46 protein-coding genes (2 of these 46 cut by a window edge) are annotated in these 57,671 nt (G+C 43.2%); 25 read left to right on the forward strand and 21 right to left on the reverse strand.

The window, feature by feature from the left end; translation table 11 throughout:
- From V144x_RS22115 to V144x_RS22125, 3 genes are all read left to right on the forward strand, one after another.
- Positions 1–232 carry the end of a lipoate--protein ligase family protein gene (locus V144x_RS22115; protein ID WP_197998580.1) on the forward strand. Its footprint begins 473 nt before the window's first position, so only the last 232 of its 705 coding nucleotides appear in the window; its start codon lies beyond the left edge, outside the window; it ends in the stop codon at positions 230–232.
- A 420-nt stretch (positions 233–652) separates the two neighbouring features.
- On the forward strand, positions 653–1,474 hold the full coding sequence (locus V144x_RS22120) for an FHA domain-containing protein (RefSeq protein WP_144988258.1): 822 nt from the start codon (positions 653–655) through the stop codon (positions 1,472–1,474).
- Positions 1,475–1,778: 304 nt separating this feature from the next.
- Positions 1,779–1,991 carry a hypothetical protein gene (locus tag V144x_RS22125; RefSeq protein WP_144988260.1) on the forward strand — a complete coding sequence of 71 codons (213 nt, stop codon included), beginning with the start codon at positions 1,779–1,781 and terminating at the stop codon, positions 1,989–1,991.
- 56 nt (positions 1,992–2,047) lie between these two features.
- Here V144x_RS22125 and V144x_RS22130 read toward each other — a convergent pair whose 3' ends face one another.
- Positions 2,048–2,467: a hypothetical protein gene (locus V144x_RS22130; RefSeq protein WP_144988262.1), complete on the reverse strand. Its 420-nt coding sequence runs from the start codon at positions 2,465–2,467 to the stop codon at positions 2,048–2,050.
- 77 nt (positions 2,468–2,544) lie between these two features.
- Positions 2,545–3,492, reverse strand: coding sequence for a DUF1559 domain-containing protein (locus tag V144x_RS22135; protein ID WP_144988264.1), 948 nt, complete (start codon positions 3,490–3,492; stop codon positions 2,545–2,547).
- Between the two features lie 549 nt (positions 3,493–4,041).
- On the opposite strand from V144x_RS22135, the gene V144x_RS22140 reads away from it, so the two are divergent.
- From V144x_RS22140 to V144x_RS22155, 4 genes are all read left to right on the forward strand, one after another.
- Positions 4,042–4,599 carry an RNA polymerase sigma factor gene (locus V144x_RS22140; protein ID WP_144988266.1) on the forward strand — a complete coding sequence of 186 codons (558 nt, stop codon included), beginning with the start codon at positions 4,042–4,044 and terminating at the stop codon, positions 4,597–4,599.
- Positions 4,586–5,296, forward strand: coding sequence for a hypothetical protein (locus V144x_RS22145; protein ID WP_144988268.1), 711 nt, complete (start codon positions 4,586–4,588; stop codon positions 5,294–5,296). The genes V144x_RS22140 and V144x_RS22145 overlap by 14 nt, the downstream gene beginning before the upstream one ends.
- A 77-nt stretch (positions 5,297–5,373) precedes the next feature.
- Positions 5,374–7,194, forward strand: a complete 1,821-nt coding sequence (locus V144x_RS22150; protein WP_144988270.1) for a DUF3352 domain-containing protein — start codon at positions 5,374–5,376, stop codon at positions 7,192–7,194.
- 375 nt (positions 7,195–7,569) lie between these two features.
- Positions 7,570–7,893 carry a hypothetical protein gene (locus tag V144x_RS22155; RefSeq protein WP_144988272.1) on the forward strand — a complete coding sequence of 108 codons (324 nt, stop codon included), beginning with the start codon at positions 7,570–7,572 and terminating at the stop codon, positions 7,891–7,893.
- Between the two features lie 66 nt (positions 7,894–7,959).
- Here V144x_RS22155 and V144x_RS22160 read toward each other — a convergent pair whose 3' ends face one another.
- The 6 genes from V144x_RS22160 to V144x_RS22185 form a co-directional block, all read right to left on the reverse strand.
- Positions 7,960–9,654 (reverse strand): SpoIIE family protein phosphatase, encoded by a 1,695-nt coding sequence (locus tag V144x_RS22160; protein WP_144988274.1) that lies wholly within the window; start codon positions 9,652–9,654, stop codon positions 7,960–7,962.
- A 40-nt stretch (positions 9,655–9,694) separates the two neighbouring features.
- Positions 9,695–11,374: a SpoIIE family protein phosphatase gene (locus V144x_RS22165; protein ID WP_144988276.1), complete on the reverse strand. Its 1,680-nt coding sequence runs from the start codon at positions 11,372–11,374 to the stop codon at positions 9,695–9,697.
- Positions 11,375–11,488: 114 nt separating this feature from the next.
- Positions 11,489–12,769: a glucuronate isomerase gene (locus V144x_RS22170; RefSeq protein ID WP_144988278.1), complete on the reverse strand. Its 1,281-nt coding sequence runs from the start codon at positions 12,767–12,769 to the stop codon at positions 11,489–11,491.
- A gap of 189 nt (positions 12,770–12,958) precedes the next feature.
- Positions 12,959–16,255 (reverse strand): c-type cytochrome domain-containing protein, encoded by a 3,297-nt coding sequence (locus tag V144x_RS22175; RefSeq protein WP_144988280.1) that lies wholly within the window; start codon positions 16,253–16,255, stop codon positions 12,959–12,961.
- Between the two features lie 91 nt (positions 16,256–16,346).
- Complete coding sequence (locus V144x_RS22180; protein WP_144988282.1) at positions 16,347–19,148, reverse strand: hypothetical protein; 2,802 nt, start codon at positions 19,146–19,148, stop codon at positions 16,347–16,349.
- A gap of 196 nt (positions 19,149–19,344) precedes the next feature.
- Positions 19,345–21,846 carry a DUF1549 domain-containing protein gene (locus V144x_RS22185; protein ID WP_232102604.1) on the reverse strand — a complete coding sequence of 834 codons (2,502 nt, stop codon included), beginning with the start codon at positions 21,844–21,846 and terminating at the stop codon, positions 19,345–19,347.
- A gap of 655 nt (positions 21,847–22,501) precedes the next feature.
- On the opposite strand from V144x_RS22185, the gene ribA reads away from it, so the two are divergent.
- Positions 22,502–23,752: a GTP cyclohydrolase II gene (ribA, locus tag V144x_RS22190; RefSeq protein ID WP_197998581.1), complete on the forward strand. Its 1,251-nt coding sequence runs from the start codon at positions 22,502–22,504 to the stop codon at positions 23,750–23,752.
- Positions 23,753–23,754: 2 nt separating this feature from the next.
- Here the strand turns inward: ribA and solA are convergent, their stop codons facing one another.
- From solA to V144x_RS22205, 3 genes are all read right to left on the reverse strand, one after another.
- A complete protein-coding gene (gene solA, locus V144x_RS22195; protein WP_144988284.1) occupies positions 23,755–24,891 on the reverse strand; it encodes an N-methyl-L-tryptophan oxidase in 1,137 nt (378 codons plus the stop codon).
- A 70-nt stretch (positions 24,892–24,961) separates the two neighbouring features.
- Positions 24,962–25,855, reverse strand: a complete 894-nt coding sequence (locus V144x_RS22200) for a hypothetical protein (RefSeq protein WP_144988286.1) — start codon at positions 25,853–25,855, stop codon at positions 24,962–24,964.
- Between the two features lie 472 nt (positions 25,856–26,327).
- On the reverse strand, positions 26,328–26,603 hold the full coding sequence (locus tag V144x_RS22205) for a carbon storage regulator (RefSeq protein WP_144988288.1): 276 nt from the start codon (positions 26,601–26,603) through the stop codon (positions 26,328–26,330).
- A 466-nt stretch (positions 26,604–27,069) separates the two neighbouring features.
- Here V144x_RS22205 and rpmB point away from each other — a divergent pair, with 466 nt between their 5' ends.
- The 4 genes from rpmB to gatB all read left to right on the forward strand — a co-directional run bounded on the left by rpmB (position 27,070) and on the right by gatB (position 30,776).
- Positions 27,070–27,330: a 50S ribosomal protein L28 gene (gene rpmB, locus V144x_RS22210; protein WP_144988290.1), complete on the forward strand. Its 261-nt coding sequence runs from the start codon at positions 27,070–27,072 to the stop codon at positions 27,328–27,330.
- A 30-nt stretch (positions 27,331–27,360) separates the two neighbouring features.
- Positions 27,361–27,651 carry an Asp-tRNA(Asn)/Glu-tRNA(Gln) amidotransferase subunit GatC gene (gene gatC, locus V144x_RS22215; protein ID WP_144988292.1) on the forward strand — a complete coding sequence of 97 codons (291 nt, stop codon included), beginning with the start codon at positions 27,361–27,363 and terminating at the stop codon, positions 27,649–27,651.
- Between the two features lie 103 nt (positions 27,652–27,754).
- Positions 27,755–29,212 carry an Asp-tRNA(Asn)/Glu-tRNA(Gln) amidotransferase subunit GatA gene (gatA, locus tag V144x_RS22220; RefSeq protein WP_144988294.1) on the forward strand — a complete coding sequence of 486 codons (1,458 nt, stop codon included), beginning with the start codon at positions 27,755–27,757 and terminating at the stop codon, positions 29,210–29,212.
- 79 nt (positions 29,213–29,291) lie between these two features.
- Positions 29,292–30,776 (forward strand): Asp-tRNA(Asn)/Glu-tRNA(Gln) amidotransferase subunit GatB, encoded by a 1,485-nt coding sequence (gatB, locus tag V144x_RS22225; RefSeq protein WP_144988296.1) that lies wholly within the window; start codon positions 29,292–29,294, stop codon positions 30,774–30,776.
- A gap of 51 nt (positions 30,777–30,827) precedes the next feature.
- Here gatB and V144x_RS22230 read toward each other — a convergent pair whose 3' ends face one another.
- The 6 genes from V144x_RS22230 to V144x_RS22255 form a co-directional block, all read right to left on the reverse strand.
- On the reverse strand, positions 30,828–31,214 hold the full coding sequence (locus V144x_RS22230) for a metal-sulfur cluster assembly factor (RefSeq protein WP_144988298.1): 387 nt from the start codon (positions 31,212–31,214) through the stop codon (positions 30,828–30,830).
- Positions 31,215–31,329: 115 nt separating this feature from the next.
- The gene (locus V144x_RS22235; protein WP_144988300.1) at positions 31,330–31,644 is read right to left on the reverse strand and encodes a Rieske (2Fe-2S) protein; all 315 of its coding nucleotides are present in this window, start codon (positions 31,642–31,644) and stop codon (positions 31,330–31,332) included.
- 35 nt (positions 31,645–31,679) lie between these two features.
- Positions 31,680–33,014 carry a Fe-S cluster assembly protein SufD gene (sufD, locus tag V144x_RS22240; RefSeq protein WP_144988302.1) on the reverse strand — a complete coding sequence of 445 codons (1,335 nt, stop codon included), beginning with the start codon at positions 33,012–33,014 and terminating at the stop codon, positions 31,680–31,682.
- A gap of 125 nt (positions 33,015–33,139) precedes the next feature.
- Entirely contained in the window at positions 33,140–34,564 is a 1,425-nt protein-coding gene (sufB, locus tag V144x_RS22245) for a Fe-S cluster assembly protein SufB (RefSeq protein ID WP_144988304.1), read from the reverse strand.
- A gap of 125 nt (positions 34,565–34,689) precedes the next feature.
- Complete coding sequence (gene sufC, locus V144x_RS22250; RefSeq protein WP_144988306.1) at positions 34,690–35,487, reverse strand: Fe-S cluster assembly ATPase SufC; 798 nt, start codon at positions 35,485–35,487, stop codon at positions 34,690–34,692.
- A gap of 73 nt (positions 35,488–35,560) precedes the next feature.
- Entirely contained in the window at positions 35,561–36,184 is a 624-nt protein-coding gene (locus tag V144x_RS22255) for a helix-turn-helix transcriptional regulator (RefSeq protein ID WP_144988308.1), read from the reverse strand.
- Positions 36,185–36,652: 468 nt separating this feature from the next.
- Here V144x_RS22255 and V144x_RS22260 point away from each other — a divergent pair, with 468 nt between their 5' ends.
- Together V144x_RS22260 and V144x_RS22265 are read left to right on the forward strand one after the other, a co-directional pair.
- The gene (locus tag V144x_RS22260) at positions 36,653–38,326 is read left to right on the forward strand and encodes an alanine/glycine:cation symporter family protein (protein WP_232102605.1); all 1,674 of its coding nucleotides are present in this window, start codon (positions 36,653–36,655) and stop codon (positions 38,324–38,326) included.
- A 105-nt stretch (positions 38,327–38,431) separates the two neighbouring features.
- Complete coding sequence (locus V144x_RS22265; RefSeq protein ID WP_144988310.1) at positions 38,432–38,869, forward strand: universal stress protein; 438 nt, start codon at positions 38,432–38,434, stop codon at positions 38,867–38,869.
- Positions 38,870–38,880: 11 nt separating this feature from the next.
- Here the strand turns inward: V144x_RS22265 and V144x_RS22270 are convergent, their stop codons facing one another.
- Positions 38,881–39,687 (reverse strand): 3-keto-disaccharide hydrolase, encoded by an 807-nt coding sequence (locus V144x_RS22270; protein ID WP_144988312.1) that lies wholly within the window; start codon positions 39,685–39,687, stop codon positions 38,881–38,883.
- 441 nt (positions 39,688–40,128) lie between these two features.
- Between V144x_RS22270 and V144x_RS22275 the strand changes: the two genes are divergently transcribed.
- The 7 genes from V144x_RS22275 to V144x_RS22305 all read left to right on the forward strand — a co-directional run bounded on the left by V144x_RS22275 (position 40,129) and on the right by V144x_RS22305 (position 48,327).
- A complete protein-coding gene (locus V144x_RS22275; RefSeq protein ID WP_144988314.1) occupies positions 40,129–41,184 on the forward strand; it encodes a DUF3500 domain-containing protein in 1,056 nt (351 codons plus the stop codon).
- Between the two features lie 646 nt (positions 41,185–41,830).
- On the forward strand, positions 41,831–42,715 hold the full coding sequence (locus V144x_RS22280; protein WP_144988316.1) for a sugar phosphate isomerase/epimerase family protein: 885 nt from the start codon (positions 41,831–41,833) through the stop codon (positions 42,713–42,715).
- 295 nt (positions 42,716–43,010) lie between these two features.
- On the forward strand, positions 43,011–43,718 hold the full coding sequence (locus tag V144x_RS22285) for a PTS sugar transporter subunit IIA (RefSeq protein WP_144988318.1): 708 nt from the start codon (positions 43,011–43,013) through the stop codon (positions 43,716–43,718).
- Positions 43,719–43,963: 245 nt separating this feature from the next.
- Positions 43,964–44,695 carry a PIG-L family deacetylase gene (locus V144x_RS22290; RefSeq protein ID WP_144988320.1) on the forward strand — a complete coding sequence of 244 codons (732 nt, stop codon included), beginning with the start codon at positions 43,964–43,966 and terminating at the stop codon, positions 44,693–44,695.
- A 155-nt stretch (positions 44,696–44,850) separates the two neighbouring features.
- Complete coding sequence (locus V144x_RS22295; protein ID WP_144988322.1) at positions 44,851–45,591, forward strand: PP2C family protein-serine/threonine phosphatase; 741 nt, start codon at positions 44,851–44,853, stop codon at positions 45,589–45,591.
- 87 nt (positions 45,592–45,678) lie between these two features.
- The gene (locus V144x_RS22300) at positions 45,679–47,262 is read left to right on the forward strand and encodes a hypothetical protein (protein ID WP_144988324.1); all 1,584 of its coding nucleotides are present in this window, start codon (positions 45,679–45,681) and stop codon (positions 47,260–47,262) included.
- 294 nt (positions 47,263–47,556) lie between these two features.
- Positions 47,557–48,327, forward strand: a complete 771-nt coding sequence (locus V144x_RS22305; protein WP_144988326.1) for a hypothetical protein — start codon at positions 47,557–47,559, stop codon at positions 48,325–48,327.
- Positions 48,328–48,368: 41 nt separating this feature from the next.
- On the opposite strand, the gene aroH is transcribed toward V144x_RS22305, so the two are convergent.
- Entirely contained in the window at positions 48,369–48,740 is a 372-nt protein-coding gene (aroH, locus tag V144x_RS22310) for a chorismate mutase (protein WP_144988328.1), read from the reverse strand.
- A gap of 417 nt (positions 48,741–49,157) precedes the next feature.
- Here aroH and lpxD point away from each other — a divergent pair, with 417 nt between their 5' ends.
- Positions 49,158–50,240, forward strand: coding sequence for a UDP-3-O-(3-hydroxymyristoyl)glucosamine N-acyltransferase (gene lpxD, locus V144x_RS22315; protein ID WP_144988330.1), 1,083 nt, complete (start codon positions 49,158–49,160; stop codon positions 50,238–50,240).
- Between the two features lie 61 nt (positions 50,241–50,301).
- Positions 50,302–51,192: an LpxI family protein gene (locus V144x_RS22320; RefSeq protein ID WP_144988332.1), complete on the forward strand. Its 891-nt coding sequence runs from the start codon at positions 50,302–50,304 to the stop codon at positions 51,190–51,192.
- A gap of 34 nt (positions 51,193–51,226) precedes the next feature.
- Here V144x_RS22320 and V144x_RS22325 read toward each other — a convergent pair whose 3' ends face one another.
- Positions 51,227–51,643 (reverse strand): FHA domain-containing protein, encoded by a 417-nt coding sequence (locus V144x_RS22325; RefSeq protein ID WP_197998582.1) that lies wholly within the window; start codon positions 51,641–51,643, stop codon positions 51,227–51,229.
- A gap of 586 nt (positions 51,644–52,229) precedes the next feature.
- Here V144x_RS22325 and ppdK point away from each other — a divergent pair.
- Together ppdK and fusA are read left to right on the forward strand one after the other, a co-directional pair.
- On the forward strand, positions 52,230–54,962 hold the full coding sequence (ppdK, locus tag V144x_RS22330) for a pyruvate, phosphate dikinase (RefSeq protein ID WP_144988334.1): 2,733 nt from the start codon (positions 52,230–52,232) through the stop codon (positions 54,960–54,962).
- Between the two features lie 428 nt (positions 54,963–55,390).
- A complete protein-coding gene (gene fusA, locus V144x_RS22335; RefSeq protein WP_144988336.1) occupies positions 55,391–57,535 on the forward strand; it encodes an elongation factor G in 2,145 nt (714 codons plus the stop codon).
- Positions 57,536–57,564: 29 nt separating this feature from the next.
- On the opposite strand, the gene V144x_RS22340 is transcribed toward fusA, so the two are convergent.
- Positions 57,565–57,671, reverse strand: the end of a protein-coding gene (locus V144x_RS22340; protein WP_144988338.1) for a dihydrodipicolinate synthase family protein. The gene runs 823 nt beyond the window's last position; the window shows 107 of its 930 coding nt (coding positions 824–930); its start codon lies off the right edge, out of view; the stop codon is at positions 57,565–57,567.

Below are 57,671 nucleotides of genomic sequence, written 5' to 3' on the forward strand. Positions count from 1 at the left end.
GACTTCGGAATACGCCCCTCAATTTCCAGGCCTCCTGAATCTAGTAGAACAAACCAGCTTGTACCAGCAAGAATTTCTAATGCAATTGTCTGAGGAATGCTCTCAGGCTATTGCCAAAGCGGTCAATCTGCCTCTTAAGTATCAAAACCTGACTGACGAGGAATTCTCGCTTGCTAACCATCTGGAAAAAGATAAGTATTCACAAGCTACCTGGAACTCACGAAAGAAATAGTCTTATCAGTTGTTAGATCAGGAGTTACCAAAATCAAGTGAACTTATCCGTATTATTAAGAAATTATTTACATGGCGCTTCTGTCTTTTATCTTCATTGACATAGCACTACAGGCGTGATAGCGTTACTTATATAGTAGATATATTAATCTATAAAAATTTAGTGTTACGGAAAACAGTAGTGGATCTTTACTTACGATGAAGTGAGTCAAACCACACAATGCGGGCCAGTTGAGCATTGTAATTTGCTCCTTTCATTTGAATATTAGAAATTATTTCACTCATTTCTGTTTCTTGTTCATTTCAAGCTTCTTTTGTTCCAACGACAAGTCATCGGAGATAGGACGACTGAACGATTTCAGTCAAACCATATTTCAGAACTATCATGTGTTCTGTATGAAACCTATGGAGTGGACGATTTATGTTGCAACCTGCGTTAAAAGTAATAGGCGGTCGTCATAACGGAAAACAAATTCCAATTACAGGCAAAAAATTTTTAATCGGCCGAGAAGAAGACTGCCACTTACGACCCAACAGTGACATGGTTAGTCGACATCATTGTGTATTCACAGTTGACGAATACAGCGTTCGCCTTCGTGACTTTGGTAGTACTAATGGTACTTCAGTCAATGGAAAACGAATTAAGGGTGAAATTCAACTCGCGCATGGCGATAAGATCCAAGTCGGTAAACTCGACTTCGAAATCATTATTGCCAAGTCAGCAGATGCTGAAAGTTCACAAAATGACCCGGGAGCTGTTGCCGAAGCACCTTCCAGTGGAGAAATTCTGACTGGGTCAGATACTGTGTTCGATATTCCGGTTCGTTCTAATGACGATTCTCAAACACCTGCTGCGGCTCCTGAAGAAACGACTCCCGCTCCTGAAACACCATCGACTCCTGAGGTCTATACTGGGGATACTCAAATTCTGTCTACAGAACAACAGCAACAAGCCCAACAAGCAGGCTACCCTCCGCAACAGTATCCTTATCCACCACAACAGATGCCACCCGGACAACAATACCCATACCCAATGCCACCTCAGTACTACCCACAACAAGGGTATCCTCAACAACCGATGCCAGCCTACCCTCAACAGTACCAGGTGCCACCACAAGGCTATCCCCAGCAACCACCTCCTCAACAACCACCAGAAAACGCAGAGAATGAGCCGGTCGTCCCAGACCTGCCACCAGTTACTCTACCACCGCCTGAAGAAACCGGTGTAAAGAATCAAGAGTAACAAAGATCAAATCATCGCTCATCTGCGTGCATTTTTTCAACAATGCGATCGCCATTCATTGAATGCAATACCAATGTTGAAAACAACATTGGTCAAAGTTCGTAATTCAAATTCCCGACATTAGCTTCTTCATTCTATTGAGTTCCCATTGCTTTTCTGAAAGACGTTTGCGAGAATTATTATAAGAGATCAGACAAGGAATAAAGTTCGATCGTTCAAAGATTGTAACTTATATCATTTCAGTGTCCCTGACAATGACTAAGATTTCGCGAACCATGACGTATGAAAAAGGGAGAATCCTTTAGTGAATGATTCAGCCAATGCCAGCAACGATATTCAGAGACGATATCGTGAGTTTCTTGACCTGCTACCTCTGACTCTGGCACTCGCCGGTCTTCCCGAAAGTGATCATGGGAAATATTACACTGAAGAACAGGTTGAGGCTCGAGCTTATACAATCAAACACGCATTCAAACAAGCTCGTATCCTGGCAAGAGAGTGTGTTCAAAAGCATTAAATTTTTGAATGCCAATCTCCGAGTCAAATAAAAGCTCAATGAACCATACTGAAACGCTATTCACTTTTCAGTTCAAATGAAAACTCATTCGATCCAGAATCACTGACGTTTGCATCCAAAGTAGTTTTTGTATTGTATTGTGCTGGTAAATACTGCTCTATCGCTGGTGTGGGAACATCGTCAGGTGCACCTCCAACAACTGTTTTACCCGGTATTTCTTTCGTTGCAGTAATGACCACCGCTTTTTTGCCTGCAGTTGATCTAAGAGAGTATTCTCCCTCTTCTATTTTCCCTGCAGCACTAGCTGCGCTTCCCTCAACGTCACGAAAAATAATATCGCCTTCTGCCAAAGGTTCACCATCGAGTGTTACTTTTCCAGACACGGGAAACTTTGCAGGTCCATCACTTGAACCACCACAACCGACTATCGCTCCTATCAAACATACCAAAATCAAAAAAACTGAGAGCGTTTTCATATTATATGTCCTGTTGAATAAAATTGTCCCTGATATAAACATCAGGGACAATAAAAAAACTTTAAATCTTGAGCTACTTAAAATTCACCGACAACTTCATCACCTGAAATGGTTGCCAACGCACGGAATGTACCTTGATCAATATTTTCAGAAATAAATCGAACAGCACCATCAGCCATTCCCACATGCACACCACCAACGTGCTTGCTACGTGCGTAATTCCATCGAATAGATGTATTGCTGACACAAGGCGCATTGACATCTGTTGTACTTTTACAAAGATAATTTTGATCTGGAGCCGATGTATTCGGTGTTTCAAATGCCGTAAAAGTGACTTCACCATGAGCCCCTCCAATCCAATAGCAACCAGGGCATCCCCAAGAGAAACCAGTGGGAACGGTCACACGTTGTACTCCTTCACTCAACATCATTGTGCTTGAAGTCCCATCAGTAATGTCCCGTATCTTGGTTTTGGTTTCATATCCAAACATCCCGTCATCAGATCCTGTAGAGAGGTTTCTTGACCAACCAATACATCCCATATAATTTCCTCCCCAACGTACCCCAGAAGATTCTGCAAATGCAGGCCCTACGTCTGAAGGACACATGAAAGCTGGTAATGCCGTACGAACAAATGTCTGACTGCTCGAAATATTATGCACGTGATTACTAGTGCTCGCAGAAACGTTTGCACAATCCGCTTCATAAGCGTTATACATCGGTGCCTGATCGACATAAGGAAGAATGCGGTGGAACCAAGTATCACGTTGATGGCATGCTTGTGGATACCATCCATTGGCCCCTCGATGTGCATATGGAAACACACGATGTGCGCTTTCATAGTTGTGCATTGCCAACCCAATTTGCTTTAAATTATTTTTGCAAGTACTGCGTCGTGCGGCTTCACGTGCCTGCTGGACGGCTGGCAGGAGTAAGGCAATCAAAATAGCAATGATGGCAATCACGACTAACAATTCGATAAGCGTAAAGCCTTCCCGTTTAGAGGGAGTATGGAATGGTCTCATATTCAATATCCTTTATATAAAAAATTGAAACAAAATTGTGAAGAGACACAAAATGAGTTAGCAAATAGTGGCAGGAAAATTACTCAATGGAAGGAGCTGAAAATACTTAACAGAGGCATGTAAAATATTTAAAGGAGGGATGTAAGATGCTTATAAAATACAATAAAGCACTTACTTTTATGAAGTTTCTTAATTATGATTGTTGCAATATGCATTGTCAATCTTCTATCAAAAAAAAATTCGTAAGACCTTCTATACAATAAGTTTAGTCATTAAATGGATACTATACTAAACCGATCTATCTACCACTTTTAAATTACAATGCTTCATAGAATTTGCCATCACAAATGAACACCATTGCATTTTAAGTCTTTATGAAATTTCTTCACATAACCTGAAACCTCTATTAGCGCGAACTGGTATATTTAATTAGATGGCCTGAGGTTTTGATTCAGATTCCTGTTGTAATGTGTGTCGTTTTGAAATTTGTGGGCATAGGAAAGCCTGGAATTAACGTCCACAAAGCATGACTTAAAACGGGATTTCTCTGTGAATGAAGAAGATGCGGCGCAAGTCCGAAGTTGCCTGGAAGGTAATAAGGAGGCGATGCGCGCATTTGTTGCGAGGTTTCAAAGTTCTATTTTTGGACTCTGTTACCGTATGCTGGGACATCGGCATGATGCCGAAGACGTTGCACAGGAAGTGTTTGTTCGTGCATTTCGCAGCCTTCACCAATGGGATTCCACACGAACTTTAAAACCCTGGTTATTGACTATCGCCGCCAATCGATGCAGAACATTTCTGAGTAAACGGTCAAAACGACCCATTCCTGCAGAATTCGCTCCCGAATTGGCAGTCAGTCAATCACCGGAACCATTACAGGATCTTGGTGAGGAACTCCAGAACGCCATCAATCTATTACGTGAAGATCATCGAACGTGTTTTATCTTATTTCATCAAGAACAAATGAGCTGTCAAGAAATCGGCGAAGTTCTGGATAGACCGGAAGGTACCATCAAAACATGGCTCCACCGCTCCAGACAAGAATTAGCGTCAATCTTAAGACAGCGTGGAATCGTACCAGAGGTCAGACATGAATCTCGTTGAATACCAAACAAAACTGGAAAGCATGATCGAAACGCATAATTTTGACCAACGCTCTCAGCTCGAAAATCTGGCTGTATTGTCGCCAGAACACCGCAAAATCTGGGAAGACTTTTTGATCATGGAACATACATTGCCTGCCTGGAAGCAAGCAGTTCCTGAAGTTGATCTTGTCGAAGCAGTTCTGACACAACTCAATGATTCTGAACAAACCACACACGAATTGGTACAAGCTCTTGATTCATCGTCAGCACCAATCAATAACCCCCGCCTTAACACTCGCTTGCTTTATGTCAGTATGATTTCTGTCACGATTTTGTTATTCGCCGTTTCTCTTAAATTTTGGGGGGATCAATCCAAAGTAGTGCCACCTAATACTATTACTAAAAGCACGAATATCGGCTCGATACCAAAAGCGAATTCACCAAAACAAGCCACACCAAATAACCGTTTGAATCAATTACTGTATAATGCAAGAGCAGCCTCATGGGGACTTGCTCAAAGTACAGCCGGCGCAATGACTGAAGCAGTGAATCTGGTCCCTATTGCTCCTCAAAAACCGGAATCAACGGACGCCAATCCAGATCGATCAAACTGGGTAGATGATATCAATAATGAAATGCAACCACTAAAAGAACAGATTAGCCACGCCTGGAATTTCATTATCCATTCCGTTCCTGAAGAAACGACAAACATTTGATGGTTTTTTTAGATTTACAAACGTCATTTTATTTCTCACTGTTTAATAATCGCTGGTAATGCACGGATAGAAAACATATGAAACAGCTGTATCCATTCCAACAAAATCTGGAGCGACACTTCCGATTACTAATTTCACTGGCATTTGTAATAGCGATATATGTATCCATAAGTGCTTCATCAGCAGTAGCATCAGCGCCATTAAGCCAGTTAGTAGACGACAATGCAGGAATCTATATCGAAGCCACTGATCTCAATTCTCATGTAAAACAATTTCTTGCTTCTCCTCTCGTCACACGTTTTCGACAATCTCATGTCTTTCAATCATGGTTAAAAAGCCAAGATGTGAAAAACCTCAAACAGGGATTGAAAGATATTGAATCCATAACACAACAACCTCTGCTACCTTTGCTCAACAAAATATTTGGCAAATCGTTCGGCCTGGCAATCTTTAATAATGGTCCTAAACAGAATCCTTCATTTCTTTTTTTAACGAGTGTCAAAGATCCCGCTAACGTTCAAAGTCTTTTTGAAAACTGGTCTGAAAAAATAGAAGTCAGTTTGACTCCAGCTTCATACCAGAACATACCCTATTACGTAGCCAGCCATAAAACGTCTTCTTCTGAAAAATCTTCACCTCAGGCCTACTATGGCTTTCTTGAAGGGACACTCATTGCCTCTGAAAATGAGAAAGTCTTGCAATCAGCCATCGATCTGTACGTTAACCAGAACCTCAAAAAGCAGCCTCTCAAAAATCAAGCCTGCATATTCAATTTAAAGATGTACCAACGTGCCCAATCGGTATTGTCCCAAAGTGTCGCAGGCTCTGTGTTTTTGAACCCACGTATCTGGGATGAGCATATCCAAACACCCAAAAACGATGTCGAGAGGGGTGTCTTTAACTGGTGGAAGAAAACGGGGGGATTCACTGTTGGACTTCATCTCCAAAACACAGTGGCTCTTGAAGCAGTTATTCTGTTTGACTCCGAAGCAATCAACTTACCCTTGCTTGATATCTTACGAATTCCTCCAGAAATACCCAACAACTTCTCTCAGATTCCGAAAAATGCATTGGCGGTGGTCTCAGGTCAGCTTAACGTACATTTACTGACACAAAAAATAATCGATTTTTATGCTGACAAGCACCCCGAAAAATGGCAAAAAATTCATGCAGTCAGTATCGGTCTATTAGCAGGCTTAGATCCTGTGACGGAGCTCTCCAAAACTCTAGGACCAAACTTCCTGTTTTATTCCATTCCTCGGGAGGAGCTTTCCTTTGACGCGATCGCCTTTGATGGACTCGTTGCGTTAGAGCTTTCATCTCCAGACCAAGAAACAAATAAGGCTAGCAAGCCCCAATATCAAATCGCTTTGGAAAATGTAGTTCACTATCTGATGAACAGCATGATTACAGATCATAACGCAAAACTAAAAAATGATACTCCACCTTCCATTCTCAGAATTGAAAATCATGATCTCTACGAAATGCGGTGGATTGAAGGACTTGGACTTTATCAACCGGCATACGGAATAAATGGACAACAGATTGTCTTTGCCAGTTCTCCTGAACTCATCAAAGAGTTCTTCACATTAAAATCGGAGGAAAGTCTGGCGGCACTTCCGCTCTTCCAAACATGGAAAGAAACGTTTTTTCAAGAAGAGAATCAGCTTTGTTTTCTTAATATTTCATCAATTAGAACATTTATCGATGAAAATTCTGACTTTCTCGCAAAACAGCTTGCCAAGGGACAGGGGGGAGACATCCAGAAAGGTCAGCAAAAACTTTCCGGGCTGAAAAGCATACTCGAATCGTTCGATGGCATCTTCTTCGCAGCCGGTCTCCAAAAATCGCAAGTTCGGGTTATCATCGGCTTAGGCTCACTTGATACCACAAATTAAGATTTCTCACTTCTGTACACAATTCTGAACATACCGACTAAAATTCCGCCCGATAATTGGAATAATCGGGATAACTACTCAATCGGCAATGTCGATTTTCTTTATCAGTGTTAATTATTTTAAACAAATCACCCAAACCCGATTCTGACGGGAATAATAGAGTAAGTTAGCTCCACATTCTTAACTTGGCCAGAAAAAATTTGGCTTCATGGACCGTTTTTCCACAAATGGACTGTGATATTAAAATCAGATATCCAGGGATGATGATTGCAAACGAATGCTTTGCTATCTGTTTTATCTTGTTTTTTCGTAGTTCATCCGAATACAAATTGATTCAGGTACAACCAGTCCCCTCGAATAAGGTTTCACGTAAATATGGTAAAACAACTTACTGCCCCCAAAGAATTGGTCGTTGATCGTCGTCTCGTCAGTAGAAGAGCTTCGAAATCTAAAGAGGAAATCCACGAGAAGCATGAAGATGTTGATGTGGTAGATCGACGTAAGACAGAGCGAAGACGCCAGATTGATCCCACAACCTGCGAACGCGACTATAGTGACCAGGAAATCGACTTTATGAAAGCAATGGACGACTACAAAAGACGCAGTGGTCGTCAATTCCCAACCTGGAGTGAAGTTCTGGAAGTACTACACAGTATGGGCTATCGTAGAGTCGCAGAACCTACTGATATTTCACTCTAAAATTAGCAAAATCCCGATTCTAAAATATTCAGTGAGGCACGGTTAAACCGTGCCTCACTTTTTTCATTATGCCGGATCGCGCCCAATAATGACTAATGAGAGATCGTCATATTGCTCGCTTTTACCAACAAATTTTTTGACGGCGTTTAAGATCTGGGTCCCCAACTCACTTGCCCCTGACTTTGATTCACAAATGGCTGACTTCAAACGCTCGATTCCAAATTGCTCACGTTCCTCATTCATGGCTTCGGTAATACCATCAGTAAACAAAATCAATCGTTCTCCGGGCTTTAACTGATGCTGAATAGTCTTATATTCATAATCTTCCATCACCCCCAAAGGAACGCTCGGACTCTCTGCTGTCAACTCTCTTAAAGAGCCATTCGCTTCAAACAGTAAAGGATCCAGGTGGCCAGCGTTGACAAAGGAAATTTCGTTCTGTGTAAGTTGAATCTGCCCTAGAATAAATGTGATAAATCGACCATCGTGTGCTGCTTCGTCGATATGATGATTAATACGATGAACCGCGTCAGTCACATCAGTCACAAACTCAACTGTGCTGCGCACAGCACTACATACACGAGACATCACAAGTGAAGCCGGAACTCCCTTACCGGCAACGTCTCCCAGAGCAAACCAGATCAGATTATCATCGGTCTGAATAAAATCGTAATAATCACCTCCCACTGCACGGGCTGCTTCATAGGATACAAAAAAATCATAACCTGCGACTTCAGGAATTTTGGCTGGCAACAAACCTTTCTGTACGCGAGCGGCGATCTCCATTTCATTATCATAACGTTGTTTTTCAACATGCGAGATCATTAAACGGGCACTCTCATACGAAAGTGCCGTCTGACCGGCAATGACCATTAAGAGTTCTAAATCATCGTCCGAAAACATCTGACCGGCAACTTGAGTATCCAGGTTAATAATACCAATCACAGTTCCATCAAGGCCTAACATCGGTGCACATAAAATTGAACGAATGGTTAAAGTAGAGAGCGACTCACTATGTTCAAATCGTTCATCATTGGCAGCGTCTGCGGAAAGTACACCCGTTTTATTATCGGTTACCGTCTTGAGTACTGTTCGACTCAACTGCAATGCTTCCTGGTCATCATCCCGCCGATGGCGAATTGCTTTGGGCATAAAACGCTGATTTTCGGGATCCCTTAATAGAATGCATCCACGGTCAGCAGCAGGAAAAATTCGAAATAGACCTTCCAAAACCTTCTCCGCCATGGAATCCAAATCAGAAGCAGAAGCGATTGTGCGACTGATTTCCAGAATCGCCTTTAATTTGATTTCGGGTTTAATCTGGTACTGATTGATGTCTCCATTTGTATCTGTTGCTCTTAGAATTGTGGATTTATCAATGTCAGGTGGCCTGAAAGAAACCGTTTTCAGCGAAGGAATCAAACCATAAGAGGTGAGCAGACCTTCATGCTGACCGTTTTCAAATTCAGCATCCCCTGAAAATTCCAATAGAAAGGGACCTATTGAAATTTGATCGCCTGATTGCAGAATAACCGGGCCTTTAACAAGCACATCATTTACAAAAGTCCCATTGCCACTGCCTAAATCTTCCAAGAGATACTGCTGGTTCAGATCAACTGTAATACGCGCATGATGACGTGAAACCGTGTTTGACTTAAGACAAACTTCACAATCAGGATGTCGGCCTAATGTAACCCGTCCTCCCTTGATTTCCAATCTGGAAGAGTTGCCATTATTTTGCAAAAACAGACTGGCAGACATGCGATCGCCATCAGGTTGTAAGTAACGAAAATGTCATTATTCAGGAAACACGCCCGAATGTCATTATGGTAATATCGTCATTCTGAGGACGCCCATTAGCGTGACGCCTGACATCTGCCAACAAAGCTTGTCCTAATTCAGCCGCATTTTTATCACGATTGGCTTTAATAAAGTCACGCATGCGGTCCAACGTATACAATTCGCCTTCCGGATTCATCGCTTCATCAACACCATCGGTAAACAGGACCACAATCTCACCCGGTGCCAAATCACGTTCTACAACTTCGTAAGGAAATCCTTCCATTACACCAATTGGCACACCAATGCTCTCTTCTGGAAATTCATCGATTATCCCATCAGGTTTTAAAATCATGGGAGACATATGCCCTGCATTAACAAGAGAAAGCCGATGATTTCTGGTATCCAGGATGACAAGTACATACGTCACAAAACGTCCTTCGACTGCACTATCACACATATGATCGTTAATCGCTTCGACCGCAGGACCGACTTCATGTACAAATCGCATCGTATTTTGTACGCAGCTTGAGATGCGCGCCATGATCATCGCCCCTGGAACCCCCTTACCTGCCACATCTCCGAACGAAAGCCCAATCTTGTCATCGGGCAGCTCAAAAATGTCATAGTAGTCTCCCCCGACAGCCTGTGCAGAATGATATGAAGCAAAAAACTCGTAACCTTCCACAGTAGGAACGGAACTTGGAAGAAGTCCCTGTTGAACGCCGCGCGCTATGTTCATCTCATTGTCTTGTTTTTGTTTTTCCATGAAAGAAGACATCAGTCGCGCACTTTCATACGAAAGCGCTGCCTGACCGGCAACCGACATCAAAAGATCCAAATCTTCTTCCTGGAATTGTTTCAGCGGATTTTGAGTATCGATATTAATAATGCCAATCGGCTCTTCTGCAAGCCCCATCATGGGGACACACATCATGGAACGGATCGATAAATTTGAAATGGATTCACTGGCATCGAACTGAGAGTCGCTTGCCGCATCGGCCGATAAAATACCGGACTTTTCCTCAAGAACCTTATTGATAATAGTTCGGCTTAATTTGACAGTCGCGTCTTCCCCCTCACGACGATGTTTAAATGCTCTAGGAACCATTTCACCATTCGATTCCTCTTTAAGTAGAATGCAACCACGGTCTGCAGCGGGAAAAATATTGAACAATGTCGTTAGAATTTGGGGTAACAGCTTCTCCAGATCAACTGTTCCCGCAAGGCTACGACTGATTTCAATCATCGCTTTTAATTTGGCTTCTGGACGTACATCGAGTCCACCAAAACCTCCAGCTCCGGAAATAGCCCCCATTATGGTTGCCGCACCACTGTCCTCGTCAGTAGAAAATCCGATATCAAAACCAGAGTCAAGCACAGATCCGATCGATGACTGCTTTGATTCATTTACTTGATCAGTCTCGAATCGAAATAGAATCGGACCGACCTTCAAACGATCTTCATGCTCTAATTGGGTTCGACCTTCAATTTTTTTGCCGTTGACAAAGGTCCCGTTTCCACTTCCCAGGTCTTCGACGAAAAACTGATCTCCCTCCCCTATGACTTGTGCATGACGGCGAGAAACCATATTCGAATCGAGTTGGATCTGGCATTCTGGGTGCCTGCCTAGTACTGTTTGCTCTCCGGAAAGCGAATAAGATACTGCTTGACCGGCTTGCAGCATGACCAGGGTAGCCATATAGAAAACCCTTATTAGAACTTGTTCAAAGATATGATTAAAACTGGATATGAATAATATTTTATAGTGCTCAAGTTCCAGATGCAATCGCTTCAGAAACTCGAGTCGCCTACTTTAACAGCTGAAAATTGTTTCAACATTTCCCCGCAAAACCAGTTTACCGAGTTCAATAGCGCGTTGTTCAGACCAATTTCGGTTAATTACAAAGTCTGTAGCTAAAACATTTGCTAATACACGACGATACATGCGAAATTTAGGTAAAGCAAATTCCAATTTGTACATATCACTGTAATAACCAATCAGTTTTGTTTTCGGCACTGCTTCCAAACGACTTTTACAATCAAACGTAATAAATGCAGGTGTATTCGAATACCACCAATGACCATTGATGACAACATTTGGAAAGATCCAGCTATAACTGACCAGTTCCTGATTGCTGGTACTTGTTAACACAGAAACAGGGAACGTAACTTTCGGAAACGCGTTGAACAGCTCCTTATATTGTATCAGCGATGTGCGTTTGTCATATAAATCCTGTCCCTGGTAAACTCCTGCTTCATAAACCCGTCGATTGACCCCAATCATCAAATCAAATGGTAATCTATATACTCCGCAATATTCTGCCAGTGTCCAGAATACAAATTGACTAACCAGTTTAGATTCTTCAGAATTTAAGTCATCACCTGCAAAAAGTGAGCGCACGGTAGAGTCAACTTGATCGGCAGTTACTGAAACAGGAGAAAAATCTGGTGGTAACGAAATCGCACAAGCCCGCGCACCGTTTGAGGTGAAATGTTCAAATAATTCGCCAATGGCTTCTCGCAGTGTGCTGGCACACCCAATATCTACCTGGGTCGCTTTCCCAAGACGTTCCCGCGTTTCATTTTTTGTAAGGTGAAAGACAAGATCATCCGTTCTCAGACAAGGGATGTAAAGCTTGGTATCGAAACCTTCCAGAGGGTCGTCGAAATCATTTGTTAAAAAGACCCGTTCGAGACCACTCTGTTTTAAAACTTGTTGCTCCCAGTCTGATTGTGCCATTTTCTCGGCAGCTGTGTCATAGAGATACTCCCAATTGGATTCTGTAATAGTCTCGTCTTGGAAATCAAAAAATTCGCTACAGATATCCATCAACCAGCTGAGCTGTATCGTATTATCCAGATCACCCAACTGAGTGACCAACCGCCCTACTTTTTCTTTGGGATCAATACCAGGCTCTTCGATTGATTCTTTGGCGAGTCCCGCAGAGTGTGCTAACTCCGTGTAGTAATGGTACCCCATTATATCTGCTAATGTTGTTGAAGCGGCAGAGTGGGGATTGATATGTGTATGAGGGTCAATCAGAACGAGACTCTCTAATTCATCAAAAATACGTTTATTTAACTGTTCAGTCATAATGAGATGGTTCCTGCTAATTTCAGACAATAATCAAGTATTCAGCGAATATAATCAGTCAGCCGTAACAGTGCAATCAGGTGGTGAATTCCCATAAATTTCAGTAACCAAAATGCATAAAAAAGCGACTCTGCGTCAAATGCCACAGAGTCGCTAAATATTGCTTGATTAACTAAATGTATGAAAGAATTATTTTCCCGCTTTGGCCTGTTGATTTTGTGAAGGAACTGGGGGTGGATTAAAGCTGTTAAGTAGCTTACCTGTTTTTGCATCCCAGACTCTTAAAACCCCATCTTCTCCTCCAGCAATCACGGTCGCTTCATCTCGACTGGCAGCAACACTATAAACATAATCTGTTGAACCACCCAAGTTACGATAATTGGAGCCGTTGGTAGTCAAATGCAGACGAACAGTTTTGTCGCCTCCCCCACTGACAACATTAGCGCCCAGCCCAATGAAGGAAATGGATGTTACCTGCTTAGAATAACCTTTAATAGTACGTTTTTGTTCGCCAGTTTCGATATTCCAGACTTTGATCACATTATCTGCACCTGAACTGACAATCGTCGATTCATCTGCTTTCCAGGCTACATCTAGAACATGGTGTGTATGGCCTTCAAATGACTTAACAAACTTACCTGTTGCGACATCGAAGATTTTAACAAATTTGTCAGCCGCACCACTCAATAATGATTTTCCTGTAGGAGAAAAACGTATTCCCAAAACGGTATCACTATGAGCGTTCTCAAATGTTCGTACAACTTTTCCAGTAGCCACATCCCACAAGATGATTTCTCCACTCCGAGAAGGGTCTCCCCCACCTACAGCAAGTAGCTTTCCATCCGGACTGAAACTTAAACAAAGTGCCCGATTGGAAATCGGTGAGTTCCCAACTTTGGTTGGAGCTTTAGGGTCGGCCCCTAATTGAGCCACCAGAGACCATACAGGTTGGACACTTTGTACTAATACAGTTTTATCAGTACTAACTGAAACGACAGTCGTTTTTGATGTGTACGCTACGGCAGTTACTACAGCGGTATGGCCAGACAGTGTGTCCAGTTCCTTACCAGTGGTGACATCCCAGATGCGTACTTTCTGGCTGTCATCACCAGTCACGATTTGCTTACCATCTTCTGAAAAGGCGACTGACTTTATTGGATATAAAACAGCCGCTTGTTTTTTGACTTCTGCTAATGCAGCATCCATTTGTTTGGCTGTTGCATCCAAAGCAGTTTTCTCTTTGGTACGTTCTGCAAACTGGCCTTTGATTTTTGTCAATGTTGTACCAGCAACCTTCACGGACCGCTCAGCAGACGTAATCTTTTTTGCGGCAGCTGCGGCAGCATCAGCCAGTTTTTTTGCTTCCGCTTCCGCATCCGTAACCTTCTTATCGACGGCTTTGGTATTTGGCTTACTGGCAGCAAGCTTAGTCGCAGCCGTCACAGCAGCGACCGCTTTTGTGACTGCTTGTTTTGCAGAATTAACAGCCTTTGCCGCCTGTTTTTCGTCATTTGTTTTTTTCAATTTGGCTGCTGCTAATTTTTTCTGAGTAGCATCAAATGTCGCCTTAGCTTTCGCGACAGTGTCTTTTTTCTTTTGTACTGCAGCTTTATCAGCAGCGTCAGGCTTGACCGCATTAGCAGCGTCTAATGCTTTTTTTGCAGAAGCGACTTCTTTTTCTACAGTGGTTATGGCAGTCTGATTCGCCTGGTTCACCTGCTTTAGTTTTGCATTAGCGTCTGCTACTGCTTTATCAGCCGTCACTTTTTGTGCATTTGCTGCTTTAACAGCATCTTCGCCTTTCTTCTTATGACCTGCTAACAGTTTAGCCTGCTCATCCTTAGCAGCTTTCACTTTAGGGGCATAATCAGTAACCTTCTTCTGTGCTTCTGGTAACGCCTTTTTCGCTGCCGCTAATTCTTCATTTCGTTTTTTCAATTCTGCTTCACGATCTTTCACATTCTTATCAGCGGCTTTCACTGCTGCATCACCCAAAGCGACCTTTTGCTTCGCGATCGTCTGAGCTTCTGTTGCTAGAATCATTTGACGCTCTTTACTCAAATCACCACGGAATTCTTTGAGCATCTTACCGTTACTTAACTGCCAGATTTTCCCGGTTCCATTTACAGATACCGATACCAGATTCTTAGCATCCGGGCTGACATCAATATCGCTCACAGGAGCACCATGATTGATCGATCTGATTTGCTTTTTGCCTTTCAAATCCCAAATACGAACGGTGTTATCTTCACTACCTGAAACCAATTGTACGCCGGCTGGCATGACTAGCTTTAATGAAGTGACTGGTTTAGCGTGCCCTTTGAGTTCAAATAAAGCAGCAGAAATTTCTGGTGCTTTTTCTCCTGCTTTGGGTACAGAAATAGTCAGAGGCCAGACATAAATAATATTGTTGGCTCCACCCGCAATAATTTGTGTTCCATCTTTACTGACTGTCAATGTGTTTATGACCGCAGGAGTTTTCATTGTAGAAATTTGCTTGCCATCTGCGGCATTCCAAACACGCAGACTTTGATCAGCAGATGATGTGACTACTTTCGTACGATCTGGTGTAAAAGCCAGACCTTTGATTTCACCGCCATGTCCTTTCAACTCAACGAGTTTCTGTCCTTCAGGCAATTTCCAGAGAGAGGCGCTGTTATCGGCGGTTGCCGCAACCAACACACTCCGGTCTGCGTTCAATGCCAAACCGGTAATCGCCGCAGGCAGGTCCATTTTTTTTACAACCGCTCCTAATGATTTTTTCCAAAGTTTCACAACTCGATAACCGCCAGAGGCCAACATGTTACCATCGGAATTAAACGCCAGCGAATGAACAAAATCACGATGTGCGGCTCCTTGTGGGTAAAATGGTTTGCTTCCCTTTTTTAATTTCACTAAAGCAGGATCATTTAAATTCGCTGCTTCTATTCCTGAAGCAAGGTCATAGATGGCAATCCTATTCGCGCGTCCGACCGCAGCATAACGTGCCCAGGGAGAAAGTGCTGTACTATAAATTGAATTCAAACCAGGTGGTAATGACTGCCAGACAATACCCGCATCAGTTGACTTTCCACTGGATTTGGCTCCTTCGAGAATCCACTGACGCAGGATTCCAACCTGCTGAGGAGTAAGAGCTTTTGCACCTACCTTATTTGGTAGAGGAGGCATGAAGCTTTCTTCTGTGCGGGAAGCCACTTGATAGAGATAACTTTCATCCGGCTTACCGGGTACAATAGAAGCCCCGCTGTCTCCTCCTTTGAGCAAATCTTTTACGTTTTCCAGAACAAGCGCGCCTTCCTTTTTGGCAACGTTATGACAGGCAATGCAGTTGGCATCCAGAATCGGAAATACATCCTTCTCGAAGCTGACAGGACGCCCCAACTCTACTTTCGCAGGTTGAATCGGTTTCTCTTCAGCCACTGAAAAACGCCCCACCACGAGGACGACAGCTAACATGACACATAAATTTGTAAACCGGTTCCACATAACTTGTCCCTCTTTTATCACTGTTTGGACAGTTGAAATAAACGATCAACTGTTTTTTTATTTGAAATAATTTAGTCTGATTGATTTAAAACTACTTTGTGACTTTTAACTTAATAGGTGCATCAACTAATGCTTTTCCCTGAAAGTCGGCTTTTGCCTGGACAACCAAGTTAGCAAGGTCACCTTCAGTGGCTTCAGCACTTGCTTTAATTGGAAACGTTACTTCTGTCTTGTCCGCAGGGATTTGAACGGTGCCCGCAGTGACTCCCTTTACCCCGGGAGGGAGTGGCAATATCAATTCGACTGGTCCTTTGAATCCGTTAATGCGTTTAACAGTCGCTTTTACATCGATGGTCGCACCTTTTTTCAATGCTCCACCACCGGGAACACTGAGAGCCAGAGTAACCGGGGCCGGATTGACACGAATAACTAAAGGAGTCGAAGGGGCATATACCTTGATTTTCTTAGGAGCGGCTGCCTTTTCCGCGGCGGCGACTCGTTTATCAGCTGCTTTTTTAGCAGCATCAGCTGCTTTCACACGATCTGTGGCTGCTTTCACTTCCTGCGCGGCTTTAGCCTGTTCTGCTTTCATTTGCTCAGGAGTTTTACCTTTCGCTTTGGTAAGTGCATCGCGTGTTTTTGTTGCAGCGGCAAGAGCTGCCTGGGCTTCAGTCAATCGCTTAGTTAATTCAGCCTGTTCTTTCTTCGCCTCATCTACTTGACCTGGATTGCGACGGTATGAGACATCAACAGTTGATTGTAAATAAGTGGTATACACACCAGGATTCGCATTGTTTTTGACGAAGATCTGAAACAATTCGTCCTGCTTCCCTTTAGCAATTGTTTTATTCTGGATCGTGATATTGCTATTTTTGGGAATACCATTCCAGGCCAAGGCAACAGCGTTATCGAAGCCAGTCCGCTTCACGACTTTGACGGGAACCAGAATTTGTCTGCCCTGATTCACATTTACCTCTTTCACATCGGCTACGACTTGATAGGGAGCCACCTCATCAATTACTGAAAGCCCCAGGGAACGTGCAATACGCGACTCTGCACGAACATTATTTGCAACAGGGCGCAATACAGTGGCAGCACGGGCAACTCGTTCCAGCTTCTTAGCATCTGCTCCTGCAGCATGACCTACAATTTCAATCTGACCTGACCATTTTTTTGCGGTTTCATCCGCCTGGATAATCATTTCTGTATTATTCTTACCAGCACCGATGCTGGCCGCTTTGCAAGATACACCTGGTGGTAAACCTTTCACTGATAGATCGATTGTTTCATTAAATCCATCTTGTCTAAGAGCCATAACAGAAATCTTAAAACAATCTCCCTTACGCAGAGCAATTGCAGCAGGTCCTCCTCCTGTATTCACAGCCTGAGGATACAAGGGTAATGCAACAAGTCGATAATCGGGCTTCGGTTGTCGAACAATAGCGCGGTAAACCATTTGTGGATTGCCTCGCGTTTCAAACTGCAGGTCACGAATAGTAACACGGTATTCACCATCAGCGGGAGCAGTCAAAATGTAATACGGGTCATCACTTCGTGTATCAAATAATTTGCCACCAAGGTCAGGAAAGACACTCGTTGCCCCCACAGAAGCTAATCGTTTGAACGTTTCTTTTCCTTCTTTGTCTTTAATAACCTGATCGACAACAATCACAGGGTCCATGACCATTCCGTTTCTCTGCCCATAGACTTCAATCGAGTATTTTTCTTTCGCTTTTCCTGTAAAGCGAAACATGTCAACGTCATTCTTTGCTTCAAATTGACCGACAAATTCTCCTGGTAAGGCCAATTTTTCTTCGATGTTCTGTTCATCTTGAACAATTTTGCCTTCCGCATAGAAAATGGTTACAGGATTCGAACTTCCTGCGGGTGTTTCCCAAACGTAAGGAAAGCCATCAGAACTGACTTCATAAGAAAAACCCTGTTCTCCCATTTGTAATGTTTTTGGTTTAGCAGGTAGTGCGATTTGAACCTGCACTTCCTGAAGTGGCTCTTTGCCAATGCTTAAATTCGAGACTTTACCTCCCGGCAGATTATAACCGTACAAAGTATAGTTCGAAGTGGTCCCCGGAGTTCCGGAGGGTGGAATGATGAATTCGATATGAGGTTTTTTGTGGACACTCAAGCGATAAATATGTTGCGCGCCGCCCGAGTAAGTCAGATCATAAACTTTAACGTGATATGTTCCGTCCAGAGGAAGCGTAAGATTAACATATGGGTCACTACGAAACGTGTCGCGTTCACTGGCAAGACGTCTTTGATCAGGGCCATAGACCTCGACAATCGCAACCATGGGTGAATCAATTCGAGCTGCACGACAGTCGATAGAAACCTTCTCGCCCTTCTTACCGGTAAAAGAAAAATAATCAATATCAGTTGCTCCCTGCAAAGCTGCATTCACAACCGAATTTAATTCCATTGGGGTCGCCTGTTTTATTTGGTTATTCGGCTCAACTTCTGCTTTTTCCTTCATATCACTGACAACAAACGAACGAGGATTGCTGAGTCCATATAAACCATGTGCTCTGATATCATAAACTCCGGCAGGGACATCTTTACCAATAGTAACCAGAAATGTATTCACCACTGGAGTCTTTTTGCCATTACTCTCTTGCATTTTAGGTACGGCGGTAATTCCGGCGTGACTGAACCACAGTGAATCCAGTTTTTCCAGATCTTTTCCATTGGTAACCTTCAATTCAAAAGTTTGTCCTTTTTGACCTCCCGATGGAGAGACTGCGTACACAATTGTCTGCGGTAACTGTGCCCAAAGCATCTGAGAATTCGACAGGAAGAGGGAACTCACTCCTGCAACGAAAAAGCAGACAACCTTCGCAAAAAAACGACGTCGATCAAAAAATTGCGTTTGCGTCATAGTAATGCTACCAATTTTCTGGATGGAAGTTTCTGGGAGGAATCATGGGAGGAGATCGCCAACAATCTCTCTTTCTCTTACAAAAGAAACGGAAATCACAGGCAATCTTTAGTTTATTGTAAAAAAGCCGACAGCCATTGTCTAAACCTAAAATAGCTGTCAGCTTGAATTTCAAAGAGTTTATCAAATATCGAAATTAGTGATTGAACAAAAATTCTTTGGTATTAATCAGAGCCCATATAATATCCTCGTAAGCAACTTGTGGTTTCGCTTTATGCTTTTCGATGTACGAAAGCGCGAACTTCATTTCCTGCTCTTGAGGAGCACGGGAATACACCCAACGATAAAGCTCCTGGATTTTCTCTTCATTTGACCGCTTGGTATCTTTAGCGAGAGTTGCAGCGCGGCTGGATCCATTCGTGATCTTGTCCTGTACTTCCTTACTGTTCAGCAAATGTAAACTTTGAGCAAGGTTGGCACTTTGTGAACGCTCGCACTCACAAGCCGTATCCGCCTGAGGTTGTCCAAAGACTTTCAAAAAATAAGGTGCTGAAGTTGCATCTGTAATTTGAATCGCTTTCGCTTCCGCAGGCAGTCCGGAAAAACGTTGTGTCGAGTTCGTGACTTGATGAAAAACATCATACAAAACTTCTGCAGTGAGTCGCTTGGGATAATAGCGTGAGAAGTTTTGTTTATCTTTCAAGTTATGCTCATTGGGCAATGAACTCAGTTGATAGGCATTGGAACGACAAATCGCACGCACGAGCTCCTTTAAGTCGAATCCACTTTCGACAAAATGTTTTGATAGACCATCCAAAAGTTCCGGATTAGCGGGAGGATTAGTAGCCCGCATATCGTCTTCGGGTTCAACAATTCCTCGACCAAAGAAATGTTTCCAGTAACGATTAACCAGCGCTTTGGCAAAGAACGGGTTGTCAGTTCGAGACAACCACTGCACGAGTGCCACACGCGGGTCACGTTCCGGGCTTAATTCAAAAGGCTCCATTCCCAGAGCCGTTGGTTTTAGGTTTTCTCCCGAACGAATATTCTTTGCGGTTGCAGTACCTTCTTTATGGAAAATTCGCTTATCACGAAAACCTCTTGTACCAATGGGTCCAGAGCTGGGATCTTTCGTCCCCACACGACTGAAGAAAGCAGCTAACCCGTAATAATCATTCTGGCTCCACTTCTCAAAGGGATGATGGTGACAACGAGCACATTGAATACGAAGCCCCAGGAATAGTTGGGCTGTGTCTTCCACTTGTTCTTCGACGGTATTGACTTCACGATACCAGACCACCGCAGGATTCTGTCGATATTCTCCCGATGCAGAAAGAATCTCGCCTACGAATTCGTTGTATGGTTTATTCTCATAGAGACTATTCCAAATCCATTTATAAAAAGCATTCGTACCTGCGATATCAATCGGTTGAAGTTTTTTGTTACGTAAAACCATGTTCCACTTATTGGCAAAATAGTCTGCGTAAGCGGGACTGTCGATCAAACGGTCAATCAGCTTGTCCCGTTTCGCGGGATCTTTATCTGCCAGGAATACTTTCACTTCGTCTTCAGTAGGTGTTGATCCCGTAATATCGATATAGACTCTCCGCATGAATGTAGCATCATCGGATACAGGTGAAGGAGGAATTCCTAAAACCTTCAACTTATTGAAAACGGCTTCATCAATCAGATTACGCGATTTAGGGAGATTCGCAATCGTGACCCCCAGAGGAATCGTCGCCCGGAAGGTAGACACCTGCCCTTGATAACGGGCCATGATGGCAACCTCACCAGATAAGTTTAAAGTTTTAACCAAACCGGTTTTATTGACTTCCGCCATCTCAGTGTCGTTGGCTTCGAATAGAGCCATCCGAGTGACGTCTTCCGTAGAACCATCTGAATAAGTGGCAATGACTGAGATCTGCTGTTCGGCTTCCTGCCCCATTGTTCTTGACTGAGGAAAACATTCAATTGAGGCAACTGTGCGATCCTGATCACTCCCATAAGGCATGCCCTGCTCTATCCAACGATAAAGTAAACGATACTCATAGGAATCGGATTTGATCAATTTTCCACCACCGTGTGGAGTAACGCCGGTCCCTTTCATCAAAAGGAGACTTTCTGCGGGGGACGTAGGAAACAACCGACGCCCCCGGCCTTCTTTGACAAGAAACTCATAATCATCTTCAGGATAAAAGCCAAGCAGTGACAATTTAAAACCGTTCTGTCCGCTGGCTTTTCCGTGACATCCACCACTATTACAAGTCAGCTTGGTAAATATAGGAACTACTTGATTCTTGAAATTGATCGCCTCGGGTGATGCGATTCCCTGGACTGAGATAGGAATCGATGTCTTCTTACCATTTTTTGCAGTGACAGTGAGTTGAGTCTGGCCATCATTATGTGGTGTGATATAACCATCGCTTGAAATAGTAGCAATATTCTGATGCGTAATTGCATAAGTCACATTACGAGTCAAGTCCTGCAATTTACCGCTCGCCAAAACTCCAGTCACAAAAACTTGCTGGCGTGAATCGGGGCCTCTCAACAAAAGCAATTCTTTCTCACCCGGATGAGGTCCAATCTGGATTTCCTTAAAGTCCACAGGCACATTGGCAGCCGGCGTCCCCAACACATTCGTTGCACCGAAACCAGAGATAAGAAACAGCACTCCACATAGCATAAGGATCTGTGGCATCCGAGAGCCCTTGAATCGGAAATCCATACTTAATCACTCCTGTGCAACTGGTTTTATTTTTAGCTTCAGGTCTGTCAACAAAAATGTCTTGTGCGACTATGAGCAGACCTCTTCAAACTGTGGGTTCAAATCTGAAAACGTTAGTAATCTGGTTGGTTTATAAGGAAAGTTTTTTTAGGTAAGCTTACCAACCAGTTCAGACCAGTTGGTTAAGTTTTGCGGACTAGGCCAAGCCCATTACTGAATGAACTTTTCCTATTTATTCAATGTATCAAAGTTTATTGAATTGTCAATCTTTTAACCAATCACTTGCGAAAGAAACTGTTATTTTGAACACATCCAATTGCCACACCCATGATTCGCCACACATTGCCATTTGATCCAATTGTGACTTAGTACAACTGTCAAAAGCCGATTCACTCGCAAAACTCGCACAATAATTAAAATGTACTAACCACCATAAAACAGTGTTCTTTGCCAATAAATCTCACTGGAATCAGTCAGTTCTTTCAAAAACAGGATTTCTTTGATTGCCAGTAAATATCTCTTCTATAGAATAAAAGTTAGCATAGATTATGCCTCAGGACTTTCTCGTTGAGTAAATTTTGAGAATTAACTTTCTTACTAACTTTCCAGGTGGCTCCAAAACAATCACATGTCTGACTCAGAAAATTCCAGTCCTCAAGTTCCCAATATTCAACTTGTCTTTGAACAACTACGAGCAGGCAAACCGGTTATTGTGACCGATTCCACTGAGCGAGAAAATGAAGGTGATTTTATCGTCGCCGCTGAATCGATCACACCACAGATTGTGAAGTTCCTCTTACGTTATGGTAGTGGAGAATTGTGTGTCTCTCTTCCCGAGGAAGTCGCCGAACGCCTGCAACTAAATCCCATCGTCGGACCTGATGAAAATACGGCTCCTAACCAGACACAGTTTCTCATCCCAGTAGATCATAAAGATAGTGGAAGCGGCGTGAGTGCTGAGTTTAGAGCTCTCACAATTCGCGCTTTGAGTGACGAACATTCCCAAGCATCCGATTTTGTCCGCCCCGGTCATATTCACCCTTTACTTGCCAAGCAGGGTGGCATCCTTCGTCGCGCCGGTCATACGGAAGCCACAGGTGACTTACTACAAATGGCCGGGCTAAAGCCTGTAGGTGTGCTCATCGAAATTCTCAGTCAGAAAGGATTCGGAATGGCTGACGCCGACGAACTCCGAGAAATTTCTGATCAGTTTGATATTCCCATCATTTCGACAGCCGAGGTTATTCGCCATCGATACATTAGTGAAAAACTGGTGCACCGTGAAGTAGAAGTCCCTATCAAAACAAAAAAGTATGGCACAGTTCAAGTAATTGGTTATTCGGTGGAACATGAGAGTCAACAACCTGTAGCATTAGTCTGGGGTAATCTTTCAGCAACTGAAGCTCCTCTGGTCCGGATGCATTCTTCATGTTTTACAGGTGACTTGCTCGATTCTTTGCGCTGTGATTGTGGAGATCAATTGCATATGGCAATGGAGGCGATCTGCCAAGAGAAAGCGGGAGCCGTCGTTTATCTCCCGCAGGAGGGACGCGGAATTGGATTGATTCCCAAACTCAAAGCATATGTACTGCAAGATGAGGGCCTTGATACTGTAGAAGCAAATCTTCAGTTAGGGTTCAAAGCGGATAGCCGAGACTTCACCGTGGGAGTCCAGATCTTAAAAGATTTGGGACTTACCAAAGTACGCTTGCTGACCAATAACCCCAAAAAAACAGACTCAGACGTTTATACAGGCTTCGATTTGGAAGTCGTAGAACAAGTACCGATCGTAGCGCCACCTCATAAAGACCGTGAGTTCTACCTGCAGACCAAACGCGATAAAATGGGACACATTCTGCCGACCACTCCCGCTGATTGAATTCATGCAGAAGAGAAACGGCTCGCGGAGAGAAAATTAATAGGGTGTCTGGTCGTACCTTGCGTTACTAAATCGGCCAGTATTTCTCCGATCACTGAAGCAAACTTGAATCCGTGTCCTGAAAAACCGGCTCCATACACAACCCGGTGATTAAGTGCGTGACGATCAATAATGAAGTGACCATCGGGAGTCCTCGTATACATACACGTTCCATGCCTAATTGGCATTGATTCTAACTCAGACATAACTTCGCTGATAAAACGCGAAATGGAATGCATGTCCGTCTCCAGTAAGTCTCGATTCAAGTTCCCTGGATCAACAACCGTTTCTCCTCCGGTGTGTTCAGCCAGCTTGAGAGTCTCCCCATCAAGGGAAGGAAAGCCATAGAACTCGCCATAGGGCATATCAAAAAAGAAACCTCCCCTTCCCGCATCTAAATCATATACTGGTTGTTTAACCGGATTCCAAAACAGAAGCTTTCGCACTACTTCGAGTGGCAAATTCAGATCCTGCAGATAGGTACTACTCCACGCTCCTGCTGTCACGATCACAGCAGAAGCAGAATATTGTTGAGCGTCAGTCGTCACCTCAATCGATTCATCATGAATTGAAACGGAGTGTATTTTCTCATCGAGACAAACTTGAGCGCCCTGCTCTATCGCACACTCAATATGAGTACGCACGCATTCTTCCACATACAGTAATCCAGCTTCGGATTCATAAGTGACTTCAAAATCATGGGGAATTTGAAATCCTGGAAAACGCTCGACAGCATCTTCTGAAGAAACTTTCTCAACGGCAACATCATACGATCGGGCAGCCTCATGCACACCTCGAATCACTTGGCCATCCGGTGGGCCCGCTACCATTAAGCCGCAGGGATTGAAAAGCGATTTTCCCGAGGCCTGCTCCAGTTCACGCCACAATTCGTACGCACGCTCAAGTAAAGGAATATAATTGGGATGCTCGAAATAAGCCTTGCGAATGATGCGCGTCTCACCATGAGAACTTCCACAATCATGGGCCACTCCAAACTGCTCAATTCCCAGCACATTCAAACCGCGTCGTGCGAGATGATATAACGCACTACTGCCCATACCACCTAAGCCAAGAACCAGATAGTCAACATGAATCGCCATGGAACAAGCTTACTCTTTCCTAATTGTATCAACACATACAAAGATGATTTGCCTCAAACAAATTCGGACCTTAATTTAACTTTTGAGATTGTTGATTTCGTTTTTTTGCATCTTCGATGATTTTTTTCTGGGCTGCTTTTAAACGTTCTGGCCATTTAAAATGCTTTGCTTTCACAGGATCATACCCTTCTAAATGATCCTTGAGTCTTAGCAGAGGTTTACTGTAAACCAGCTTCGTCTCGCCAAAAACCTCTTTGCATAAAGCAGCCAAATCTGGATCATAGGCAACTAATTCTTCTCGCGTATTGACATGATTATGGTCCAAATCATTTTCGCGATTATTATTGAACCAGGATTGTACGCCTTCCGCAAAATACTCCATCCGGTTTACCGAAGGATATTTTCCTTTCCATAATCCTGCTTTCATCGCTTGTTGATACACTTTTTCTAGGCGCTCATCAAACGTCGGATCAACCTGATTCAGACCTCTTAAATGAATGTTATGTGCAAACTCATGAATTAAGATGCATTCCGCTGCATACGGGTCACCGGGAAATGCGAGCAAATTTTCTTCTCCACATGAACAAACAGGATCTGTAGCAGAGCCTCCCAAGCCCCGCGCACGCACGTCCCAATAATCCTTGGGTTTAAGGTGTGCATACTCCGGAATGTCGGTTGTAAAAGCATTACAGGGGATCACAATAAATCGTGAGCCGCTTTCAATCATTGCTTTACGGATATCTGGCCGATGGGCGAGCATGATATCGATAAGCCAGGCTGCTTCTTTCAACGCATAATCGTTCACTTGGTCAAAAGCAACAACCGGATAACCACTCGCACTTACATATTTGGTATATGCCTTGGGTAGCTTCAATGCATCAGGTGGAATAGTAACACGATATTCTTTTGCATGTATGAAAGCCGGAATAAGTAACGACACGAGCAAAAAAAGAACACGCTTCACCTTGAATCTCCTCGAAATGATTGATCAACACGAATCTCTATCTTGACCAGATTACTCTGTATGATCAAGGTTTTATTCGAATTACTATCACAGCTGGATTTAATCCAAGAGTATATGATAAAAAATTACCGGGTGTTCGGAAAAAGACAGTCAACCTACCCCACATACACACTGACCATCAAATTTGAACACCCGGTAATTAATGACATGACAGAAAACCATCATAAAGATGATCATTTTCTGTTAAAAGATCTGAAACAGCATCGCACGGCTTGCCACTTCACGTTCACAACCCATACAAGCCAAGCTTGTTGCTACAGAATCTGTTTCCGTCAAACTCCTTTCTTTACTCACTGCCGGGCAGGCAAATTGCGCTTCCCAGCTTTAATCTGTCCATTTCCAAACCGAAATGATTTGAAAATCCCCCCTGGGCAGATAGATCGTCAGCAGCGGTTATCTACTCTTAGTGTATTTAACAAACCAACCGGGCTGCTTCTGCAACGGAAAGTACTCCGATCGACGTTGAGCCGGGAAGAGAATCGCCGTCCCGATTATCCTCCCGGCTCTTATGCACTGGTTTACTTTCTGCTTCCAGTTCTTCCTCGAATAATTCACCTCTAACAACGCGGAGGTGATCTGGAGCATCAACGCCAATTTTGATGGAGCCTTTTCCTGTACGAATCACTTTTACCAGAATCTCATCTCCAATTCGGATTTCCTCAGTCAACTTCCGTGTCAAAACCAGCATGATCACTACTCCTTTATCATTAGATCCAAGCCCAGATGCATAATTAGTTTACTTTTGTCCAAAATTGCCTGTCCACAAGCAATCTGTTGGTCATCTGCAAATACTTAATGCGATTAGTGTGCCAATACAGTTTCTATCCAGACATATTTCCCTTAAGATATTTACTAGAAAATACTTAAGACATTTTCATTAGTTTTGTATTTCGTTCAAACCACAGTCCTTTTTTCAATAATCTGTTCCCAATAGTACAATTTTCAATTGGGTAACATTTTCAGGTCACGATTTTCATCTTTTCCAAGGGTAGGAAGCGATAAGAGTACGGCTTCGGTTGCATTATGGGACTCGGCAAATATACTATTGGGTTCCTTTAAAGGATCGAGCCTTAAAACTGCGATCAACTTACGTCAAGTAGTCTCAGCAAATGCTGAGTTTTTTAGAACCCACTAGATAGTCAAAGAGTTTAAAAATGGGTCAAAAGTGTGATTCCTGTGGCAAGACTCCTGTAGTCGGTAATCGAGTTCGCCAACGTGGTAAGTACAAATACCTGGGCGGTAACGGTCGTCAGACAACGGGTATTTCCAAACGAGTTTTCAAGCCAAACTTGCAAAAAATCCGTGTTCAAGTCGGAGGTAGTGTTAAAACACTACGTGTTTGTGCCCAATGCATTCGATCTGGTAGAGTTACCAAAGCCGTTGCTAGAAAACCGTTTACGCTACCAACTAAATAGTATTAGTCTCGCTCTAAAGTAGAACAAACGATGAGCACTCAACTCTCCGAGGATGATGTACTTAAAGTTGCTTCACTTTCCCGACTAAAACTCTCCGAGACGGAAGTTCATACTCTGGGGAAACAGATGGAGTCCGTGTTGAAGTATATCGACATGCTAAACGAGTTGGATACCGAATCCATCGAGCCCATGGCTCACGCGATTGAGATTTCCAATGTCTTTCGCAATGATCAACTGCAAGAAAGCCTGCCACGAGACAAAGCGCTCTCTAATGCGCCTCAAACGGATGGAAATTACTTCCTCGTTCCCGCAATTCTCTAGTTGTCCGGCGTTTTAACAATTGCTTACCTGAAAGCAAAAAATTCCAAGGCCCGGCTTGATCACAAGTCGGGCCTTTAAAACTAAAAGGGAGACTCGACATTCCATGTCCAACATGTCAATGACCGCAAGTAAATTGCTTGCGAAAATGAGTTCAGGTGAAATCAGTAGTGAAGAAATCACTTCTGCCTGTTTGAATGAAATCGCCCACCGAGACGACAACATCAACGCCTTTCTCTCTGTCCAGCAGGAATCTGCATTAGAAAAAGCGCGAGAAGTCGATCAAAAACGAAAAGCGGGAAAGCCGCTGGGAAAGCTGGCAGGCATCCCTGTTGCACTCAAAGACAATATCTGTACCGAAGGCGTGAACACAACCTGCGCCAGTAAAATGCTTGAGAATTTCGTCCCGCCTTATGATGCCCATATTGTTGAACGGCTGAAAGCGGCTGACGCAGTCTTGATTGGCAAAACCAATCAGGATGAATTTGCCATGGGTTCGTCAACCGAAAATTCAGCGTTCAAGACCACAACCAACCCCTGGAATACTGCCCACGCCGCCGGTGGTTCAAGTGGAGGCTCAGCAGCAGCAGTAGCCGCTGGTTTTGCCCCGCTGGCATTAGGCAGTGATACAGGTGGATCTATTCGTCAACCAGCCAGCTTTTGTGGCGTTGTTGGTTTGAAGCCTACTTATGGCCGCGTTTCTCGTTATGGATTAATTGCATTTGCCAGTTCTCTCGATCAAATTGGCCCTTTTGCCATAGATGTCACTGATGCCGCACTAATGATGGAAATTATCGCAGGTAAAGACCACCGTGATACAACGAGCCTTGATGCAGCAGTTCCTGAATTTACATCAAAGTTAGAACAACCACTCGAAAATCTCAAAGTCGGATATGTCGAACACCTACAGGAAGAAGGGCTTCACGACGAAGTCAAAGAGGCGACTCTCCGCGCACTGGATGTTTATAAATCTTTGGGAGCAGAACTGGTCCCTATTGAGTTGCCGCACGCTAAATACTGTGTTGCCACTTATTACATTATCGCTCCTTCCGAAGCCTCCAGTAATCTTGCCCGTTACGATGGTGTGCATTACGGTTATCGTGCTGATCATTTTGAAAATATGATTGATATGTATGCGGCAAGCCGCGGGGAAGCATTTGGTGATGAAGTCAAACGCCGTATTATGCTGGGGACTTATTCACTCTCATCCGGTTACTACGATGCCTATTACCTCAAAGCATTGAAGGTCAGGCGATTGATTCGAAATGATTTTGAGCAGGCGTTTCAATCAGTTGATATCATCGCTTCGCCGGTAACACCCACTCCTGCTTTTGCTATCGGCGAACATGTAGATGACCCGTTGGCAATGTATCTGGCTGATATTTTTACAACCAGCGCTAATCTTTCTGGTATCCCAGGAATCTCAATTCCTGCCGGTTTTAGTGAAAATAAATTGCCGATCGGCTTACAATTATTGGCACCTCCACTGGAAGAAGAAAGACTCCTACGTGCCGCCCGTATGTTTGAGCGGGAAACAGAATGGCACTTGAAACATCCAGAATAAAATAAATCGACGATATTTCTCATTACGAAATTACTTTAAACTGAATCTAGAACATTGAAATAAAGGGTAGCGTGACATAATGGACTATACGGTCATCATCGGTCTTGAAGTCCACGTGCAGTTACAGACCAACACTAAACTCTTCTGTGGCTGTTCTACAAAATTCAACCCGGATCAACCAAATACACAGACCTGTCCCGTCTGTCTGGGTTTACCTGGTGCACTGCCTGTATTAAATCAAGAAGCATTTCAATTAGGCGTGAAGACAGGATTGGCCATTAATTGTGAGATTCCTTCTTTTACAAAATGGGACCGTAAACAATACTACTATCCTGATCTTCCCAAGGCATACCAAATCAGCCAATATGATCTCCCCATGAGTCAGAATGGTTGGCTGGAAATCGAAATTAATCCTGAAACTCGTGAGAAGAAAAAAATCGGGATCATCCGGGCTCATCTCGAAGAAGATGCCGGCAAAAACAGCCATGATGAATCAGGACGGGGACAAGATAGCAAGGTTGACCTGAACCGTTGTGGGACGCCTTTAGTAGAGATTGTTTCCGAACCAGATTTACGATCAGCTCAGGAAGCTCGTACCTATCTGGAAGAGTTAAAACTGTTACTAACTTATATCGACGTTTCTGACTGTAATATGCAGGAAGGGAGCCTTCGCTGTGACGCCAATGTAAATCTCCATGTCCATCAAGAGACTGGTGAATCCATACCAACTCCGATTGTGGAAATCAAAAATCTGAATAGCTTTCGAGGCGTAGAGCAGGCAATAGAATACGAAATACAAAGACAATGGAAAGCGTGGCAGGAAACGGGACTCAGTCTGAAAGAAGTCCCTAAAGAGACTCGCGGCTGGGATGCAGATCGCGGTATCACTTTGGAACAACGGGGAAAAGAAGATGCAGCAGACTACCGCTATTTTCCCGATCCGGACCTGGCACCTGTCAAAGTCACCGACGCAGATCGCGAACGTATCTTAGAAAAACTATGCGAACGCCCGGCCGAGCGCAGAGCCCGCCTTGAAGAACGCTATCAACTCTCTGCCTATGATGCAGCAGTCATTATTGACCAGGGAATTGATTTTGCTGACTATTTTGAAGCCGTTGCCGAAAGTTCTCAAAATGGCAAACAGGCCTCCAACTGGATCACACAGGATGTGCTACGTGAGTTAAAAGAACGGGAACTAGAAATCGCAGAGTTTCCAATTAAACCAGATGTTCTCTCCGCAATCCTGCAAAAAGTCAAAGCCAATGAAATTACGAATAATAGTGCCCGCATCGTATTCCAGGAGCTACTTAACAATTCAAAAGATGCTCCCCGAGCTGAACAAATACAGCAAATTGTTCAAGAAAAAGGGCTGGGACTTGTCTCTGATACGGGCGAACTTGATACCATCATTCAAGCGGTCGTTGATAAAAATGCAAAAGCAGTAGCTGATTTTCAGAGTGGAAAACAAGCTGCGGTGGGCGCACTGATTGGCCAGGTCATGCGTGAAATCAAAGGGGCAGATCCGAAAATGGTTCGTCAACTCTTAATCGAAAAAATGAGTTAAAACGAACTCCCATTTTCGGCATGGCCTACGATCAGCCAGGATCAGGGGATTTTAAAAAATCCCCAATTCATCGCGCGCATCATCTGTCATTAAATCCGGTGACCAAGGAGGTGTCATGGTTAGTTGAATGCTCACCTCGTCTACATCATCGAGACGCTCTAACGCCATTTTCGCCTGTTGAATAATTTGAGGACCGGCTGGACAGGCAGGGCTCGTTAATGTCATACAAACAGAGACTTTCGAACTGTTTTCTTCTGCTCTCTGAATTTCATAAACCAACCCCAAATCAACGATATTGATGTTGAGCTCGGGATCAATTACCTGCTTCAGGGCATCAACTAATGCATCTTCCCCTCCGACACCCTTCACCGCAGAAAATACTGGTAATTGTCCTTCTTCACTATTTCCCTCAGAGACATTGCTTATTTCATCTGACATAGTTTACCCCTTACAACACATAGACACAGTATAAATTAATAATAGCTAAATAATGAACTTCCACAAGAAGTGAATAAATTCGTATGAATATCTATAAAAATCTCAGATTTAACAATTAATCTCTAGGACGTGCAAAGATTTTTGAATCTCTTACTTCGATCTCAAAAGTCTGAATCGGCTTGGTGGCAGGCATACAGAGAGCTTTCCCTGTAAGTAAATCAAAGCGAGCACCGTGACGGGGACAAACAATTTCCCCATTCTCAATACAACCAGCAGTTAAAGGCTGACCGTCATGGGTACACACATCTTCTATTGCTAAGTACTGATCATTTAAGCGAATAAGCAGTACAGGTACATCATCTACAAATACCTCCAACCGATCAAGAGAACCGAATTCATCGGTGGATGCAATTTCTTCAAAATCAGGCATATCACTTACTATTATTGTCTAATGACGGCAAAATATTACCGTCCAAATCCTAATTTTTTAATAATTGCCTGATTTAGCGTCTCACGCACCACCTCAACCGGAATCCGATCAAATACAGTTTGGAAGAATCCCTCTACAATCATGTGCATGGCTTCATACTCTGACATGCCACGTGTCATACAATAGAAGATTTGTTCTTCATCAACACGGCCTGCAGTTGCACCATGAGTACAACGTACATCATCGGCTTCAATCTCTAAGCCCGGAATGGCATCGGTACGGCAGGTGGGAGATAGCATTAAGGAATCATTACGCTGATACCCGTTTGTCTGCTGACCTTCTGGTTCAACACGAATCATTCCCCGCCAAATCGCACGGGAATGGTCACGTAAAACCTGCTTGTACAATAAATCTGAACGCGTTTCTGGCGCATTGTGAGCTTGTTGCGTGTAGAATGAGTGAATTTGCTTATCTGTAGCAAAGGTCACACCATTCACCTCAGCTTCTGAGCCACGACCATCTAGTACTACATCCTGATGAATATGGGCCAATTTGGCACCAATCCCTCCGACTGTCCATTGAAGAAAACCATTATTCTCCACTCGGCCTGCCTGATGCGCAATATGCCAAACTTTATCATTCCAATTCTGTAATTGAACATACCGCAATCGTGCTTCTTTGGCCAGGATCAATTCGACGGCCCCAACATGGAGCCCCAGATTTTCTTCCGTGGCAGAAGCAGTCTCCTCTAGTAATGTAGCTGAAGCACCCTCCTCCAGAATAATGAGTGTATGACTAAAATCAGCGGTTTTCTCTGCCTGAAGAGAAATCAAACTGTGTAAGGGAGTCTCGATGACAACATTGCGCGGCACATACAAGACAGTACCACCAGTCCAGAATGCGGCATGCCAGGCTGAAAAACGATCTGTCTCACTACAAACAGCTTTCGTCATAAAGTGTTTTTGAATCAGCTCGCTATGCTCTTTGGCAACCATACTCAGATCACCAAAGATGACTCCTTTCTCTGCCAATTCCGGCACCAATTCAGTAGAAGCCAGTTGACCATCAATGTGAGTGACGTGTCCTGCAAATTCAGCTTGACCTTTTAGTAAAGTCTCTGCCGAGTCTTTTGTGATTTCTGATCCAGCACTTAGCTGAAAACGATCTGGACGCAGTGCTCGTAAATCGACTCGACGCCATTCTTCAGGATCCAATTCCGATTCCAAAAGCTCACAATATCGCTTGAAAGCCTGTCGCCGTAATTGAGTCACCCAGTCTGGTTCATCACGAGTCGTCAGAAAGGCTTCAAAGGCTGCTTCACCAAACCCGGCTGGGATCTCAGCAGATGTATTAATCGAAGAAGTACTCATAACTATTTCTATTATGCCTTCAATATCTTGCAGTTAGATTAACAATTTGAAAGTATTCTACTTTCACTTGTAATATCTGTTTAAAGTTAGCTTTTGTAGTAAGTCAGCAACTTAACTTGTCGCTATTAACCAATCGAGCCTTCCATTTGCAATTCGATCAGCCGATTCATCTCAACCGCGTATTCCATCGGCAGCTCTTTCACTAATGGCTCAATAAAGCCTGTGACGATCATTGAAGAAGCCTCTGCTTCTGTGAGACCACGGCTCATGAGATAAAACAACTGTTCCTCTCCAATTTTGGAAACACTGGCTTCGTGTTCGATCGCAACATCGTTATCTTCGATTTCAATATAGGGATAAGTATCGCTACGGCTTGCCGGATCCAATAAGAGTGCATCACAGACAACGTTCGATTTGCATCCATGAGCTTCAGGATCGACTTTAACCAACCCACGATAGCTGGATCTTCCACCATCTTTTGAAATACTCTTGGAAATAATACGGCTCGAGGTGTTAGGGGCACAGTGAACCATTTTAGCACCTGCATCCTGATGCTGCCCATCACCGGCAAAGGCAATCGACAGAGTCTCTCCTCGTGCCCCTTCTCCCATCAGGAAGATTCCAGGATACTTCATCGTTAACTGGGAACCCAGATTACCATCAACCCACTCCATGAGTGCATCTTCATAGGCAAAGGCCCGCTTCGTCACAAGATTATAGACATTATTCGACCAGTTCTGAATTGTGGTATAACGGAACCGCCCGCCTTTCTTCACCATGATCTCGACAACGGCTGAATGCAGACTATTAGAACTGTAAGTGGGTGCCGTACAGCCTTCAACATAATGGCAGGAAGCCCCTTCATCTACAATCACCAGGGTACGTTCAAACTGTCCCATATTTTCCGAATTGATTCGGAAATATGCCTGAAGAGGAAATTCAATATTCACTCCGGGAGGGACATACACAAATGAGCCACCCGACCAGACAGCCGAATTCAAGGCAGCATATTTATTATCATCCGGAGGAATGATTGTCCCAAAATATTCTTTAAAGAGATCTGGATGATCCTTTAAAGCAGAATCAGTGTCAGTAAAAATGACTCCCTGCTTCGCCAGATCTTCCTGTAAGCTACCATAGACAACCTCAGATTCATATTGAGCTTTGACTCCAGCAAGAAACTTCTTCTCTGCTTCAGGGATCCCCAAACGATCATAAGTTTTTCGAATGTCATCAGGCACATCGTCCCAACTTCGTTCCTGCCCTTCTGACGCTCGAACAAAGTAGTGGATATCCTGATAATTGATATCGTTCAGATTCCCACCCCATTGAGGAGTTGGTTTTTGCTCGAAGATTTCGTATGACCTCAAACGAAAATCCCGCATCCAAGTTGGTTCATTTTTCATCTCGGAGATTTGAGCGACAATGTTGGCATTTAAACCTTTTTCACCGGTAAACACATATTTGTCAGTAGGATCGTGAAATCCATATTGATACTCACCGATATCGGGGTTTTCATTTTCAGAATTCGTATCCAGCTTCGTTGCCATTTGAATTTCTCCAGAAATTTATTAAAACTACCCCTAATTGCGGGATTGTCTTTTTTTAAATTGAACAGGTTTATTCATTTAGTATCACTGATTCTGTTCAGAATCAGTATTTCAAAAAATATAAGTTATACCGCTTCTACAACTTCTTCTGCAGCCGCTTCGGGGTGACGTTCGCGAACGCTGGAATAACCATGCTCATGCAGCTCTGCCGCCAACTGAGCATCTCCCGTCTCGACGACTCTGCCTGCTAACATCACATGTGTGAATTGCGGCTGATTGAACTCTAGCAATCGCTCATGGTGGGTAATGATTAAGACTCCCATTTCAGGTCCGGATAACCGGCTAAGGCCTTCGCTGACCACTTTGACGGCATCACTATCCAATCCACTGTCAGTTTCATCAAGTACAGCAAATTTTGGTTTTAACATTGCAAGCTGTAGAATTTCCATACGTTTCTTTTCACCACCAGAAAAGCCATCATTCAAATAACGACGTGCCATTTCTGGATCCATACCCAATTCGCTCATCCTGTCTCGTAACTCTTTACGAAATTCACGCATAGGTATGAGCTTTTCCCCCTCTTTACGATCTGGATTCCGAACATTAGAAATAGCATGCCGCAGAAAATCAGCAACCTTGACACCAGGGATCACAACAGGATATTGGAATGCCAAAAATAGCCCCAATCGAGCACGCTCATTAGGATCAAGTTCTGAGATATCGGTTCCCTCAATCTCGATTTTCCCCTGTGTGATCTCGTAACGGGGATGCCCCGCCATGGCGTATGCTAGTGTGCTTTTTCCGGAACCATTGGGGCCCATTAAAGCATGGATTTCACCCTGATTAATTTCAAGGTCCACTCCTTTTAAAATAGGCGTGTCACCAACGGATACATGCAGATCGGAAATTTTCAACAAACTCATTTTTAATACTTGTCCTATTTATTCAGAATTTTAAATAAATCCAGAAACATAAATTTAGTTCAATTTATCTAACTTAGCTGATTTGTGCTTCAAATTCACAACAATGATGACCGTCCAAACAACATTCTGCGAGATTCATTTTCGTCCCTAGAACCCGCTCAAAAACCCGTTGCTCCAGTTCACAAATAGATGAGTCTCCACTAGCGATATCGTGATAGGGGCAATTATGCTCCCGTAAAATAGGGAGTGGGCCAGTTTGATCAATCTCAACTACAAAACCACGTTCCTGCAAAGCTTGTTTCAACTGCTCCATTCGTCCTTGCAATGAAGTGGCATCAACACTCCTACTATACTGTTGCACCAAAGCAGTCTGAATCCGATTAGCCAGTCGGCATCGCAGGTCTTCGTCATCAATGCCTTTAAGTTCTTCCCAAAGGATATTAGCCAACTCAGCGTAGTTGTCACCCAAAAGTCGCATTCCCAGACTCGTCACGGAATAAACATAATGAGGACGTCCACGCCCTTCCTTTACCTGATTGCGCGCGATTAAATCCAAGCCTTGTAAACGGACGAGACGTTGGCGAACAGCTGTAGCAGTTACACCTTCTTGCTCACAAATTTCTTGAATAGTCGCAGACTTTAGCTGATTCAGACCCAGCAAAAAACTACGATCATTTTCGTCAATGGAAACTCGCATGGTTTGTTTTCTACCGTTTAAAAACAGACACATTTGTGCATTTCGAAATATGGGATTTGGTACAATGCAAATCAAAGTCCAAGCCCAATCTTCGACTGAATACTCTCTACAGCAGTATCCTAGGCATATTTATTATTTTTGACAACCAATATTGTCAAAAATCAATGATTGAGATTCAGTTTCATAAGCCAAGTAGATTTGCGGGACTTTTTAAAGAATCACCTTGGAACGTAAACCTTTATTTGATAGTCTCATACAACAATTGTATCAATCTTTTCTCTGAGCTTAGATTCAGGGAAAGATGCTTATCTCAATTTCAAAATTAAAAACAAACTGGTTCAGATCACATTTTTTAAGAAATTCTGTAACACATGAGAGTTTCTTTCGCTTTGGTCTATATCTGAAGAATTAGATTTGATTTGATCTTTTATCACTGGAACTGTTACCTGCGAATAGGAATCCACTTTTATGAATTTCGACCGGCAACACAAACCCGTCACATTGCTACTTCGTTCGGGATTGGCAGTAATTCTCGTGTTTCTGGTCCTAAACCCAGTTCATTCTACATTGGAAGCCTCGCAGAATTCTCCAGAGGAGCATCAAACGGTTCAAAAAGCAGAAAACGAAATCGAAAAATCGGAACCGAAAGGATTTGCACGTATCGAGAAAAAGATTGATGATGTATTTGGACAGTTCAATGGAATTGTTGCAGGTGTTTTCTTTTATCCTGTTCCGTTTACATTAGAACAATTTCAAAAGAAGGAGGGATTCCCTCTGGCCGTATTATGGCTCATCATCGGTGCGACCTATTTCACATTTCGCATGAATTTTATTAATATTCGAGCTTTCAAACATGCCATTTTATTAGTTCTCGGAAAATATGATAATCCAGAAGACGAAGGGGAAGTTACTCATTTTCAAGCCTTAACTGCAGCCCTTTCCGCAACTGTTGGATTAGGTAATATTGCAGGTGTCGCCATCGCCATCGGTACTGGAGGTCCGGGTGCTATGTTCTGGATGATGCTGGCAGGCCTGTTAGGCATGACGTCCAAATTTGCGGAATGTACTTTGGCACAAATTTATCGCCGTATCAGTCCAGATGGGCGCGTAATGGGCGGACCAATGTGTTATCTCTCAGAGGGCTTAAAAGATCAGTTTCCTTCTAATCCTGTAGCCAACGGATTGGGAAAGTTCTTAGCGGTTTTCTTTGCCATACTGTGTATCGGAGGCTCGCTGGCAGGTGGAAACTCATTTCAAGTCAAACAATCACTGGGGGCCGTCACCGAAACAATCCCGATCCTTAAAGACTACAGTTGGGTCTATGGTCTGCTCATGGCATTTTTTGTGGGTATTGTCATCATCGGCGGCATCCGTAGTATTGCACGTACAACCGAAAAAGTCGTACCCATTATGTGTGGTATCTATGTCTTGGCCTGCCTGGCAATCCTGATAATTAATGTTGGAAAAATCCCCGATTCTTTTACAGCGATCATCGATGGCGCATTTGACAAGGATGCCCTCTACGGCGGCTTTTTAGGTGTATTAATACTTGGATTTAAACGTGCTGCCTTTTCAAATGAAGCCGGTGTTGGTTCTGCAGCAATCGCTCACTCGGCAGCAAAAACACATTATCCTGTAAGAGAAGGAATCGTTGCTTCGCTGGGACCATTTGTTGATACGATTGTAATCTGCACCATGACAGCTCTCGTGATGATCATCACAGGCGCCTATAATGATCCCCAGTATGCTGACCTGATTAAGAACAATAATGGCGCAGCATTGACTTCAGAAGCGATGAACTCGCAGATCCCCTATTTTCAGTATGTACTATCAGTATCTGTTATTTTATTCGCTTATTCGACAATGATTTCCTGGTCTTACTATGGGGAGCGCTGTTGGGCTTTTCTCTTTGGTGACAGTCGATCAGCTTCGCTATCCTATCGTATTCTCTTCCTCGTATTTGTTGTACTTGGTTCAATTGTTTCCGCAACCAATGTATTAGACTTTGGCGACTTGATGATTCTGGGAATGGCATTCCCGAATATCTTAGGTGTGCTTTTACTTTCTAACCAGGTAAAAAGAGAATTGGATGACTATTGGAAACGCTACAAATCTGGCGAATTCGATAATCAGAAAAGCTGATTGAAATACAAAAGAGATTACCATTGTTGACTGCCTTTGTAATTTCATACAATCGAGCCAACCAGCTACTTGTTGATATCTTCTCCGTTATGAAAGCACTATATCATGGGCTACTTTACTGGAAAAAAAATCCTTGTTCCTGTCGATTTTTCTGAAAGCTCTCTGGAAGCAGTCACAAAGGCCATTCAAATTTCAGAAGACCCTGCGAATGTAACTGCAGTGCATGTAATGGTTCCTTTAGATATGGTCTCTCCAGGCGTTCTCTTCGGCGGTCTGACAGATGAAAAGCGTACAGAACATGTCGAAAAACATGCAAAAGAAGAATTCGCAAAACATCAAATTACAGGAGTTGCGTTCAAAACACTGGTTGGTGATCCGGGCATCAAATTAGCAGACTTTGCCAAAGAAAACGAAATCGAACTGATTGTCATTCCCTCACATGGTTATACAGGTATCGCCCGATTGGCTTTAGGTTCTGTCGCTGAGCGCGTACTCAGACATGCCCCTTGCCCTACTTTAGTATTGCGTCATCCCAAAAAATAAGAAAACAGAATTCAATTTGATTTCGGTGTAGTCTCTGGCTTTGAGACTGTTGATTTTGGAGGGACAACTGGTTCTGGATTTAGCATTTCCACAATCAGATTCCGAAAATGAATTTCAGACCCTTCACTTTGGAGAGCAATTGCACCTTTACTCGGCTCACAACCAGTGACTTCTCCCAGTTTTACCCCATTGATCATGACGGAAATCGTGCCTTTCCGACACGTCAAGACGCACTTATGCCATTTTCCAACTGGTAAATCCAAGGGAGTTGCGGGTGAAAGTCCATTCGCAGATTTGGCTCCACTGCCTGGAGTAGGGAAAACATTACCAGCCTCTGGTCGATGCAACTGTACCTGAAATGCTTTAGGCCAGACTTTATCAGGTCCGGAGGTAAATAATAAAATTCCACTATTTGCATTAGGGTCGTTGGGATACATCCACTCCATGCTGAAACGAAAATTTTCATACGATTTTTGCGTACGGATATAACCGTAAGGCTTACCAGAACAGATCAAAATACTCGGTTGATCTTTGCCACCACTGACCACTTTCCAGGTAACATTTCGATTGGCTTTAGCCTCTTTGTCCTCCTCGCTGACATATTTCCAGTGGTCCCAGAAATTCCCACCATTTAATAACTTTTCAGGCCCAGGAATTTTTTTCGTTGTTGTTGTTTTCCCAGAATTTTGGGAAGGGCTCGGCTTTCCTGAAGGCGCAACTTCTTGTGAAATAGCAGGCGACACTCCCAAAACAAAACAGGCCACTCCGCCCATCAAGAGTAACAAAGAAAATCGATTCTTTATTTCAATTTGATTCACGTAGACAGATTTCTGTCGTATATGATCCCAAATTCGACGATGAAAATTCAGCACGCTTTTTTTTGCCCGACTAGACTGTTAAAAGAAATCGATTGTGGAAATGTAGATAAGAGAGCCAAGTATTCTAAACTTAAACTCATCAACATTCAATTATGTCCGTATCTGGTTCCATGAGAATTCATAAATGTCCAATCCACATAAAATATACAAAAGAACACATCACTCTCTATCAAAAACCCAGGTGGGTTACCAAGCATTAATCCACATTATTCCCGTGAATTATGCCTGATCCGATAGTCAAGGAACCTCATCTACCATGAGACTAAAGCCATATCGATCATAGTGATTTTATTTGACGACTAAGTCAGGTGGTTGATAAACTAAATCTATCTGCCAAACGGCACCTCCCATTAACACAGTACAAAAAAGATTGGTGTTCTCATGGAATTTAACTCTCTCTCTTCCCTGCAAACTCTCAGTTCTAATTCTCAGCAGATCTCACGACGTCATTTTGTGAGAACAATGGGTGCTGCCCTGGCTGGCACACACCTTCTCGGCACTGACAGACTATTGACAGCAGGACAGCCAGAGAACACTGCTCAGTCAACTCCTGAACCGCTAGTCAAAAAACTTTATGAAAGCTTGAAACCAGAACAAAAATCTAAAGTTTGTTTTGGTTGGGATCACAAAGACAAACATGGACTACTGCGAAAACACATTCAGGCAAACTGGAATATTACTGATCCGACTGTAAACAGTAATTTCTTCACCAAAGATCAGCAAGAAATGATTGAAGCAATTTTCTTCGGTCACTTTGATCCCAGTTGGCATAAGAAAATTCGCAAACAACTTCAGGATGACCAAGGAGGCTATGGTGAAGAGCAATCGATTGCTATTTTTGGAACTCCTGGCACTGATCAATTCCAGTTTGTAATGACCGGTCGTCATACTACAGTGCGCTGTGATGGAGACAGTGCAGAACATCTTGCCTTTGGTGGCCCCATTTTCTATGGTCATGCAGCAAGTGGTTTTAATGAAACAGCCAACCATCCCGGAAACGTTTTCTGGGAACAAGCATTAAAAGCCAATCACGTCTATAAAATTCTCGATGGCAAACAACGTAAGGTCGCCTTAATTCCCCAGGCACCACGTGAAACCAAAGTTCAATTCAAAAAATCAGCCGATAAGATCACCGGATTAAAGATTGCTGATATGACCCGCGATCAAAAACAGGAGATGCAAAAAGTTCTCAGTTCGTTAATCGAACCTTTCAGAACTTCTGATCAAAGTGAAGTTCGAAAATGTATCAAAAAACAGGGTGGCCTGGATCAATGTCGAATTTCTTTTTATCAATCCGGTGATATCGGTAATGATCAAGTTTGGGACAATTGGCGACTTGAAGGACCTGCCTTTGTTTGGCATTACCGAGGCGCTCCGCATGTGCATGTCTGGGTCAATGTCTCTGATGACCCAAAAACACAAATTATTTCCAGTTAGTTTGTGTTAAGAAGCAATTCATAAATCAAAAGAGGTGTTTCTCAAAGAGTCATTTCGATCTGCATGATGAAATCAACGTCAATGCTTTTGAATTGCTATCTTATTAAGGTGTTTCTCGCTTTTTAGCCATTCGCACCCGAATGAGCAGGAAAGAATTTTCCTGCTCATTTCAGTATCATACTGTTTAACAAAATAAAAGTTCCACTTTTATAGTTACGTTTGTGGTCCGGTTGATTTACCTGCTAGCCATCCATGATTCCTCCCAAACTTAATTTTCTCCTGTTTTAAGATTGCGCATGTATAACAATTCATCAAAATTGCTACTTTTTTGTTTTAGAAAATGCTTAACTATACAACACGCAAAATGAAAGTTTTTTTGAACTCATTAAAACGCTTATCAATGTCGGTTGACTTTCTCGATTGAAAAGCAATATTGGACTGTAGTAAATAACTCTGTTTGATTTTTTTACTATGGAAATTTTTTTAGAGTTTCTTATGATACCCTGACAAATACTTGCAGGAAATTAGATAGTAAAAACTCATAGATTATTTTCCAAACTATCAACTTATCGTTATTGACAATTAGATTTATAGAATCTGATTGAAAATATATACCTGATCTCCTCTCAAGACTACAGGTGACCGAGTGACTAAAGAGCTTCTCTCACAGCGTAAAGTCAATTCGTTCTCTTCTCCAACATCCTCTATTGAATGTCAAAATACCAATCATTCAATTTCCCTTTTTGATCGGATTTCAGTTCATCAAATTACAACCTATCACTGGTCGCTAAAAGAAAGTCTACTAGGTTTATGTTCTACTGGAATCCCGGCCATTGGTCTATGGAATCGGAAAATACTGGATGTGGAACCCGATCTAGCTGCCGAGCTAATCATTGATTCAAAATTGAAAGTCTCGACCATTTCTCTTGCCGGTGGATTTACTGGTGGTAATGAATATTCTTTTAAAGAAGCAATTTCAGATGCCATCGAAATAATCAAATTTGGTGGTCAGGTAAATGCAGCAGCTGTCCAAGTAGTGAGTGGTCCACGTGCAGGACACACTCGAAATCATGCGAAACAATTGACGATTGACGCGCTCAAACAATTAGGAGATGTCGCTGCTTTGCATGGTACCAAGCTAGCATTAAAATCAATGCCATTATCCCTTGGGAAAAATTGGACGTTCCTTAATTCCTTAGATTCAGTTCTAGAGACTATTGAAGCTTGCAATCATCCCGCTGTTGGAATTGCGATCGACTCCACTCAAATTTGTCATGAAAATAATGTGCAAGATCTGGTTTCTGAAATTATACCTATGATTACAGCAGTTCAAATTTCTGGTTTTACCCCTGGTAAGACACCTCAACAGTCTTTTTCCAATTTTGATCTCATCGAAGCCATTGACCACGCCGGCTATGATGGTTTTTTTGATCTGGAAATCTGGTCTGAACAGGTCTGGCATTCAGATTACCTGAGTCTCTTATCACAACTACAATTAGCATGCCAGACAGAACTATCCTCAGAATTCTGAGTCGGCCCACTAGACATTGCGAAACCTGAATTCAGGGATCTACTGTAATAACCAAGCCTGTAATATTGATTACTTAATCACTTTTGGGTTACCATTGTGCTCATAGTGTCCACTAACATGACATAGTGGTGAGATTCTTCCAACCCAATGCTTCATTCCCATGATTTTTGCTAATTACTGTTTCCAACGAAATTAAGTAGTGCGCATCGTACTCAATTCAATCAGAGACTGATTCTTGGTAAAGATTGTTGCTGGCTTTACATTCCTAAATTCTTCCAAAATATGGTAATCTGAAATGGCTCATGAATCTTTTAGCCTGAATGATTTATCAAAACAGCTAGGTAGAGATAGGCGCGAGCTAGAAAAACTAGCGAACAGAGGAAGAATTCCAGGCCGGAAAGTAAATGGTGAGTGGCAATTCCATCCAACAGAAATAACACATTGGCTGGAAAAAGAAATGCGTGGTTATACGTTTTCTGAACTTGAGCAAGTGGAACAAATCAACTCCCACCCACAACTTGACTCAAGCTACCTCATAAGTAATTTAATGCCTGAGGAATTAATTGAAGTTCCACTAAATGCTCGCACAAAAAGATCCGTACTGGAGACATTGATTGAAACTGCTGGTAAAACCTGGCAAATTTGGGAACCAGCAACTGTTTTGACTGCAGTACAGCAACGTGAGGAAGCGTATTCTACCGCTTTTGAAAATGGTGTCGCCATTCCCCATCCCAGGAACTCGATTCCTGATGCAGTGGGGGACCTCTTGATTGCGTATGGGCGCACACTTTCCGGAATTCCTTTTGGCGCTCCCAATGGTAAACTCACTGATATTTTTTTTCTTGTAATCTGTTCTGATACATCTACGCACCTTTCAGTACTTGCCAGATTGGGGAGAATGATGCAGCTTCCAGACTTTGTAGAGCAATTACGCGAAGCACCTACTCCACAACAAACACGACATGTCATTATCGAAGCCGAAAAAAAAATAGCTGAAATTTAGAATCAATCTAATCAAGCTTTGAGCCTCGGCATTTTTTCTGAGACTGCAGATCAATATGTAAAATTACTGAGTTTGATTATTACGATTCTTAATATATTCAAGTTTCTGTTGTTGACGAATGCTTATTAAAGACAAAGAATAGTTCCCAATGCTTTTCTTTAGATGTTATTTCTGAACTGAAAGGCATCAACATGTTGTCAAAACTAAAAACATCTTAATTTCGAAATTGCATGAGAACCAAGCTTATGAAGGTAGAGCTCCCGGAACCACTTGACGTAATCGCCGTTGGTGCACACCCTGATGACGTTGAGATCGCCTGCGGCGGCACATTGGCAAAGCTTGTCCTGCAAGGTTATCGTGTCGGAATTGTTGACCTTACTGATGGTGAACCAACGCCCTTAAGCACAGGGCCTGAAGCCAGACTGAAAGAAGCAGAAAAGGCTGCGGAAATTCTAGGAGTTCATATACGCGAAACATTGGAATTGACCAATCGACGGCTTTTCGACAACTTTGAAAACCGCGTAGCCTTAGCAACTCTTTTTCGAAAATATCGTCCACAAGTAGTCTTGGGATTAGCAGGAAAAACGCCGATGGCCTCTCCGGATCATTGGCAAGCCATGCAGATTACCGATGCAGCCGTTTTTTATTCTCGTTTGACAAAGTGGAACGAACATTTTAGCGAAACAGAACCCCACACAATTAAAAAACAAGTTTGGTACCCCTTAGGATTTGGTTCATTGAATTATCCAGAAGGAAGTGGTCACTTTGTCGTAGATATTTCAGAAACACTGCAACAAAAACTGGATTCGATTCGTGCCTATCAATCCCAATTTCCTCCAGAAAAAGAACGCATATTTCGTCTCGTTGAAAGCCAGAACACTCTGTTAGGAACCAGTGCCGGATTTGAAGCAGGAGAACTATTTATCTGCTCAACAACACTGGGCGTACGAGACCTTGTCCAGACTATTTGCCCCTAACATTTCCTAAGACATTAAAAAACCACTAGATACGGCCTTTTTAAAATTTCCATCTCCCATAAAAGATGTTATGATGCGACGGAGATATTAGGCATTTGGAAAATGAGATCTCAACCTCTACTTGATAGATCATCGCGAGTAAAACAGGCTTATAAATGGTTGGAATTCGTTACGGCACTGTCAGCATTACCGGAAATTTCCGCGAAAATAATGAAGACAATTATTACATTGATCCACTCAATAAGTACTTTCTGGTTGCAGATGGTATGGGAGGACAGAGTGCAGGCGAAAAGGCTAGCCAATTAGCGGTTGAATTGATTCCAGAAAAATTGAATGAATTTATTGATTTTGAGAATGATAATGCAGAAAACGTGATCCAATCTATTGATGATGCAGTCTCTCATGCGAACACAGAAATTATGGCACTTGGAGAAGTGGACCCCAATTGTCGGAGTATGGGAACAACAATCGTCTTTGTGATTCAGGTCAATGAAAAATTTTTTATTGGAGGCGTTGGCGATAGTCGTGTTTATCTATTAAGAAATAATACACTGCATCAGTTAACTACAGATCATTCTCTGACGCAAGCTTTAGTCGATGCGGGGACCATTACAGAAGAAGAAGCACAAACTCATCGATACAAAAATGTGCTCTATCGATATTTAGGCACAAAAGATGGAAGTGCTGGCACGCAAGCGCGACAGTTAGATCCTTTACCGCAGGATCGCATAATACTCTGCACAGACGGAGTTACCGATGGCCTTCCGGATAAAAGCCTGCAAGAGCTACTGAGAAAGTCAGATGAACCGCAGGCTACAGCGGAAGAAATTGTGAAAGCGGCACAAGAAGGAGGATCAAAAGATAATATAACCTGCATCGTTTTATTTACTGATTAACGATTTACGATACTCCGCAATTGAAGCCTCAACATCTCACGCTCATTTGCAAACTGTGTTGCTTCAATTTTCAATCTGGCCCAGTTCATGCAATTACGAACATTACTCCCTTTTCTGATCACAGTAGTTATTACAATCTGCCTTTTCTGGTTTTCGAAAATACCGTTGGGAATTACCAGTGAATGGACTTGGCAGCGACTGACAGATATGGGACCAGAAATGATCCTTGGGTGCATAGTTTCCGGAATCATTTTCGGAGCCTATGTATTGGTGACTCTACTTGCTCTATCTCGAATCAAATTTTGTTCACGCTGGGAATTATCAATCTGGCTAGTTGGCTTAGCGACTTCGGGAATGATTTGGTCGCTAATGTTACAAGACAGCCCACCAGCTGAGTACCGACTTTCAAAAGCACCATTTGTTCTCTATTACAAAGGTTCCTCAGGTTATTTTACTGCAGCGCGCGATGAGATTTCTGATGCCAGAGATTTTATGACGCATTATGAACAAAAAATGAAAAAGGGAGATGTGTTGCATGAAGGAACTCATCCTCCTGGGCTCCCTCTTTTTTATCTCGGCCTGATACAACTTTGTGAAAACGTTCCCAAGTTACAATCTTTGCTTCTCAATTCACAACCTGCCTCTTTTCAGGAAGCCACGGAAACGATTGCTCAAATTACCGCTGGATCTGAGAATCCATTCAAAAATCTCGATAGCGCAGTACTCTGGCTAGCAACCATTATCACCCTGATTATGTCTTCTCTCACAGTGATTCCTCTTTTTTGGTTGTCGCGGGAATTCACATCACGTGAAGTCAGCTGGCAAATAGCGACATTCTGGCCGTTGATACCAGCTACATTGATTTTTCAACCGAAATCAGATGCCCTCTATTCCATCATCGCGGTTCTGTTTTTATACTTTTGGGTTGTTGCCTGGAAGCACAATTCAAAGCTGCTGTTTATACTGGCTGGCTTTTTTCTCTGGATTGGCTTTTTCTTGACACTGGCCTTTCTACCCGTAGCGCTTTGTGGCGTATTCTATTACATATTTGAAGTTTGGTATCTTCACTTCGATAAAAGCCAACACAAATCTCTCTGGAAGCAGTGCTTTAGCGCTGGTTTTTACAGCCTTCTAGGTTTCTTGCTCCCCACGCTCTTAATGGCAATCTTGTTTGATCTTAACTTGTTGAATGTCTGGATTTTAAATTTACAAAACCATGCAGGCTTTTATCTGCAATATCCGCGTACCTACTGGAAATGGTTACTGGTGAACCCGATTGAAATCAGTCTGGCACTAGGCTTACCTCTGTCTTGGCTTGTTGTAAAATCTTTCTATTACCAAAAGCGTTTTCCTCGAAATAAAGATCATGAGTATTTTGACTCAAGTTTAAAAAATCTACTATTTTCTTGTGCCATCATATTGGGACTGTTGTGGCTCTCTGGAAAAAATATGGGGGAGGCTGCGCGCCTCTGGTTAGTGTTTCTTCCGTGGTTCCTACTTATGACAATCCCCTACTGGCAAGTGATTCAGGTCGAATCAACTTTAAATAACTCTGCGACATCCTCTTTTCTAAAACTCCAATCGGTTTGGATTGTTGCTTTGATCGCTCAAGCTGTTGTCTGTGTCGCAACTGTTAATAGAATCACAGGATTTCACTTTCCGCCTGGATAGACGTAAGCGCACAAGTCAAAATATTCCTATTATGTCATTGGTCGTGCTCCGTGCATATTCCATATAATCCTGATATTCATAATTCTTGTGAGAGGATCCGCATCACCACTAAAACGTGTCGATAATTGTAGAGAGGTGTCTTATCAAATATCGTGTCCCTGATACTCAATCAAATCATGATCGTCAATCTGTGTCTTAAGATTTTGGATTCTATCCATGGCTAATATGAACAGGATCTTCTCACATTTCAGAGATTCTATGATCTTATTTAGTCTGTGTTTAATAAGCTCTTGCTTGAACCTCGCTTGTTCTGATAGTTCTCTCGACTATACAGAACTCAAACAAATCAACGAAAAGGTGACTGAAAGTGAACTAAAAAAATACCTTAAAGTTATCGGACTGTTACCACAAAAAAAAGTCCCGCCTTTTCCCTCCGTTTACGCCCCTGCTCCCAGTTGGAGCCATATTCGCTCACTACCCATTGAAGACCTTGTTAACAGTGAACAAATCAATTTATCACAGTTGTGGGAAATAGAACGGATTAGTGATCACTTTGGAAATCGAAACCGAACGTTGAAAAAAGCGTTGCACCGCAGGGAAATGTCCAAAGACCAGTTCATCAGTATTACAATGGCCCTTGGTCTGGCAGCGAGTCGTCACCAACTACGCGAAGATCAAAATCTGGAAGCGATCATGCAGAAGGGTAATAAAGTTATTCATCAACTTCAGTTAGATAAGCGACCTTTCTCATCACTCTCACTAGAAGAGCGACACCGCACACTAAATGAAGCAATGTGGATCGCACGTGTGAATCGTGCAGAACATCTCATTCAAATCCCTCCAGAAAATGTCAATCTGGTCAAAACTCATTGGGATGAATTGAAAGAGGTCTTACCTGCTGAATTTCTAAAAAACCCTCTTGAAGACCTTTCAGATCCACTTGAAGAACACGGAATTCCCTTCACGATAGATGAAATAGATTCTAATGATCGCCTGCAATGGACTTCTACAGAAGCAATTATTGGAACTGATCCGCCTGATCCTAAGCTGGACGAAATAAAATAGGCGATATTATTTTGCCTCAATCAATTCGGCATTTCTCAAAGTCATTGTGCGGATGCAACATCAGGACGAAGTTTTTGTGCTTCGTTTAAATAGACGTGAACGACCTCTGATTGCTTTTGACTGGTATTCACGTGAAGCATGACACGGATACATCGAGGCATTGCCCCTTTTACAGCAATTTCAGAAGCACAAATCAAGGGAACTGATTTCATACCCAATTCGCGTGCTGCTTCAGCCGGAAATACTGAGGTTAAATCTGGCGTTGTCGTAAAAAAAACGGATACGATATCTTCATAGTTATCGATTTGATTTGCTGTAAGAAGTTGCTCAAGTAACACACGAGTTGCGGACAATACCTCCACAGAGTTATCCTGAGTTACCGTCGTTGCACCACGAATTCCACGTACCGACATTACAAATACCATGTATCTATCAAAAAAGTCCGTTGTCACCCCGATTAGTGCTCAAGAGTTGATAAAAACGACATGATCAATCGGGAACGACTAAAACAGCTAAAATCACATCCTAACTAATACATCGGCTGTTTGCTACTAGTTGCATCCTCAAATTATGGACAGTCCATGCCCATACGATGAACTTTAACTATAATGATCATTAATACTTAACAAAATAACAACAAGAAGTGGATCAGGTCGCATTTTTTAAAATGCTCTTGCGTTACTTTGACGTTATCAGGTAAAAACTAGCCCTCATTGCCAGAGCACAGGAGAACAGAACCGTAAATATCACCATGATGGTGTCACCTATTCTCCTGAATTAAGTCTGAATATTGAATTAGAGAACGTGCATCTTTTGGAAAGGACTCCTTGATGTCGACGACTGTTGAGTGGATTGCTCAAGCGCTAGGCTGCCCAGCGAGGGGAAATCAGAGGCTGGAAATACATGGCGCAGAATCTGTACTAAAAGCAGGGCCACATGACATAACCTTCGTCGGCGATGAACTGAACTTAAAGCGACTACAATCAAGTAACGCTGGAGCGGTAATCGTTGAGAAACGGTTGGACGAATCATTTCAAAAGATATACGATGAAGCAACATTTGCCTCTCTAACAGTAGTCGACGCACAGGCTGCATTTATTCAAATTATCCAGAAACTTCGTCCTCCACGTTCATTGCCTAAAATTGGTATTTCATCCGAAGCAGAAATTAGCGATGAAGCAAAAATTGGGGAGAACTGCGATATTTATCCTCAGGTCACAATTCGTCCTGGAGTTCAAATCGGTAAGAACTGTAGAATTTATCCCGGAGTTTACATAGGTGATGATTGTATCATTGGAGACGATGTCACGATTCATGCAAACGCCGTTTTATACCCCGATGTGAAAATAGCAAATCGTGTCCTCATACATGCGACTGCCGTTCTGGGGTGCGATGGTTTTGGCTATCGATTTGAAAATGGACGTTATCTCAAAATTCCTCACTTAGGAAGTGTGCAGATTGAAGAAGATGTTGAAATTGGAGCAGGAACGACGATTGACCGCGGTATGATCGGAGCCACTGTCATTGGAGAAGGATCAAAAGTCGATAATCAGGTCATGATTGCTCACAACTGTGAGATTGGCAAACACAACGCGTTTGCTTCACAGGTTGGATTCGCGGGTTCCATTACAACCGGAGACTACGTTCGCTGTGCCGGCCAAGTTGGAATCGCAGATCATGTTCACATTGGAGATCAAGCGACTTTAGGAGCACGCGCTGGTGTTCATCGTGATATTCCTTCTGGAGAAATTCATATTGGGACTCCAGCGGCTCCTGAAAAAGAACAGCGTAAGATCGTAATGTCCATTCGAAAAGTTCCGGAAATGAGAAAACAAATTCGTGATCTGGAAAAACACATTCAAACACTGAATCAACGCTTTGAAGAATTAAAAAATGAATCCTCTGCAGCATAATACTGCACTAATCTGAAATGATAGTTGTTTAAATAAATCAGAGTAAAACCCTGTTATATTGATGAATGAACTGCAATCTAAGAACACAACACCGCTGAAACAAATTGGGCTTTTGGCCGGAGCAGGCCGATTCCCAATCGTGTTTGCTGAGCAAGCACGTAAACAAGGATATTCCGTTTGTTGCCTTGGTATCTTTGGTATGGCCAGTGAAGAGTTAACAGATGTCTGCGACACGTTCCACTGGATTCCTTTGGCACGCATCGGCCGAGCAATCAAGCTATTTCATCATGAAAAAGTAAAGCGAATTGTGATGGCTGGGAAGATTGAAAAAACAGTATTATTCAGTCCGTTTCGAATTTTTAAATTACTACCGGATCTCCGTACATTGCATATGTGGTATCGATATGCCAAAAAAGACCGAAAAGACGATACCTTATTACTTGCTGTCATCAAAGAGTTTGAACGCGATAATTTGTATTTTGAATCTGCCTTGGATTATTGCCCGGAGTTACTCGTGAAGCATGGATTTCTTACAAAAAGACGGCCTAGTCCATCCCAATGGGAAGACATTAAAATGGGATGGGACATTGCCAAACAGATGGGCCAATTAGATATTGGTCAAAGCATTGTGATCAATGACAAAGCAGTGATAGCCGTAGAAGCAATCGAAGGTACAGACCGGGCCATCCAACGCGCGGGAGAGTTATGTAAACGAGGTGGTTTTTCTGTAGTTAAAGTAGCAAAACCACAACAGGATCGACGATTTGATGTTCCCACAGTTGGTATTAAAACTCTTCAAACCATGCACGAAGCTGGTGGACGCGTTCTGGCGATTGAAAGTAAACAAACAATTATGATTGATCAGCAGGAAGTTGCAGATCTGGCAGATAAATTAGGGATTTCAATCGTATCACTCAATGAAGAAGAGCTAACTCTGCAATTAGCCAGTTAAAGACAACCCTCAATGATGTTAATCGCTACAGATTTCACTCAGAAATCAATTTGATTTCGTTCCCGCTGTCTGAATCGAGGCGATCTTTTTCGATTTCCAGATTAAATGCCGTTAGCATTTCTGTTCTCTGATGAATCGCAGTGGGCGGATCGTCTTCTTTATGCTCCCCAGACAGGTCTACTTCGTATTTTGTAGAAGCAATCGATAATTCATCCCCCGGTAACAATGCCCCACGAATTATCTTTTGGCCATTTACGCGTGTTCCATTTGTGCTACAAAGATCTCGGACAAACAGAAGCCCATCTGTTTTGATAATCACGCAGTGAATCTTAGAGATACTATTTTTATCAATCTGAATGTCACACAAATCAGATTTTCGACCGACAACGGTCACATCATTTTTCAAAACGATGGGCTGGCCTCCATTTACAGGAATCAATCGTGCTATCATGGGTGTAGCCCGGAGTAAGACCTAAAATACGTAAGTAACTGTTTTTATATAATTTATTGTTATTGAGAGAGATGCAAAGTCAATAGAAATTGAAGGCCATTTCATGCATGTTATCAAAGCTTAAAGCAATTTCCACGCAAATTTACCTATATCAGTACAATGCGAAACTTGAGTATGTAATGAGATGTTTCTGTCTGAATCAGAAGAATTCGAATGCCATTTAACCCGAATAGGGCCAGTCGCTTGACGGTGAGACTAAGCAATGGTAGTGTCCCTAGTAAATATGCTGCAAAACAATGGCTTAGCGTACAGTGGTTCAATCACAATCAATGAGATGACCAGCCTGAAAATGATTCTGCAGTACTCGGATCAACGGGACATCAAGCGTCAAATACGAGTCTGTCTACCTAAAGACAATAGCTGCCGCGATTTCCGGAACTGGATATGAGAGGGTGTTGAATCTCAGCCCCTCATCTTAAAAGGAAGCACCAAACTTCTTAAACAATAGATATGTACTGGTTAGCAACCGGTTTCTTCGCGTGAAGGAACCGCAAGCCTAATCGATTAACATTAAGAGGATTTAAGTATGTCAGGTCAAAAGTATGTGTACTTCTTCGGCGATGGAAAAGCAGATGGCGACGCCACAATGCGGAATACCCTGGGGGGTAAAGGAGCGAACCTGGCAGAAATGATTAATATCGGCCTTCCTGTACCAGCCGGTTTCACTTTGAATACAGATGTGTGTATTCACTACAGCAAAACAAAAGGAGAATACCCGGAAGGCGTTGAAGAACAAGTCGAAAAAGCACTTGCACAAGTGGAAGAAGCCATGGGTGCAAAATTCGGTTGTGCCACCAACCCGCTTCTGGTCTCCTGCCGCTCTGGGGCACGCGAATCAATGCCAGGTATGATGGACACGGTCTTGAATATTGGACTCAATGATACGACTGTCGAAGCCTTAGCTAAGCAGTCTGGCAACGAAGCATTCGCATGGGACAGCTATCGCCGCTTCGTGCAAATGTATGGTGATGTTGTACTAGGCATGAAAGGTGCAGACGAAGACCCATTCGAACATGCTTTGGAAGCCAAACGAGAAGCAGCCGGGGTTCAGTATGATTCGGAACTGAATGCAGTACAGCTAAAAGAATTGGTCGCTGAATTCAAACAGTTGATCAAAGAAGGAACCGGTTTGGATTTTCCTACCGATCCCAAACAGCAGATCTGGGGTGCCATCGGAGCGGTATTCAGCAGTTGGGATAATGACCGTGCTGTCGTTTACAGACGTGACTATGGCATCCCTCACAATTGGGGTACTGCCTGTAACGTGCAAGCAATGGTCTACGGAAACTTGGGGGATGACTGTGCCACTGGCGTTGGTCTAACTCGAAATTGCTCGACCGGAGAACCTGGTTTCTGTGGTGACTACCTTATCAACGCTCAGGGTGAAGACGTGGTTGCCGGAATTCGCACTCCCAAACAGATTGAGTCGACTTTGAGCACGGATATGCCCGATGGCTACAAACAGCTCGACGACATCGGGCGAAAGCTGGAACAGCATTACAAAGATGTTCAGGATATCGAGTTTACGATTCAACGTGGCAGAGTCTGGATGCTGCAAACTCGAAATGCAAAACGTACCGGTTTTGCTGCTGTTCGTATCGCCGTCGATATGGTCAACGAAGGCTTGGTCAGCAAAGAGCAGGCAATTACAAAAAAACGGATTCCCGCTGATGACTTGAACCAATTACTACAACCAATTTTCGATCCTGCGGAAAAGGAAAAAGCGACGAAAGAAGGAAATCTTCTTACCAAAGGGATCAATGCCGGCCCCGGTGCTGCTTGTGGTCACATCTGCTTCAGTGCTGAAGATGCAGAGGCAATTTATAACAGCGATAACTCAGCAGAGCTTGTTTTAGTTCGAAGAGAAACCAGCCCAGAAGACTTGCGCGGCATGCGTGTCTCCAAGGGAATTTTGACAGCCTTGGGTGGTGCCAGTTCTCACGCAGCCCTTGTGAGCCGTCAAATGGGAAAAGCCTGTATTGTGGGAGCTTCAGAACTAAAAATAGATAATGAAGCGGGAACTATCACAGCAGGTGACCAAGTACTCAAAAAGGGTGACTGGATCAGCATCGATGGTTTCACAGGAGAGGTCTTTGCTGGAAAAGTGGAAACAAAACCAAGTGAAATTGTCGAAGTGTTGATTTCAAAAACAATGAAACCGGAAGATTCAGAAACATTCCAACGCTATCAACAATTGATGAGTTGGGTTGATGAAATTCGAAAATTAAAAGTACGCACTAACGCCGATCAGCCAGATCAATCTGCTGAAGCGATTGCATTTGGTGCTGAAGGAATTGGACTTTGCCGCACCGAGCATATGTTCTTCCACCATCTGGCTGAAATTCGCGAGATGATTGCAGCTGGCGATGTCGAGTCCCGAACTAAAGCAGTTAACAAACTGCTTCCGTTCCAACGTGAGGATTTTACTGGAATCTTCAAGGCAATGAATGGGTTACCTGTTACGATTCGGCTCTTAGACCCACCATTGCACGAATTCCTTTCTGATCGCCACCTCGAAGAAAACCCGACGTTGGCTGAGGAACTTGCAAATGAGTTGGGTGTCACAGTTGAATTCATCCGTCGTCGTGTAGAAGAACTCCATGAACTGAACCCGATGCTTGGTCACCGTGGTTGCCGTCTGGGAATTGTTTATCCAGAAATTACAGCGATGCAGGCACGAGCCATAATGGAAGCTGCCTGTGATGTCCAGAGTTCTGGAATTGACGTCTATCCTGAAATCATGGTTCCTCTGGCTGGCTTCAAAACAGAATTTGATAACCAGGCAGCCATCATTCGTAATGAAGCGGAAAAAGTACTGCAGGAGAAAGGCGTCAAAGTCAACTATCTGGTTGGTACAATGGTTGAACTTCCTCGTGCTGCGATTTGTGCTGACCAGATCGCGGAAACAGCTGAATTTTTCAGCTTTGGAACCAATGACTTAACACAAACGACTCTCGGAATGAGCCGTGATGATTATGGTACATTCATTGGTCATTACCGTGAAAACGACATCGTTCCCGCAGATCCGTTCCAAACCATCGATCAAGATGGTGTGGGACGTCTTATGAAAACAGGTGTCGAACGAGGTCGTGGAGCTCGCTCTGACCTGAAAATCGGTATTTGTGGTGAACATGGCGGTGACCCTGCCAGTGTCATCTTCTGCCATAAACTAGGTCTTGACTATGTGAGTTGCTCTCCCTTCCGAGTGCCTATTGCCCGGTTGGCAGCAGCCCAGGCCGTCCTGGAAGAAAATGCCTAAGACTATTTGAAGAAAGTACTTAACAACAGGGAGAGATTCATGTAAATCTCTCCCTGTTTCCCTTGCCTTGAATTTCAAAATGATCCGAATATGTGAATTAAGTAATAAATCAGTGAGTTTTCTGAATTTAACCAAAAATCCTCTTCCCCCAAAGACGATACAACGATAAGATTCTACGCTCACACCTTACGCTCAGATTGCCTACTTGCGAATGTCCCGATGATAGTGATCCCATGTTTACAAAACCTGCCGGATCAACCATCACACCAGTAGAGTGATGCGATTTTGCAGGGCCATCCCCTGTGAAAACTTGAGTGTTTCTTCTCACTAAACGTTCCTGTAAGAATTGAGCTCTTTAACTAGGTCGGTATGTTGCCGTCCGTTTTGTATCCATAACCTGTTACCTTAATTAAACGTTCATCAAAGCCATGAAAAATCTGGACAAGTATCGAAACATTGGAATTTCGGCTCACATTGACTCTGGTAAAACGACACTTACCGAACGAGTTCTGTACTATTCAGGACGAATTCATAAAGTACGTGAAGTACGTGGCGGCGATGGTGGCGCTACCATGGACAGCATGGACCTTGAACGTGAGCGAGGTATCACAATCGCTTCCGCAGCGACGCAGGTCCAGTGGAAAGATACAACAATTAACATCATTGATACCCCGGGTCACGTTGACTTCACTGTGGAAGTAGAACGTAGCTTGCGTGTGCTGGATGGTGCTGTGCTGGTACTTTGCTCTGTAGGTGGTGTGCAAAGCCAATCATTAACGGTTGACCGACAAATGAAACGTTATGGCGTGCCTCGCATTGCATTCATCAACAAGATGGACCGCACTGGTGCAGATTCTGCCAGCGTGATTCAGCAAATCGAAGAAAAGCTGCACGTTGTACCTCTCCCGCTACAGATCCCAATGGGTGAAGGCGCTCAATTCGAAGGTGTCATTGATCTGGTCACCATGCAAGCTGTCACCTATGAAGGTGAGCAAGGCGAAGATGAGATCTTTGGTGAGATTCCTGAACAGTTTAAAGAAGCTGCTGAAGAAGCGCGCTCTGCAATGCTTGAAACGCTCTCCATGTTCAGTGACGACTTGATGGTTGCATTGCTTGAGGAAGCAGAAGTACCTGTGGAAGATATCTATACGGTCATCCGTGACGCTACGCTTTCACACGAAATCACACCCGTTATGATGGGTACCGCATTCAAAAACAAAGGAGTTCAAACTCTGCTTGATGCAGTCGTACGCTTCTTGCCTAGCCCTCTTGACCGTGAAATCTCTGCAATTGATCTGGACGCACAACAGAAAGCAATCAAAGAAGGCCAGGAAAAGACAGATAGCGAATCTTTCCGAACCAAACTGTCACATTCTTCTGATAAACCCTTGGTAGCCATGGCATTCAAGATTGTCGATGAGACATTCGGCCAATTGACATACATGCGTATTTATCAAGGTAAAATTGAAAAAGGTCAAAGTTACATTAATACCCGAACAGGGAACTCTACCCGGTTTGGTCGCTTAGTACGTATGCATGCTGACAGCCGTGAAGATGTAGATTGCGGTGAAGCCGGTGATATTATTGCCGCTGTCGGTATGGAATGTGCCTCTGGGGATACCTTCTGTAGTGATGACGTTAACTTTGCACTCGAGAGTATCTTTGTTCCCGAGCCTGTCATTCGGCTTTCCATTGAACCACTCGACCGGGATGGAGCAGACCGTCTGGCCAAAGCCATTCAACGCTTTAACCGAGAAGATCCTACTTTCCACGTGATGACTGATGAAGAAACCAATCAGACCATCATCGCAGGAATGGGCCAGTTACACCTGGATGTTTATATCGAGCGTATCAAACGTGAATATAAAGTGGAATGTATTGTTGGTGAGCCACGTGTCGCTTATCGTGAGACTCCTACTATTCCTGTGGAATACAATCACAAGCACAAAAAGCAAACTGGTGGTTCTGGTCAATACGCTCACGTCGTTGGGCAAATAGAACCAATCGCTGTTGAGAACGATAGTGAAACTTATGAGTTCATCAATGATATTAGCCAGGGTCGTATTCCTCGAGAATACATTCCTGCTGTAGATAAAGGTTTTCAGCGAGCTTTGGTCAAAGGTCCGCTTTGCGAGTGTGAAGTGGTGGGAGTTAAAGCCACACTTTCTGATGGTAGCTATCATGACGTCGACTCATCAGAAATGGCTTTCAATGTTGCTGGTTTCAATTGTATGCGAGATGCATTGAAGAAAGCGAACATGGCTCTGCTTGAACCCATTATGAAACTGGAAGTGGAAGTTCCTGAAGAATATCAAGGGGCCGTTTCCGGTCATGTAGCACAGAAACGAGGCGTGATCAATACTTCTGAAACGAAAATGGGAACCAGTATTTTCATCGCGGAAGTACCACTGGCAAACATGTTCGACTATGCCAATGAATTACGTTCGATGACACAGGGTAAAGGTGGATTCAGCATGGAATTCTCTCGTTACTCTCAGGTGCCCAGAAATATTCAAGAAGAGGTCGTGGCACGACGTCTGAAAGAAAAAGAAGAACGCATGGCAACAGCCTAAGTTCTAAACCAGATAAAAGCCCCGTTTCATCAAACGGGGCTTTTTTGTTGCGCGAACTCTTTTTCCGCCTCGAGAATCGGTTCCATTAATTCCCGAATCTCCTTTTCTTGCTCAGCAGTGAGTGTTCGCTGCGGTG

The sequence above is a fragment of the Gimesia aquarii genome (genome assembly GCF_007748195.1).
In the GTDB taxonomy this organism is placed as follows: domain Bacteria; phylum Planctomycetota; class Planctomycetia; order Planctomycetales; family Planctomycetaceae; genus Gimesia; species Gimesia aquarii.

Excerpts from the sequence above, each read along its gene's own strand:
- V144x_RS22120 (WP_144988258.1), top strand. The coding sequence starts at position 653 with ATGTTGCAACCTGCGTTAAAAGTAATAGGCGGTCGTCATAACGGAAAA.
- V144x_RS22130 (WP_144988262.1), bottom strand. The coding sequence starts at position 2,467 with ATGAAAACGCTCTCAGTTTTTTTGATTTTGGTATGTTTGATAGGAGCG.
- V144x_RS22135 (WP_144988264.1), bottom strand. The coding sequence starts at position 3,492 with ATGAGACCATTCCATACTCCCTCTAAACGGGAAGGCTTTACGCTTATC.
- V144x_RS22145 (WP_144988268.1), top strand. The coding sequence starts at position 4,586 with ATGAATCTCGTTGAATACCAAACAAAACTGGAAAGCATGATCGAAACG.
- V144x_RS22150 (WP_144988270.1), top strand. The coding sequence starts at position 5,374 with ATGAAACAGCTGTATCCATTCCAACAAAATCTGGAGCGACACTTCCGA.
- V144x_RS22155 (WP_144988272.1), top strand. The coding sequence starts at position 7,570 with ATGGTAAAACAACTTACTGCCCCCAAAGAATTGGTCGTTGATCGTCGT.
- V144x_RS22160 (WP_144988274.1), bottom strand. The coding sequence starts at position 9,654 with ATGTCTGCCAGTCTGTTTTTGCAAAATAATGGCAACTCTTCCAGATTG.
- V144x_RS22165 (WP_144988276.1), bottom strand. The coding sequence starts at position 11,374 with ATGGCTACCCTGGTCATGCTGCAAGCCGGTCAAGCAGTATCTTATTCG.
- V144x_RS22170 (WP_144988278.1), bottom strand. The coding sequence starts at position 12,769 with ATGACTGAACAGTTAAATAAACGTATTTTTGATGAATTAGAGAGTCTC.
- V144x_RS22175 (WP_144988280.1), bottom strand. The coding sequence starts at position 16,255 with ATGTGGAACCGGTTTACAAATTTATGTGTCATGTTAGCTGTCGTCCTC.
- V144x_RS22180 (WP_144988282.1), bottom strand. The coding sequence starts at position 19,148 with ATGACGCAAACGCAATTTTTTGATCGACGTCGTTTTTTTGCGAAGGTT.
- V144x_RS22185 (WP_232102604.1), bottom strand. The coding sequence starts at position 21,846 with ATGCCACAGATCCTTATGCTATGTGGAGTGCTGTTTCTTATCTCTGGT.
- ribA (WP_197998581.1), top strand. The coding sequence starts at position 22,502 with ATGTCTGACTCAGAAAATTCCAGTCCTCAAGTTCCCAATATTCAACTT.
- solA (WP_144988284.1), bottom strand. The coding sequence starts at position 24,891 with ATGGCGATTCATGTTGACTATCTGGTTCTTGGCTTAGGTGGTATGGGC.
- V144x_RS22205 (WP_144988288.1), bottom strand. The coding sequence starts at position 26,603 with ATGCTGGTTTTGACACGGAAGTTGACTGAGGAAATCCGAATTGGAGAT.
- rpmB (WP_144988290.1), top strand. The coding sequence starts at position 27,070 with ATGGGTCAAAAGTGTGATTCCTGTGGCAAGACTCCTGTAGTCGGTAAT.
- gatC (WP_144988292.1), top strand. The coding sequence starts at position 27,361 with ATGAGCACTCAACTCTCCGAGGATGATGTACTTAAAGTTGCTTCACTT.
- gatA (WP_144988294.1), top strand. The coding sequence starts at position 27,755 with ATGTCCAACATGTCAATGACCGCAAGTAAATTGCTTGCGAAAATGAGT.
- gatB (WP_144988296.1), top strand. The coding sequence starts at position 29,292 with ATGGACTATACGGTCATCATCGGTCTTGAAGTCCACGTGCAGTTACAG.
- V144x_RS22230 (WP_144988298.1), bottom strand. The coding sequence starts at position 31,214 with ATGTCAGATGAAATAAGCAATGTCTCTGAGGGAAATAGTGAAGAAGGA.
- V144x_RS22235 (WP_144988300.1), bottom strand. The coding sequence starts at position 31,644 with ATGCCTGATTTTGAAGAAATTGCATCCACCGATGAATTCGGTTCTCTT.
- sufD (WP_144988302.1), bottom strand. The coding sequence starts at position 33,014 with ATGAGTACTTCTTCGATTAATACATCTGCTGAGATCCCAGCCGGGTTT.
- sufB (WP_144988304.1), bottom strand. The coding sequence starts at position 34,564 with ATGGCAACGAAGCTGGATACGAATTCTGAAAATGAAAACCCCGATATC.
- sufC (WP_144988306.1), bottom strand. The coding sequence starts at position 35,487 with ATGAGTTTGTTGAAAATTTCCGATCTGCATGTATCCGTTGGTGACACG.
- V144x_RS22255 (WP_144988308.1), bottom strand. The coding sequence starts at position 36,184 with ATGCGAGTTTCCATTGACGAAAATGATCGTAGTTTTTTGCTGGGTCTG.
- V144x_RS22260 (WP_232102605.1), top strand. The coding sequence starts at position 36,653 with ATGAATTTCGACCGGCAACACAAACCCGTCACATTGCTACTTCGTTCG.
- V144x_RS22265 (WP_144988310.1), top strand. The coding sequence starts at position 38,432 with ATGGGCTACTTTACTGGAAAAAAAATCCTTGTTCCTGTCGATTTTTCT.
- V144x_RS22275 (WP_144988314.1), top strand. The coding sequence starts at position 40,129 with ATGGAATTTAACTCTCTCTCTTCCCTGCAAACTCTCAGTTCTAATTCT.
- V144x_RS22285 (WP_144988318.1), top strand. The coding sequence starts at position 43,011 with ATGGCTCATGAATCTTTTAGCCTGAATGATTTATCAAAACAGCTAGGT.
- V144x_RS22290 (WP_144988320.1), top strand. The coding sequence starts at position 43,964 with ATGAAGGTAGAGCTCCCGGAACCACTTGACGTAATCGCCGTTGGTGCA.
- V144x_RS22295 (WP_144988322.1), top strand. The coding sequence starts at position 44,851 with ATGGTTGGAATTCGTTACGGCACTGTCAGCATTACCGGAAATTTCCGC.
- V144x_RS22300 (WP_144988324.1), top strand. The coding sequence starts at position 45,679 with ATGCAATTACGAACATTACTCCCTTTTCTGATCACAGTAGTTATTACA.
- aroH (WP_144988328.1), bottom strand. The coding sequence starts at position 48,740 with ATGTCGGTACGTGGAATTCGTGGTGCAACGACGGTAACTCAGGATAAC.
- lpxD (WP_144988330.1), top strand. The coding sequence starts at position 49,158 with ATGTCGACGACTGTTGAGTGGATTGCTCAAGCGCTAGGCTGCCCAGCG.
- V144x_RS22320 (WP_144988332.1), top strand. The coding sequence starts at position 50,302 with ATGAATGAACTGCAATCTAAGAACACAACACCGCTGAAACAAATTGGG.
- V144x_RS22325 (WP_197998582.1), bottom strand. The coding sequence starts at position 51,643 with ATGATAGCACGATTGATTCCTGTAAATGGAGGCCAGCCCATCGTTTTG.
- ppdK (WP_144988334.1), top strand. The coding sequence starts at position 52,230 with ATGTCAGGTCAAAAGTATGTGTACTTCTTCGGCGATGGAAAAGCAGAT.
- fusA (WP_144988336.1), top strand. The coding sequence starts at position 55,391 with ATGAAAAATCTGGACAAGTATCGAAACATTGGAATTTCGGCTCACATT.